At 41.5% G+C, this 56692-nt stretch carries 62 protein-coding genes, 2 tRNA genes and 4 pseudogenes (1 of these 68 cut by a window edge); 41 read left to right on the top strand and 27 right to left on the bottom strand.

The annotated features are described in order from the left end of the window. Window positions 1-377: 377 nt before the first annotated feature. Window positions 378-2498, bottom strand: coding sequence for a serine/threonine-protein kinase (locus IM475_RS12475; protein WP_287727748.1), 2121 nt, complete (start codon window positions 2496-2498; stop codon window positions 378-380). A 208-nt stretch (window positions 2499-2706) separates the two neighbouring features. On the opposite strand from IM475_RS12475, the gene IM475_RS12480 reads away from it, so the two are divergent. From IM475_RS12480 to IM475_RS12490, 3 genes are all read left to right on the top strand, one after another. Beyond that, the gene (locus tag IM475_RS12480) at window positions 2707-3375 is read left to right on the top strand and encodes a hypothetical protein (RefSeq protein ID WP_287659125.1); all 669 of its coding nucleotides are present in this window, start codon (window positions 2707-2709) and stop codon (window positions 3373-3375) included. A gap of 287 nt (window positions 3376-3662) precedes the next feature. Continuing rightward, the gene (locus IM475_RS12485; protein WP_287727749.1) at window positions 3663-4832 is read left to right on the top strand and encodes an HhoA/HhoB/HtrA family serine endopeptidase; all 1170 of its coding nucleotides are present in this window, start codon (window positions 3663-3665) and stop codon (window positions 4830-4832) included. 181 nt (window positions 4833-5013) lie between these two features. After that, the gene (locus tag IM475_RS12490) at window positions 5014-5829 is read left to right on the top strand and encodes a mechanosensitive ion channel family protein (protein ID WP_287659127.1); all 816 of its coding nucleotides are present in this window, start codon (window positions 5014-5016) and stop codon (window positions 5827-5829) included. Window positions 5830-6012: 183 nt separating this feature from the next. Here the strand turns inward: IM475_RS12490 and IM475_RS12495 are convergent, their stop codons facing one another. Beyond that, a complete protein-coding gene (locus IM475_RS12495; protein ID WP_287659128.1) occupies window positions 6013-7239 on the bottom strand; it encodes an ISL3 family transposase in 1227 nt (408 codons plus the stop codon). Window positions 7240-7360: 121 nt separating this feature from the next. Here IM475_RS12495 and IM475_RS12500 point away from each other — a divergent pair, with 121 nt between their 5' ends. Beyond that, complete coding sequence (locus tag IM475_RS12500) at window positions 7361-7867, top strand: IS630 family transposase (protein WP_287727751.1); 507 nt, start codon at window positions 7361-7363, stop codon at window positions 7865-7867. 9 nt (window positions 7868-7876) lie between these two features. Here IM475_RS12500 and IM475_RS12505 read toward each other — a convergent pair. The 4 genes and pseudogenes from IM475_RS12505 to IM475_RS12520 form a co-directional block, all read right to left on the bottom strand. Continuing rightward, a pseudogene (locus IM475_RS12505) lies at window positions 7877-8417 on the bottom strand (transposase); the annotation flags it as partial. Between the two features lie 101 nt (window positions 8418-8518). Then, window positions 8519-9007, bottom strand: coding sequence for a tetratricopeptide repeat protein (locus IM475_RS12510; RefSeq protein WP_287727752.1), 489 nt, complete (start codon window positions 9005-9007; stop codon window positions 8519-8521). A 24-nt stretch (window positions 9008-9031) separates the two neighbouring features. Beyond that, on the bottom strand, window positions 9032-9544 hold the full coding sequence (locus IM475_RS12515; RefSeq protein WP_287727753.1) for a hypothetical protein: 513 nt from the start codon (window positions 9542-9544) through the stop codon (window positions 9032-9034). A gap of 335 nt (window positions 9545-9879) precedes the next feature. Then, complete coding sequence (locus IM475_RS12520; RefSeq protein ID WP_002759464.1) at window positions 9880-10365, bottom strand: allophycocyanin subunit alpha-B; 486 nt, start codon at window positions 10363-10365, stop codon at window positions 9880-9882. Window positions 10366-10597: 232 nt separating this feature from the next. Between IM475_RS12520 and IM475_RS12525 the strand changes: the two genes are divergently transcribed. Next, window positions 10598-11350, top strand: a complete 753-nt coding sequence (locus tag IM475_RS12525; RefSeq protein WP_002745305.1) for a slipin family protein — start codon at window positions 10598-10600, stop codon at window positions 11348-11350. Window positions 11351-11429: 79 nt separating this feature from the next. Here the strand turns inward: IM475_RS12525 and gorA are convergent, their stop codons facing one another. Further along, entirely contained in the window at window positions 11430-12782 is a 1353-nt protein-coding gene (gorA, locus tag IM475_RS12530; RefSeq protein ID WP_287727755.1) for a glutathione-disulfide reductase, read from the bottom strand. Window positions 12783-12956: 174 nt separating this feature from the next. Between gorA and dacB the strand changes: the two genes are divergently transcribed. Then, complete coding sequence (gene dacB / locus IM475_RS12535) at window positions 12957-14381, top strand: D-alanyl-D-alanine carboxypeptidase/D-alanyl-D-alanine endopeptidase (protein ID WP_287727757.1); 1425 nt, start codon at window positions 12957-12959, stop codon at window positions 14379-14381. A gap of 343 nt (window positions 14382-14724) precedes the next feature. Then, window positions 14725-16203, top strand: a complete 1479-nt coding sequence (gene glgA / locus IM475_RS12540; RefSeq protein ID WP_287727758.1) for a glycogen synthase GlgA — start codon at window positions 14725-14727, stop codon at window positions 16201-16203. Window positions 16204-16363: 160 nt separating this feature from the next. Here the strand turns inward: glgA and IM475_RS12545 are convergent, their stop codons facing one another. Genes IM475_RS12545 through trmB form a run of 3 tightly spaced genes read right to left on the bottom strand, consistent with a single transcriptional unit; the run spans window position 16364 to window position 18461 of the window. Then, complete coding sequence (locus tag IM475_RS12545; RefSeq protein WP_287727760.1) at window positions 16364-17164, bottom strand: tetratricopeptide repeat protein; 801 nt, start codon at window positions 17162-17164, stop codon at window positions 16364-16366. A gap of 30 nt (window positions 17165-17194) precedes the next feature. Next, complete coding sequence (locus tag IM475_RS12550; protein WP_502865647.1) at window positions 17195-17809, bottom strand: hypothetical protein; 615 nt, start codon at window positions 17807-17809, stop codon at window positions 17195-17197. Window positions 17810-17825: 16 nt separating this feature from the next. Then, the gene (gene trmB, locus IM475_RS12555; protein WP_287657617.1) at window positions 17826-18461 is read right to left on the bottom strand and encodes a tRNA (guanosine(46)-N7)-methyltransferase TrmB; all 636 of its coding nucleotides are present in this window, start codon (window positions 18459-18461) and stop codon (window positions 17826-17828) included. A 66-nt stretch (window positions 18462-18527) separates the two neighbouring features. On the opposite strand from trmB, the gene IM475_RS12560 reads away from it, so the two are divergent. The 3 genes from IM475_RS12560 to petG all read left to right on the top strand — a co-directional run bounded on the left by IM475_RS12560 (window position 18528) and on the right by petG (window position 20570). Further along, window positions 18528-19664: a metallophosphoesterase family protein gene (locus IM475_RS12560; protein WP_287727817.1), complete on the top strand. Its 1137-nt coding sequence runs from the start codon at window positions 18528-18530 to the stop codon at window positions 19662-19664. An 87-nt stretch (window positions 19665-19751) separates the two neighbouring features. Further along, window positions 19752-20237 carry a hypothetical protein gene (locus IM475_RS12565; protein ID WP_287727762.1) on the top strand — a complete coding sequence of 162 codons (486 nt, stop codon included), beginning with the start codon at window positions 19752-19754 and terminating at the stop codon, window positions 20235-20237. Between the two features lie 216 nt (window positions 20238-20453). Further along, window positions 20454-20570 carry a cytochrome b6-f complex subunit V gene (gene petG, locus IM475_RS12570; protein WP_004162585.1) on the top strand — a complete coding sequence of 39 codons (117 nt, stop codon included), beginning with the start codon at window positions 20454-20456 and terminating at the stop codon, window positions 20568-20570. A 171-nt stretch (window positions 20571-20741) separates the two neighbouring features. Here petG and IM475_RS12575 read toward each other — a convergent pair whose 3' ends face one another. Then, the gene (locus IM475_RS12575; RefSeq protein ID WP_287171041.1) at window positions 20742-21293 is read right to left on the bottom strand and encodes a 1,2-dihydroxy-3-keto-5-methylthiopentene dioxygenase; all 552 of its coding nucleotides are present in this window, start codon (window positions 21291-21293) and stop codon (window positions 20742-20744) included. A 131-nt stretch (window positions 21294-21424) separates the two neighbouring features. Between IM475_RS12575 and IM475_RS12580 the strand changes: the two genes are divergently transcribed. Continuing rightward, window positions 21425-21497: transfer RNA gene (locus IM475_RS12580), tRNA-Ala, on the top strand. A gap of 68 nt (window positions 21498-21565) precedes the next feature. Here the strand turns inward: IM475_RS12580 and IM475_RS12585 are convergent. Further along, a pseudogene (locus IM475_RS12585) lies at window positions 21566-21754 on the bottom strand (glycosyltransferase); the annotation flags it as partial. 582 nt (window positions 21755-22336) lie between these two features. On the opposite strand from IM475_RS12585, the gene IM475_RS12590 reads away from it, so the two are divergent. Then, window positions 22337-24001, top strand: coding sequence for a hypothetical protein (locus IM475_RS12590; protein WP_287727764.1), 1665 nt, complete (start codon window positions 22337-22339; stop codon window positions 23999-24001). Between the two features lie 43 nt (window positions 24002-24044). On the opposite strand, the gene IM475_RS12595 is transcribed toward IM475_RS12590, so the two are convergent. The 5 genes and pseudogenes from IM475_RS12595 to IM475_RS12615 form a co-directional block, all read right to left on the bottom strand. Next, entirely contained in the window at window positions 24045-24185 is a 141-nt protein-coding gene (locus IM475_RS12595) for a hypothetical protein (RefSeq protein WP_287657621.1), read from the bottom strand. Window positions 24186-24387: 202 nt separating this feature from the next. Further along, complete coding sequence (locus IM475_RS12600; RefSeq protein WP_287727766.1) at window positions 24388-25452, bottom strand: NAD-dependent epimerase/dehydratase family protein; 1065 nt, start codon at window positions 25450-25452, stop codon at window positions 24388-24390. Window positions 25453-25477: 25 nt separating this feature from the next. Beyond that, window positions 25478-26752, bottom strand: coding sequence for a glycosyltransferase (locus IM475_RS12605; RefSeq protein WP_287727768.1), 1275 nt, complete (start codon window positions 26750-26752; stop codon window positions 25478-25480). 191 nt (window positions 26753-26943) lie between these two features. Beyond that, window positions 26944-28011 (bottom strand): NAD-dependent epimerase/dehydratase family protein, encoded by a 1068-nt coding sequence (locus IM475_RS12610; protein WP_287657624.1) that lies wholly within the window; start codon window positions 28009-28011, stop codon window positions 26944-26946. A 70-nt stretch (window positions 28012-28081) separates the two neighbouring features. Further along, window positions 28082-28865, bottom strand: a pseudogene (locus IM475_RS12615) (pantothenate kinase). Between the two features lie 276 nt (window positions 28866-29141). On the opposite strand from IM475_RS12615, the gene IM475_RS12620 reads away from it, so the two are divergent. Next, window positions 29142-30419, top strand: a complete 1278-nt coding sequence (locus tag IM475_RS12620) for a M16 family metallopeptidase (RefSeq protein WP_287727772.1) — start codon at window positions 29142-29144, stop codon at window positions 30417-30419. A 3-nt stretch (window positions 30420-30422) separates the two neighbouring features. Further along, on the top strand, window positions 30423-31682 hold the full coding sequence (locus IM475_RS12625) for a M16 family metallopeptidase (protein ID WP_287727774.1): 1260 nt from the start codon (window positions 30423-30425) through the stop codon (window positions 31680-31682). 52 nt (window positions 31683-31734) lie between these two features. Here IM475_RS12625 and IM475_RS12630 read toward each other — a convergent pair. Further along, window positions 31735-31806, bottom strand: a tRNA-Asn gene (locus IM475_RS12630). Window positions 31807-31953: 147 nt separating this feature from the next. Between IM475_RS12630 and IM475_RS12635 the strand changes: the two genes are divergently transcribed. The 7 genes and pseudogenes from IM475_RS12635 (at window position 31954) to IM475_RS12665 (ending at window position 36542) form a co-directional block, all read left to right on the top strand. Continuing rightward, window positions 31954-32427 (top strand): hypothetical protein, encoded by a 474-nt coding sequence (locus tag IM475_RS12635; protein WP_287727776.1) that lies wholly within the window; start codon window positions 31954-31956, stop codon window positions 32425-32427. A 405-nt stretch (window positions 32428-32832) separates the two neighbouring features. Then, a complete protein-coding gene (locus IM475_RS12640) occupies window positions 32833-33519 on the top strand; it encodes a hypothetical protein (protein ID WP_272080665.1) in 687 nt (228 codons plus the stop codon). 275 nt (window positions 33520-33794) lie between these two features. Then, a complete protein-coding gene (locus IM475_RS12645) occupies window positions 33795-34028 on the top strand; it encodes a hypothetical protein (RefSeq protein WP_002801545.1) in 234 nt (77 codons plus the stop codon). Then, the gene (locus IM475_RS12650; protein ID WP_287727777.1) at window positions 34025-34255 is read left to right on the top strand and encodes a type II toxin-antitoxin system PemK/MazF family toxin; all 231 of its coding nucleotides are present in this window, start codon (window positions 34025-34027) and stop codon (window positions 34253-34255) included. The genes IM475_RS12645 and IM475_RS12650 overlap by 4 nt, the downstream gene beginning before the upstream one ends. A 36-nt stretch (window positions 34256-34291) precedes the next feature. Then, window positions 34292-35293 (top strand): adenine-specific methyltransferase EcoRI family protein, encoded by a 1002-nt coding sequence (locus tag IM475_RS12655; protein ID WP_287727778.1) that lies wholly within the window; start codon window positions 34292-34294, stop codon window positions 35291-35293. Between the two features lie 842 nt (window positions 35294-36135). After that, window positions 36136-36336 carry a type II toxin-antitoxin system HicB family antitoxin gene (locus IM475_RS12660; protein WP_002735173.1) on the top strand — a complete coding sequence of 67 codons (201 nt, stop codon included), beginning with the start codon at window positions 36136-36138 and terminating at the stop codon, window positions 36334-36336. Continuing rightward, window positions 36333-36542, top strand: a pseudogene (locus IM475_RS12665) (type II toxin-antitoxin system HicA family toxin). Before IM475_RS12660 ends, IM475_RS12665 begins: the two are co-directional and overlap by 4 nt. Before the next feature lie 62 nt (window positions 36543-36604). Here the strand turns inward: IM475_RS12665 and IM475_RS12670 are convergent. Beyond that, complete coding sequence (locus IM475_RS12670; protein WP_002755782.1) at window positions 36605-36904, bottom strand: hemolysin XhlA family protein; 300 nt, start codon at window positions 36902-36904, stop codon at window positions 36605-36607. Between the two features lie 299 nt (window positions 36905-37203). Between IM475_RS12670 and IM475_RS12675 the strand changes: the two genes are divergently transcribed. Both IM475_RS12675 and IM475_RS12680 read left to right on the top strand, forming a co-directional pair. Continuing rightward, window positions 37204-37446 carry an AbrB/MazE/SpoVT family DNA-binding domain-containing protein gene (locus IM475_RS12675; protein ID WP_002736094.1) on the top strand — a complete coding sequence of 81 codons (243 nt, stop codon included), beginning with the start codon at window positions 37204-37206 and terminating at the stop codon, window positions 37444-37446. Beyond that, on the top strand, window positions 37440-37760 hold the full coding sequence (locus tag IM475_RS12680; RefSeq protein WP_002735990.1) for a type II toxin-antitoxin system PemK/MazF family toxin: 321 nt from the start codon (window positions 37440-37442) through the stop codon (window positions 37758-37760). The genes IM475_RS12675 and IM475_RS12680 overlap by 7 nt, the downstream gene beginning before the upstream one ends. On the opposite strand, the gene IM475_RS12685 is transcribed toward IM475_RS12680, so the two are convergent. Together IM475_RS12685 and IM475_RS12690 are read right to left on the bottom strand one after the other, a co-directional pair. Further along, on the bottom strand, window positions 37754-37942 hold the full coding sequence (locus IM475_RS12685) for a hypothetical protein (protein WP_130756655.1): 189 nt from the start codon (window positions 37940-37942) through the stop codon (window positions 37754-37756). The two genes, IM475_RS12680 and IM475_RS12685, sit on opposite strands and share 7 nt — an antisense overlap. Window positions 37943-37981: 39 nt before the next feature. Next, entirely contained in the window at window positions 37982-38194 is a 213-nt protein-coding gene (locus IM475_RS12690; RefSeq protein WP_002736586.1) for a type II toxin-antitoxin system VapC family toxin, read from the bottom strand. A 248-nt stretch (window positions 38195-38442) separates the two neighbouring features. Between IM475_RS12690 and IM475_RS12695 the strand changes: the two genes are divergently transcribed. The 3 genes from IM475_RS12695 (at window position 38443) to IM475_RS12705 (ending at window position 39772) form a co-directional block, all read left to right on the top strand. Next, on the top strand, window positions 38443-38709 hold the full coding sequence (locus IM475_RS12695; protein WP_002736548.1) for a DUF4258 domain-containing protein: 267 nt from the start codon (window positions 38443-38445) through the stop codon (window positions 38707-38709). Continuing rightward, a complete protein-coding gene (locus IM475_RS12700) occupies window positions 38660-38902 on the top strand; it encodes a DUF2283 domain-containing protein (RefSeq protein WP_002775710.1) in 243 nt (80 codons plus the stop codon). Before IM475_RS12695 ends, IM475_RS12700 begins: the two co-directional genes overlap by 50 nt. A 429-nt stretch (window positions 38903-39331) precedes the next feature. Then, window positions 39332-39772 carry a DUF29 domain-containing protein gene (locus tag IM475_RS12705; RefSeq protein WP_287727782.1) on the top strand — a complete coding sequence of 147 codons (441 nt, stop codon included), beginning with the start codon at window positions 39332-39334 and terminating at the stop codon, window positions 39770-39772. 157 nt (window positions 39773-39929) lie between these two features. Here IM475_RS12705 and IM475_RS12710 read toward each other — a convergent pair whose 3' ends face one another. Then, a complete protein-coding gene (locus tag IM475_RS12710; protein WP_287727783.1) occupies window positions 39930-40796 on the bottom strand; it encodes an alpha/beta fold hydrolase in 867 nt (288 codons plus the stop codon). Between the two features lie 293 nt (window positions 40797-41089). Between IM475_RS12710 and IM475_RS12715 the strand changes: the two genes are divergently transcribed. The 6 genes from IM475_RS12715 (at window position 41090) to IM475_RS12740 (ending at window position 46828) form a co-directional block, all read left to right on the top strand. Continuing rightward, entirely contained in the window at window positions 41090-42070 is a 981-nt protein-coding gene (locus tag IM475_RS12715) for an ABC transporter ATP-binding protein (RefSeq protein ID WP_287727784.1), read from the top strand. Between the two features lie 111 nt (window positions 42071-42181). Beyond that, window positions 42182-43123: an ABC transporter ATP-binding protein gene (locus IM475_RS12720; protein ID WP_287727785.1), complete on the top strand. Its 942-nt coding sequence runs from the start codon at window positions 42182-42184 to the stop codon at window positions 43121-43123. After that, window positions 43113-43943: an ABC transporter permease gene (locus IM475_RS12725; protein WP_002784956.1), complete on the top strand. Its 831-nt coding sequence runs from the start codon at window positions 43113-43115 to the stop codon at window positions 43941-43943. Before IM475_RS12720 ends, IM475_RS12725 begins: the two co-directional genes overlap by 11 nt. Window positions 43944-43945: 2 nt before the next feature. Next, window positions 43946-45472: a GldG family protein gene (locus tag IM475_RS12730; RefSeq protein WP_287727786.1), complete on the top strand. Its 1527-nt coding sequence runs from the start codon at window positions 43946-43948 to the stop codon at window positions 45470-45472. 47 nt (window positions 45473-45519) lie between these two features. Then, window positions 45520-46140 carry a Uma2 family endonuclease gene (locus IM475_RS12735; protein WP_287727787.1) on the top strand — a complete coding sequence of 207 codons (621 nt, stop codon included), beginning with the start codon at window positions 45520-45522 and terminating at the stop codon, window positions 46138-46140. 112 nt (window positions 46141-46252) lie between these two features. Beyond that, complete coding sequence (locus IM475_RS12740; RefSeq protein ID WP_287727788.1) at window positions 46253-46828, top strand: Uma2 family endonuclease; 576 nt, start codon at window positions 46253-46255, stop codon at window positions 46826-46828. Window positions 46829-47184: 356 nt separating this feature from the next. Here the strand turns inward: IM475_RS12740 and IM475_RS12745 are convergent, their stop codons facing one another. The 5 genes from IM475_RS12745 to IM475_RS12765 all read right to left on the bottom strand — a co-directional run bounded on the left by IM475_RS12745 (window position 47185) and on the right by IM475_RS12765 (window position 51523). Then, window positions 47185-47487, bottom strand: a complete 303-nt coding sequence (locus tag IM475_RS12745) for a type II toxin-antitoxin system RelE/ParE family toxin (protein ID WP_002798430.1) — start codon at window positions 47485-47487, stop codon at window positions 47185-47187. Continuing rightward, window positions 47484-47714 carry an addiction module protein gene (locus IM475_RS12750; protein ID WP_002798429.1) on the bottom strand — a complete coding sequence of 77 codons (231 nt, stop codon included), beginning with the start codon at window positions 47712-47714 and terminating at the stop codon, window positions 47484-47486. Before IM475_RS12750 ends, IM475_RS12745 begins: the two co-directional genes overlap by 4 nt. A 158-nt stretch (window positions 47715-47872) precedes the next feature. Beyond that, a complete protein-coding gene (locus tag IM475_RS12755; protein ID WP_287659107.1) occupies window positions 47873-48520 on the bottom strand; it encodes a PEP-CTERM sorting domain-containing protein in 648 nt (215 codons plus the stop codon). Between the two features lie 561 nt (window positions 48521-49081). After that, the gene (locus tag IM475_RS12760) at window positions 49082-50533 is read right to left on the bottom strand and encodes a serine/threonine-protein kinase (RefSeq protein ID WP_287727789.1); all 1452 of its coding nucleotides are present in this window, start codon (window positions 50531-50533) and stop codon (window positions 49082-49084) included. A 90-nt stretch (window positions 50534-50623) separates the two neighbouring features. Next, a complete protein-coding gene (locus IM475_RS12765) occupies window positions 50624-51523 on the bottom strand; it encodes a J domain-containing protein (protein WP_287727790.1) in 900 nt (299 codons plus the stop codon). A 202-nt stretch (window positions 51524-51725) separates the two neighbouring features. On the opposite strand from IM475_RS12765, the gene IM475_RS12770 reads away from it, so the two are divergent. The 9 genes from IM475_RS12770 to IM475_RS12810 all read left to right on the top strand — a co-directional run. Further along, the gene (locus IM475_RS12770) at window positions 51726-52124 is read left to right on the top strand and encodes a hypothetical protein (protein ID WP_002746868.1); all 399 of its coding nucleotides are present in this window, start codon (window positions 51726-51728) and stop codon (window positions 52122-52124) included. A 3-nt stretch (window positions 52125-52127) separates the two neighbouring features. Continuing rightward, on the top strand, window positions 52128-52535 hold the full coding sequence (locus tag IM475_RS12775; RefSeq protein ID WP_287685926.1) for a hypothetical protein: 408 nt from the start codon (window positions 52128-52130) through the stop codon (window positions 52533-52535). A gap of 246 nt (window positions 52536-52781) precedes the next feature. Next, window positions 52782-52997 (top strand): hypothetical protein, encoded by a 216-nt coding sequence (locus IM475_RS12780; protein WP_002746864.1) that lies wholly within the window; start codon window positions 52782-52784, stop codon window positions 52995-52997. Then, the gene (locus tag IM475_RS12785; RefSeq protein ID WP_287727791.1) at window positions 52985-53422 is read left to right on the top strand and encodes a type II toxin-antitoxin system VapC family toxin; all 438 of its coding nucleotides are present in this window, start codon (window positions 52985-52987) and stop codon (window positions 53420-53422) included. Before IM475_RS12780 ends, IM475_RS12785 begins: the two co-directional genes overlap by 13 nt. 330 nt (window positions 53423-53752) lie before the next feature. Next, a complete protein-coding gene (locus tag IM475_RS12790) occupies window positions 53753-54367 on the top strand; it encodes a DUF1349 domain-containing protein (protein ID WP_002734072.1) in 615 nt (204 codons plus the stop codon). Window positions 54368-54525: 158 nt separating this feature from the next. Further along, the gene (locus IM475_RS12795; protein WP_287659113.1) at window positions 54526-55494 is read left to right on the top strand and encodes an endonuclease/exonuclease/phosphatase family protein; all 969 of its coding nucleotides are present in this window, start codon (window positions 54526-54528) and stop codon (window positions 55492-55494) included. Between the two features lie 39 nt (window positions 55495-55533). Next, on the top strand, window positions 55534-55758 hold the full coding sequence (locus IM475_RS12800) for a DUF433 domain-containing protein (RefSeq protein ID WP_287659114.1): 225 nt from the start codon (window positions 55534-55536) through the stop codon (window positions 55756-55758). Between the two features lie 137 nt (window positions 55759-55895). After that, on the top strand, window positions 55896-56114 hold the full coding sequence (locus tag IM475_RS12805; protein ID WP_287659116.1) for a DUF5615 family PIN-like protein: 219 nt from the start codon (window positions 55896-55898) through the stop codon (window positions 56112-56114). Between the two features lie 192 nt (window positions 56115-56306). Next, a protein-coding gene (locus tag IM475_RS12810) for an FHA domain-containing protein (RefSeq protein WP_287659115.1) crosses the window boundary here: on the top strand, window positions 56307-56692 show its 5' portion. Its footprint extends 64 nt past the window's final position; 386 of the gene's 450 nt are visible here — the first part of the coding sequence; its start codon is at window positions 56307-56309; its stop codon lies off the right edge, out of view.

Below are 56692 nucleotides of genomic sequence, written 5' to 3' on the forward strand. Positions count from 1 at the left end.
AGCAACAACCCCGGACAGCAAAGACTATTTTAGCGTCAGTTTGGCTGTCGGTCAGCTAATCCCCTAAAATTAAAGGAAAGCCTCGCAGGAAAACTAGAGTTATGACTTTTAATATCCGACAATTAGATAATTTAGACTACAATTTAACCGAGGCACCCTGGTCAGTAGAAGAAGTGAGAAATAGAAGATTAAAATTAATTCTAAATCTGGTCGATGGGTAAGAAATAATGGTGATTATAGACGAAACGGGAGACAAAAAGATATGGTGGGAGCTTATTGGCACTTGGGAGAACTGAAAAAACAGTTTTATCAAGGACGGGAATTATTGCCGAGAAATAGCGGTAAAAAGGGATAAAGCTCCAGAAAAAGAGCGGAAGTTAGGGAACCGGTTCCTCCCTATCGACTTTGGGGGTTTGGTTTTGGGGAGATTGCTGAAGTTCTTGCCAGCGAGTTTCTGCCAGTTGTTTTTGTGTTTGCACTTCTCGGTCATTGGAACGATAACGAAGTGATTCTTGATAAGCTTGAATCGCTCGCTCGTATTGACCGAGTTTAAACCAACTATTGCCTAAACTTTTCCAGGTTTCGGGGTTATCTTTTTGTCTTTGAATCGCCTGTTGATAGGCATTTATGGCTTGAGAATTGTCGCCTAAACGATAGCAAGCGTTACCGATACCGATAAAAACTTCGGCTTTTTGGGAAGAAATGCGGCGAGCTTTTTCGTAGGATGCGATCGCTTCTTGAAATCTTTCCAGTTGATGAAGTAATGCCCCTTGATTTAACCAGGCTTGATAATAATTAGAATTGGCTTTAGTTGCTTGAGTAAATGCCTCCAAAGCTTCTGAGTTGCGGCCTAATTTTTGTAGAATAATCCCTTGACTATAGTGAGCTTGGGAAAATTGGGGATTAAATTGTCCAGCTTTGCTATAACTTTCTAAGGCATCATTAATTTTATTTAATTGATACAAACTATTACCTTTTTGATACCAAATTAAGGCATTATCCGATTCGATCGCTAGAGCCTGATCGTAGGCTTTAACTGCCCCTTCATAATCCTCAAGATTTTGTAATGACCAGCCTTTTTTATACCATATTTTGGCATCATTTTTTTGAAAAGTTAACAATTTTTCAAGAGCTTTTTGGGCGGCGGAATATTGTTGCAGTTCTAGATAGATATCGGCTTTACCTTGCCAAGCTTGACTAGCGGCAGGATTAAGAGATAAGACCCGCTCAAAACTTTCTAAAGCCTCCTGATTTTTGCCTAATTTATCTAAAGCTTCCCCGCGACCGAGCCAAGCTTGCCAAGCGGAATCCGGGTTAATTTGAATAGCTTTTTCGTAGGTATTTAAAGCTTCCGAGTATCTTTTTAAAGCTAATAAAGCATCGGCTTGTCCTTGCAATGCCTCAAGATAATCGGGATTAATTTTTAAGGCTTGACCATAGGAATTAAGGGCATCTGTATAACGTTTGAGTTGATAAAAAGTCTGACCTTGTTGATAGTAACTAAGAGAATTACGAGAATTTTGCCAATAATCAAAACCCAGATAAGCACCAGCTATTAAACCAATTGTCCCAGAGACAAACAAGATTTTTGTTAGCCAAGATTTCCCTTGACGAGCAACCCGACCTTGAGGTTTCACATAGGTAGTTTTCGGATCGAGATGATGAATTTTACCTAATTTTCTCAGAGCGATTAATGCTTCACTGGCACTGGTATAACGCTGACGAAAATCATAGCGGATCATCCGATCAATAATATAGCTAAACTCTGGGCTAGTCATGGCCAAATGTTGCCAGAGAATTTCCCCCGTGCGAGAATCCAATGGAATATCTTCGGGAGCTTTACCGGTCAAAGCTTGTAATCCAATAATACCAGTGGCATAGATATCGCTACTAAAACGCGGATAACCTTGGGCCTGTTCACTGGGGAAATAACCGGGGGTACCGATAGCGACCGTAGAAATGGTTTTACCTTCTTTAACTACTTGCGTGCTAATTTGTTTGACAGCACCAAAATCAATTAAAACCAATTGATCATCTTGGCTGCGACGAATAAGATTGAAGGGATTAACATCGCGATGGATCACCTGTTTGTGATGGACAAATTCGAGAATTGAGAGAATTTCTGTTAATAAAGCCACTACTTTCTCTTCATTTTGTCTATAGACACCGGCAGTAATTTCTGTGGCTAAATCTTCCCCTTCAATGTATTCTTGCACGAGGAAAAATTGCCCATTTTCCTCAAAATAAGCAAATAAACGGGGAATATGACGATGAATGCCCAATTCTTGCAGGATTTTCGCCTCGGTTTCAAAGAGTCGTCTAGCGATGGCTACAGTTTCGGCATTCCGGCACTGGGGTTGAAATTGTTTGATCACACAGCGATTTTGATTGGGTAACTGGCGATCGCAGGCCAAGAAAGTCTGTCCGAATCCCCCTTTTCCCAATTGACGGATAATTTGGTAGCGATGACTAAGGATTTTTCCGGCAGCGAGTTCCATAGACGATGGCAATCCGAGGTTTTTTACTATTCTAGGCTTTTCGGCTCTCTTTTGCGGTCGATGGACAAAATGGGGAAATTCCCCTATTCCACTTTTTTCCCTATAGAGAGGGAAAAAATTCCCTGTGGAGGGGACTGACATGACAGGCAAAAAAAAATAATCTAGAAACAGAGAAAGTTCACTGTTGTTTTTTGAGAGGATAACCGCTATGTCTATCAATCCTGTTACTAGAGCCGGCACAGCTTTACTGATTACTCTGCTCATGGGTTCCATGTCCGGTACTTTTCCCGTCCTCGCTCAAAGTAATATTAATCGGCCACGTCTCATCGCCCAACAAATCTCGATTCCGGCCGGAACAGTTATCCCTTTGAATTACGAGAAAGCCGATAAAATTTTAGTTTCTAAAAGTGATGTTATTCCTCTGACTTTAACCGTAGCCAGAGATATTCGTGATCGGAATGGGAGTGTGGTGATTGCAGCGGGAAGTGAAGTCAAGGGTACTTTAGAAGCGGCGGGCCGAGGTGTGCGCTTTATTGCCGATGAAATTGCCCTCGATGGGGGCAATCGCACCATTCCCCTCAATGCTACTTCCCGATTAATTACTACCACTGAAACCGTGCGTAAAGGGGCAAAAACTCAAGATATCTTAGCGGGAACCGTCGCCGGTGCGGGGGCAGCCACAGCGATTGCTGCTCTCACAGGCGATCGCAAGATTGAAGTTCTCGATGTCTTAGCGGGGGCAGCCGTGGGAACCCTTGCAGGATGGGGTTTACCGACGGCGGGAATTGTCGGTGGTAGTTCCGCGCAGTTATACTCTGTTAACCCCGATCGAGATTTAAATATTACCCTGCAATCGCCCCTAGTGATCAAAGATTAGTGAACGGCCAACCATGACCAAATCCGCCAGCAGACGGATTTGGTGTCAACTCATTGGTTAAACTGTTCGTAATTTAAATTGCCTGTTGAGATGAGGCAAGAGGCAAGAGGCAAGAGGCAACAGTAAAGGGATTGGGGGAGATTCGGCTAATCTAAAAATAAGCGATTTAAATACGTCTTAGCTTATTTCCGGATTTAATCGGAGCGATCGATCTGTTAGATTTTTAATAGTCGGTCTGTCAACCGATAGACAGAAACAGTTAAAACATCAGAATCAGAGATCAAAGTATGAAACTTCCTACAGGGTTACGGCGAACTATTACCCACGCTTTGGCAACTTTTCTAGGAGTTATGCTCGGTTTTAGCAGTTTAGCGGCGGTAAATGCTCAAAATCTGCCCAGCACTGCCGCCGACGTGGCCAGAATTTCCCCGGAGATGACGGCGGAAAGTTTTGTCGCTAAGGCAGTGGCCCGCACGGGTGCGGCAGTGGTGCGAATTGACACCGAAGCGATCATTACTCGTTCCAATAGCCCCTTTTTTGATGATCCTTTTTTTCAGGAGTTTTTTGGAGAACAGTTTCGTGTTCCCACCCAGCAGCGAGTGGCGGGCCAGGGATCGGGTTTTATTATCGATGGCAGTGGTTTAATCTTAACTAATGCCCATGTGGTCGATAATGCCGATAAGGTAACGGTAACTTTAAAAGATGGTCGTAGCTTCAAAGGAGAAGTACGCGGTACTGATGAGATCACTGATTTAGCCGTGGTGAAAATTAATCCCCAAGGGGAAAAATTACCTGTAGCCGTCCTCGGCAATTCCTCATCCATACAAGTGGGGGACTGGGCGATCGCAGTAGGCAATCCCGTCGGTCTAGATAATACGGTAACTTTAGGAATTATTAGCACGATCGGGCGCTCGGCGGCTAAGGCGGGTATTCCCGATAAACGCATTGATTTTATCCAAACCGATGCCGCTATTAACCCGGGCAATTCCGGCGGTCCTTTACTCAACGCCCAAGGAGAAGTCATCGGCATCAATACGGCGATTCGTGCCGATGCCATGGGCATCGGTTTTGCCATTCCCATCGACCGGGCCAAGCAGTTACAAGCAACCCTAGAAGCAGGTCAAAAGGTGGCCCATCCCTATATCGGTGTGCAGATGGTTAATCTAACTCCCGATTTAGCCCGGGCTAATAATCAAAACCCCAATTCTCCCATGATCGTGCCGGAAGTGTCGGGAATTTTGGTGGTGAAAGTCCTACCCAATACCCCCGCCGAAAAAGCCGGTATCCGTCGCGGGGATGTGATTGTCAAAGCTAATAATCAACCGGTTAGCGATGGCACTGAGTTACAGGAAATGGTGGAAAAAACCGGGATTGGTCAATCTTTACCCCTAAGAATCAGAAGGAGCGAAAGGGCGATCGATCTCACCGTAATCACCGCCCAAATGTCGAATCAGTAATCAGTTATCAGTTATCAGTTATCAGTTATCAGTTATCAGTTATCAGATGTAAGTTTTCAGTTCACTGAAAATACTCCCCATCACCAAATCGGTTTTTTTCCTTGAGAGCGTTCTCGGTTTTTCCTCTCGCCCCTATAATCTGTGTGTAAATTAGCTTTATTTCTTTGCGAGGATAATAACTATGGATCCTGCTCAAGTTAGCAATCAAATGTACTTTATCAGGAATTTAGCGATCAGCTTCGGGGCGAAATTAATCGGGGCGATCCTACTCTGGTTTATCGGTAAATGGTTGATTAATCTAGCGGTTAATCTGCTCAAAACCAGTTTGGCCAAAGGCAACGTCGATCCTACCATCATTAGATATATCATTTCTTTCATCCTCATTGTCCTGCAAGTTGTCCTGATCGTGGCGATTTTGGGCTTTTTTGGCGTTGAAACCACTTCTTTTGCCGCACTTTTAGCCGCTACTGGTATTGCGATCGGGGCTGCCTGGGGGGGGCTGTTGGCCAATTTTGCCGCCGGGGCTTTTTTAGTTATGTTCCGTCCCTTCAAGGTGGGCGATTTTGTCTCTGCGGGAGGTATAACTGGCACGGTGGAGGAATTGGGTTTATTTGCCACTACTATTAACACTCCTGACAACATTCAAACTGTAGTCGGCAATAACAGCATTTTTTCTGGGAATATTCAAAATTTTTCCGCTAATCCCTATCGTCGTGTGGAGTTGACCGCTCAATTAAGTCACGGGGTAAATGTCCCAGAAGCGATCGCTCTGTTAAAGGATAAAATTAGCCGTATCCCCAATGTTTTGACTGATCCCGCTCCCGATGTGGAAATTTTAGAATTTAATCCCTCCGGACTTCTCTTAGCAGTACGTCCCTATTGCAGTAACGATAACTATTGGCAGGTCTATTTTGACACTAATAAGGTTATCTATGAATCCTTCGGTGAAGCGGGCTATCCTATTCCTGCTACCCACACGGTTTTACACAATCAATAGACCGGGTTAAGCGAAGACCAGTTATCTACAGCTTTTCTGATCAAAATAAAGTATAACCTGATACCAAATCCGTTTTTGTGCGATTAAGTCCCAATCCAAGTTTAAAGACCCACTTCCCACTCCCCACTCTCCTATACTTTTTCAACAGGATTTAGTAGGTTCTTCCGAACTTACCATGTAAAATCAACTAGCAAAATGCCAATTTAATAAACATCTAAGACTAAAGTTTTTAAAGTTTCTAAATCCATAGCCTCTCCTTTTAATCACCTTCAGTTTATTGTTAATTCCTTCCACTGTTCCCTGGGTTGTTCGGTTATCAAAATAGGCAGTTATTTCGTCAATCCACCGCCGAATTGTCTGGCAGCTTTTAGGAAAGTAAGCCATCGCCTTTTTGAGCCAATCACTCAAGGCAAATAATCCCTCATTCCCCTCCGTATTTTTCTCAAATACTTCTCTAAATTCCTCTTTTAATTTGTGCATTTCCCCAAGTTTTGGAGACACTTTATATACTTCTTCCAATTTTTTCCTTTCTTTCTCTACTAAGTCTCCTTCATTCTTTAATAAGGCATATTTGCTCTTGGCTATTCCTGCTAAGATATTTTCTTTATTTTTCTTATTTTTTATCTTAGCTGCCTCTCTTTTTACCTCCTTTCTGGCTTCATCTAGCTCGTTATTTACTTGTTTCATTACAGGGAATCTATCCCCTACTATTTGAGCTTGAGGCATTAGTTTTTCTGCCACATTTTTATACCCTATCCACAGGTCTATACTTACTTCCTCTATTTGGCTCAAAACCTCTTCTCCCCAGTGTTTTAGATATTCTGTTAATGCTTCTTCTGTTCTTTTTTCCACTAAGCCTACAATTTTTCCTGTGTCTATATTTACTAACACAGCATAGTAATTTCCTTTTCCCTTTATCATGGCTATTTCATCTATTCCTAGTTTTTTTAGACCTTGAGGTTTTGCGGTTATTAAGTCTTCTCCTAAGTCTTTGAGCATCGTTTCTATTTCTCCTTCGCTTACTCCATTTCTTTCTGCCGTATTTTTGAGATCACTATTCAGGACTTCGGCCACTATTTTTTTTCTAAATCTGTCTGTGTAGGTTCTTTTCTTCGGCAAATAATTTAGTTCTTCTGTGAATTTTTTCCCACATTTCTCGCATCTCATCTGACGACGATTGATTCTCAGATATAATGCCTGTTCTCCAAAGGGTAAATCTCGGATTGTTAATTCATTGTTTTGATGAACTTTTTCCGTTTTACTTCCACAATGAATGCACTGGCTTTCTCTTGACATATTTTCTAAATGTAAAACAATTCCTATATCGGTAATAATTTGATAATTGGTAACGACAACTCCTTCTAGGTGAAGTAGCTCGGTCATTAACTTTAATTGTGGATTTGATGGCATAAGTATAGCTTGTTTCTAAAATTGCTGGTCTTGGCTGTCTATATTTTAACCAATAAATTGCTGTATTGCAAGCATAGTCAGCTTTTAAAGATAAATTATTGTTTTTATTGGTCAGCAATAATTGTCTGTTTTTTCTTTAATTTTACATGACAAGTTCGGAAGAGCCATAACAATTAAAGGCATAAAGCCTCTCGGTAATTTTCAGTATAATTTTCAATATCTCTGGCTTTATGGTTTAATAGAACCTCGAACAGGTGGCAGCTTTTTCTATGAGTTCTCCCATTTAGATGGCGAATGTTTTAATCAATATTTAACACTTTTTTCCCAAGCTTTTCCTGAGGAATTACATATTATTCAATTAGATAATGCTCCCGCACATACTGCGACCGACCTAGAAATCCCTGATAATATTATCCTATTTTATCAACCTCCCTATTGTCCAGAAGTAAATCCCATTGAGAGAGTTTGGCTATATTTGAAAAACTTGTTGGCATGGAGCAATTTTAACTCCCTTGATAACTTAAGAAGTAAACTTTACCATCTTTTAAATTCTCTATCTAATGATACGATTGGATATTTGACAGGATGGTCTGGGATTTTAGAATCTCTATGTCTGTCAGGACTTTAGAAAAATGGTATAACCTCGGTCAGCAAAAACTTGGCCAAACAGGGATTGTAGCAATTTGTTCACGGGTTTACGGTCTTCCACATTGCCGGGGGTAAGGTGAACGTTGAGCAATTCCCCCTCCTCGTTAACCACTAAATGCAGTTTCAAGCCAAAAAACCAGTCTACAGAGGTTTTTCCCCGTGCCGCTAAATTGTCAAACACCCGATGACTACTGATGCGGCGATTATGGCAGACCTGAATTTTGGTGGCATCGACAAACCTAATCCCCGTGCAACGACCAAAACAATGCTTCCAGTAAACGCACAAGGGGATGAGAGTCGAGGGTGTCCAGTCGCCAGTGGACACAAACAGGGTCGAGGTAGAAATGTTGAAAATTACGGTAGTGGTTTTGATGGAAAGCGATCAAGATGGTGATAATTTCGCTTCAAGTCGAGATTTTGCCACGTTTACGAGCTTTATTATCGGGCTAAAGCCTTGTCTGTTCTAATTTAGGTTCAAATACACGGCATCCGTCGTCGACAGGACAGAAAAGAGCTTCTAGACTAGACATAGATGGGTTGGGGGTGCTGAGTTTATATATTTTTCAGCTTACTAGCCCCCGCCTTTTCTTTCCACCCTTATCCCGAACTGACGTTTTTCAGGTTATGGGGTTTACTGTTTGGAAGCTGCCGCAATCGCTTGATTTAAGCGAGTTAATTCTTCCTTAAACTTCGGTTCTTGGGGATAGTTTTTGACTAATTTTTCTAGGATACTTTTGGCTCCAGAAACGTCTTGAGTTTGTAATCTTGTTCCATAAAGAACCAGCATAACTTCCAGATTGTTGGGATATTTTTGATATAACTTTTCTAAAGGTTCTCTAGCTCCGATAAAATCTTTTAACTGTAGGCGAGCTTGGGCCAGTCCTTGCAAAGCAGTGGGGTTATCTGGTTCACGTTCAAGAATTTTCTCGTAACCTTTGACCATTTCTTCTAATTTTTCGGGGGGAATAGTTGCCTCTTGCCCTGGTTGATTGCTTTGAGGGGAATTAGAATTATTATTTTTCAATAAACCTAAAGTTGGCACCACCATTAAAGCCAGAAATACTAAACCAGAGGAAACAATTAAGACTCGTTTGAGCGTATCGTTATTTTTTTTGGGCATACTTTTTAAAGATTAGAGATAAGATTAATCGGTAGTAACTCGATGAAATTCGTGACCCCAAAGATTATAAGCCCAAATTCCCAAGCCAAAACTACCTAAGCAGAGGATGGTGAGCATCAGGAAAACTTGCCACCTATTGTAACCTGCTTCCTGAAGTTCTAGACGACCAAGGATAGTGGCGGCTAAGAGGATTAAAACTCGACTAAATACCGCCCACTTGTGGAAGATAAAGACTACCGCCAAAGACCAGCCGAGAATTGATAATACAGCACTAATATCGTTTTTAAACCAACTGCGGAAAAATACCGGCATTAAGTGACTAAACAGGGTTAATCCTAGGGCAATTGAGAGGATAACCCCTACCGCTAGGATATAGATGATGATTTCTAGCCATTCGCTAGTGAGAGTCCAATTCATCTCATCACCGCGGGCAAGCAACCAATCACTCCATGATAAATGCTCATGGGCGATCGACCAGCCAAACACCCCATAGACCGATGGAATCAGAAAAGTAAGTAGTATAATGCGCCAAAACATAATCAGTTATCAGTTATCAGTTATCAGTTATCAGTTATCAGATGTAAGTTTTAAGTTATAGCGTTTCCTGTTCGCAAGCGGTACATTATCGATGTTGAAAAGCTTAATCAGCAAAGGTTTAACTGTGCCACACGGGTGTGAGAAACGCTATAATTAGTTAGTTATTTATTTATCTTCATCTTTATCCCTGATTACTGTTTACTGATTACTGATCACTGATTACTGGACGGCTACGCCGTGCCTTTGGCAACACTGAAAAAAGCCAAGCCTGAACCCTGAAAGAGACGAAAATTGCCCCTTTTCAGACTTCAGGCCTTTGGGATTGTCCCGATCGCTTAGGACATATACTGGATGATAAAGTCGAAGTAGGGGGCTGCTTCCACGGCATCCTCTTGAGTCAAAAGACCTAAAGCGGCCTCTTTGAGACAACGAATCGCCTCCACCATGCCGGGGACGGGAACATTAAGAGAGTTATACATCTCTTTGACCCCGATCAGGCCGGTTTGTTCGATCGGTCCCTTATCTCCGGCTAATACCCCATAGGTAACTAGACGGAGATACCAACCATAATCGCGCAAGCATTGATTATATTGACGCTGACCGTAGGCATTACCCCCCGGCGCTCTATAATCGGGACGTTTCTTGAACAGTTGTTTTTGAGCCTGATCGACGATTTTTTTCTCATTGTCAGCGAGAGTTTCGGCAATGCGAATTCTCTGCTCACCGGTTTTTAAAAATTGCCCGATACCCTGTAGTTCACCACTACTAGGATAACGAAGTTCGTCGTCGGCTTTGAGGATGACTTGGCTAACTACGCTCATAATATCAAGGTAAATTCTGATAACATTCTGTAGTTTATCTCAGGTCGGGGTCTGGAAGTCGAGTCATCGCTGCTGGTTGGGCAATTCCTAAAAATTGTAATATTTCGTTATGAGTTTCCCCGACAGCCCGGTTACTCTCTAGAATGAATGTATTAGTGGTCAGGAGCGAGGAGATGGCAATTGAGATGTCACCGCACACCGATTAACTTGAATCCGATAACTGGTAATTAATATGGAATTTTTAGCACCCTTGCTATTGATAGCTGGCATTCTGGGGTTAAATGGCTTTAAAATTGATCGAGAATACCAGCGTGGTGTTATCTTTCGCCTAGGGCGTTATCAAGACACCAAAGGCCCCGGACTGTACTGGATCATTCCCCTAGTTGACCAAAAAATGCAGCTGGATATTCGCACCAAAACCGTCGATATCGCCCCGCAAGAAACTGTCACCGCCGATAATGTCACAATTAAGGTTAATGCGGTTCTCTACTATCGCATTATCGATCCTAGCAAAGCGATTAATAAAGTCGAATCCTATCCTGCGGCCGTTTACCAAGCGGCCATGACCACTTTAAGAAATGTAGTTGGTCAAAATCATCTCGATGATGTCTTGCAAAAACGAGACAAAATTAATCAAGCGGTTCAACAAATTGTCGATGAAATTAGCGAACCCTGGGGCATTGATATCGAACGGGTGGAGATGAAAGATGTGGAAATTCCCACCGGTATGCAGCGAGCTATGGCCAAGGAAGCGGAAGCATTGCGAGAAAAACGGGCCCGTTTGATTAAAGCTGCCGCAGAACAGGAAGCTTCGCTAAAATTAGCGGAAGCTTCCCGATTAATCATGGAAAATCCCGCCGCTTTGGAATTACGCCGCCTACAAATGTTAACGGAAATTGGAGCGGAAAATAACACCAGTACCGTGATTATGCTTCCCTCCGATATCTTAAATCTCGCTCAAAAATTAACTGAAAAAAAATCATAAAATGGCTCAGTTGTCAATAGCCAAAAGGGTTAATTTTCTCTGGTGTGTTAGGTTGGTTTAACACACCTAAAATTGTTAATTAACGCATGGTGACGAATTCCTCGGCAGCACTGGGATGAATGCCGACAGTGGCATCAAAATCGGCTTTTGTCGCCCCCATTTTTACGGCAATGGCTACTCCTTGAATAATTTCAGCGGCGTGATCTCCCACCATGTGCGCCCCAAGAATTTTACCACTTTCCTGATGGACAACTAATTTCATCAAAGTTTTGTCCTCTCGGCCTGGTAAAACATTGTAACCGGGGCGGAATTTAGACCGATAAACTTTAATCTCCGTGTCACCATATTGGTTTTTTGCTTGCAATTCTGTTAATCCCACCGTCGCCGCTTCAGGAGTAGAAAATACTGCCGAAGGAACGTTTTCATAACTCATTAACCGGGGTTTATTACCAAAGACTGTATCGGCAAAAGCTCGCCCCTCATTAATCGCCACGGGAGTTAAATTAATTTTATCGGTACAATCGCCCACGGCATAGATATTATCTTCACTGGTTTGGCTATACTCGTTGACGACAATTGCCCCTTTTTTTACCTCGACATTGACATTCTCTAAGCCCAATTTTTCCAGCTTAGGGATTCTTCCAGTAGCGGCTAATCCTAGGGCATCAACAAAGAGCATTTCTGAGGTTTCTTTCCCCTGAATATGTACTTTTAAACCCTCATCATTTTTCTCGATCGAAGTGGGGAAAGTTTCGGGCATAATTTTAATTCCCTGACGGATCATTTCTGCTTGAATCTCATCGCGTATATCCTCATCAAACCCTCTTAAAATCTTGTCTTTACGGATTAACTGCACTACTTCTGTCCCTAATCCGTGCATAATACCGGCAAATTCTACCCCAATATATCCTGCCCCTAAAACTATAATTCTTTTTGGTTGTTCTGGCAGTTGAAACATAGCATCAGAAACTACCGTATGTTCGATCCCCGGAATATCGGGTTTAACCGGATGTCCCCCCACGGCAATTAAAATTTTATCGGCAGTAATTTTCTCCTCTCCCACCTCTAGGGTATGGGTATCAAGAAACTTGGCATAATTAGGAAAAAGCGTCACTTGAGAATTATCGAGCATCTTTTGATAAATGCCATTTAAACGGATAGTTTCCTGATTAAGCGCGCTAATTAATTTTTGCCAATTTAACTGACTCTCTACCGGACTCCAACCGTAACCTTCCGCATCCTTAAATAGTTGCGGAAAACGACTAGAATAAACCATTAATTTTTTAGGAATACAACCGCGATTAACACAGGTTCCTCCTAAACGATCATATTCTGCTAATCCCACTTTTGCCCCGTATTCGGCAGCCCGTCTAGCGGTGGCAATACCCCCAGAACCACCACCAATCACGAATAAATCAAAATCATAACTCATAAAAATATCCTCGCAAATAAATAGAAATTTGACGGAATCAAAAAACTTTCAGGGCAAAAAGGAGAGCGAATATCTCGGATCAATCCCTAACTGAATCTATCGAGTAACTAGCAGAATATGGTCACTAATGCTGCTAAATTAGAGTCAATTTACTTACTGCCAAGACTTAATTCTATGCTAACACGCCGCTCGAAATTATCTTTTCTCTTGGGGACTTGTTCCCTATTTCTCTGGGTAAACCATCCCGTCACCCTCGCAAACCCCATCAGTCAAGACAATTCCCCCCCTTCCCAGTTTATCTGTCCAGCAGACTTAGCCACCAGGATCGATCGCATTTTGGCCCGCCCCGATTATCAAGGCGCTTATTGGGGAATTTTAGTAAAATCCCTTAATTCTCAGGAAAATCTCTATAGTCTCCACGAAAATAACTTTTTTACTCCCGCTTCTACTGCGAAATTATTAACCACTGCCGCCGCTTTCAGCAAATTTAACCGCGATTATCGTCTGAAAACCCCCATTTTAGCCCAAGGCAACCCCCCCGATTTAGAAACTTTAACCTTAGTCGGGAGGGGAGATGCCACCATAACCACAGAAAAGTTAGAAAAATTAGCAGAAAAGTTAAAAGCAAGGGGAATTAACTCAATTTCTCGTTTAATTGTCGTTGCTAGTCCTTTTGTCGTCTCCGATAGTCAAAAAACCTGGGAATGGGAAGATGTCTTTTTTGACTATGCTGTACCCGCTTCTAGCTTGGTTTTAAACGAAAATTCCGTCAATTTAAGGCTTTTACCGCGACAATTGGGGCAAAGCTTAGATTTACAATGGTCTGATCCCATTGCCGCTAAACAATGGCTAATTGAGAATCAAACCAGCACCGCAGCGCAAGGAACCCCGAATACTTTGGCAATTAAGGGCAATTTAGCCAGTAATCGCCTGATTATCACCGGTTCTCTGGCAATCGATAGTCAAGATGATTTTAATTTAGCTATTCCCCAACCCTCGGAGTATTTCCTTGATCGCTGGCGTAATATCCTTGAAAAAGCGGGAATTACCGTTAAAACCGCCGAAATTAGCTCAGAAATTCGCGGCGATGAAATCACCAATTTAGAATCAGAACCCCTAGCATATTTGGTGGAAAAAGTCAATAAAAATAGCGATAATTTACTAGCCGAAACCCTACTACAAATGCTCGGCGGTGTCTCGGGATTGCAAGAAACTTTAACAAAACTGGGAATTAACAGCGATAGTTATAAAATCGGCGATGGTTCGGGGCTATCACGACAAAACCTAATTAAACCCAATACTTTAGGTCAAATTTTACAACTAATGGCAGAAAACCCTGATTATCGTCGTTCTTTAGCCATTGGCGGCATTGATGGCACTTTAACCAATAGATTTCGCCAGACTCCCCTAGAAGGACGATTACAGGCAAAAACCGGGACTTTAACCGGAGTTATCGCCCTTGCGGGTTATCTAGCAACCGCCGACAATCAACCCCTAATCTTTAGCATAACCGTCAATAACAGCGATAAACCCGCCACCACCCTCAGAAACGGCATCGATGAGGTGATTTTGCTACTAGGACAGTTAAAACGCTGTTAATCTTTAGGAGATAGGGAGATAGGGAGATAGGGATTTAGGGAAATTTCAGCTAAATTCCCCACTACCCCACTTCCCCAACACCCCACTCCCCCAACACCCCACTCCCCAATTCATAATTCATAATTCATAATTCCCACTTCCCTCCCCCCAACACCCCCAACACCCCACTCCCCAACACCCCACTCCCCACTCCCCAATTCATAATTCATAATTCATAATTCATAATTCCCACTTCCCCAACCCGCAACTAATTTGATCGAGCCATTTAATCACAGAAGACTGTATACTTTTGTAAAAATTGCTTCTAGCTGACCTGTAGATTAATCGACGGAGTTATTGATATATGTATATAGTTCAGGTTGCCTCTGAGTGCGCCCCGGTGATTAAAGCCGGGGGATTGGGGGATGTGGTATATGGATTGAGTCGAGAATTAGAAATTCGCGGTCATTGCGTGGAGCTAATCCTACCCATGTATGATTGTATGCGCTACGACCAAATTTGGGGCTTACACGAGGCTTATCGCGACCTGTGGGTGCCTTGGTACGGTGGCGCAATTCACTGTAACGTTTTTTGTGGTTGGGTACACGGGCGCTTGTGTTTCTTTATTCAACCCAATTCGGGGGATAATTTCTTTAATCGCGGTACTTACTACGGTTGTAAGGATGATAATATGCGTTTTGCCTTCTTCTCTAAAGCCGCTTTAGAATTTTTGCTCAGAAGTAATAAACGTCCCGATATAATTCATTGTCACGACTGGCAAACGGGTTTAATTCCGCCCTTACTTTTTGAAATTTATAAATATCATGGTATGGGCAATCAGCGCGTTCTTTACACCATCCATAACTTTAAACATCAAGGATTTGGAGGTGCAGAAATTCTCTGGGCAACAGGATTGAATAACGATACTTACTACTTTAGCTATGCCCGACTGCGCGATAACTTCAATCCTTTTGTGATTAATTTTATGAAAGGTGGAATCGTTTTTGCCAACTATTTCAATACCGTCTCACCTCACCATGCTTGGGAAGCACACCACACCGATGTTAGTTACGGTTTAGGCCATACAATTCACCAGCATCAACACAAATTTACTGGCATTCTCAACGGTTTAGATTACAATATCTGGAACCCGGAAGTGGATAAATTTATTGCTGCACCCTACGGTATTGATAACTTCTCCGAGAAGGCACGCAATAAGAAGGCACTGCGAGAAAGACTCTGGTTAAGAGATGAACCAGAAAAACCCTTAATTTGTTATGTCGGTCGTTTAGATGACCAAAAAGGCGTACATTTAGTTCATCATGCCATGTATTATGCCTTAGCTCGCGGGGCGCAATTTGTCCTACTAGGTTCCGCCACCGAATCGTTAATTAATAACTGGTTCTGGCATGAGAAAAATCACCTAAATAATAACCCTGATGTTCATATTGAATTGGGCTTTAATGAGGAATTATCTCACCTCATTTATGCGGGGGCTGATATGATTGTAGTTCCCAGTAATTTTGAACCCTGCGGACTGACACAAGTAATCGGCTTAAAATACGGAACCGTTCCCATCGTCCGGGGAGTTGGTGGTTTGGTTAATACGGTTTTTGATCGCGATTATGATACCTATCACCAACCGGAAGAACGCAATGGTTTTGTCTTTTTTGATCCCGATAATAATGCCCTTGAATCAGCCATGTCCCGGGCATTAGAATTATGGTACACTCAACCAGAAGAATTCCAAAAATTAGCGATTCAAGGCATGGAATGCGATTACTCTTGGAATCGCCCCGGGGAAGAATACGTTGCCCTCTATGAAATGATTCGCCACAAATAAACTGCATCTTGTCTCTAGCAATTCCCTGGCAGTTGTCAACAGAAATTCGAGGAATAGATTTGTTGAAATTTCCGGGGGAATTGCTTTAGTTTTGACCGACTCCTGACTCCTGATGACCGACTCCTAACCCCACCAACAAACTTTTTGCCGCAAACCCTACCTAGTAGAGCAGAAATGTTAACTTTGCTTGGTATTCTTGGGTGAGGGGATGACTAACTCCCAAAATCTGAAATATGGCTAACATGGCTTTTCTTGCCCCATCCTGACGATATTTTCTGCTTTCTTCCACCAGGCTGATCAGTTTATCTAAAGCGGCGGCATAATCTTCTTTTAATGCGAAATTAATCCCAGTAAAAAATATCTGATCGAGGGGATTATTTTCGTGGTTTAATTGTTGAAATTCTAGGAGAGTTTTCCAACCTTTGATCGGGGGATTTTCTTCTTTAATAGCACGGATTAATCGGTAAGCGTCAGACCATTTTTCTAGACGCATGAGAAATTTTACCGCCATAATAACTAATCGCGGTTCGTTGGGATATTTAGGGAAAAGACGATCGAATAATTGTTTAGCTGCGGGCAAATTATCGAGGGCGATCGCTTCTTGGATTTCTGCTAATCCTGTTTCTAATTCCGATTGTAAATCGAGACGGGAAAATAAGTCTCTAATTTGTTCTTCTGGCAAAGCACCGACAAAACAGGGTAACACTTCTCCCTTGCTGACAATTCGCACATCGGGAACTCCTTCTACATCGTATTGTTCGGCTAATTCGGGACTTTTATCTATATCTATTTTTGCCAGGATAAAATTATATTCACTTGCCAGTTTTTCCAGCATCGGTTTTACCAATTTACAGGGTCCACACCAGAGGGCATAAAAGTCTAAAATCACTGTATTTAGATAGGATTTTTCGATCACTTCACTGTCAAAATTTGTCCCATCTACCTCGATAGAATATCCCATTTATTTCTCCTCTAATAACTTATTTTTCAGCTAGTTTTTCCCACTTATCTCTTTTACCCAAAGGGCTAATCCTCCCCCTCGTCCCCGGGCTGCCATCATTGTTTCTGTGATCAGAAAATAGGCAAAAAATGCCTGTTTTTTGATACTTTCCTGATAAAAATTTGCTTCACTTACCTGGCCATTTCTAATAAAACCTGAATAGAGAGAGCGATTAAATAGGGTTAGGTTGATCCGGGTAAAATCAAAGGCGAGAAGACGGGTTTTAGGAAAAAACTTAACCGGACCGCTTACAGATAGTTTTACTGCCCCTAAAACTATCTGATTGCTGACGGTTCCAGAGATAAATTCTCCCGGTTCTAAACTCTCATTTCTTTGGTAAGAGATGGTAATTTTTAACCAGGATGGTAGATAGCGGCCTTTGCCTAAAACAATTCCCGCTCTCTTTTTAGCTTTTTGAGTTCCCGTGATAAAGTATAATCGCCAAGTACCGATCAAAGCCTCAAAAGTAAGATTTTCTTTAGTTTTTTTATTGTTTTTTTCTGTTGCTAAGAGAAATTCCAGCAATTGAGAGACAGGGGGGCGATTATTGTCCTCAAGTATTAGGGGTGAGTCGAGATTTCTAACCATGATTTCAGACAGTGCCAAGATATTTTAGCTGAAGCTACCGAACTCGAAAAAGTGATCGATAAACCGGTTGACCCTTATTATAAGTGGACTTTTCCCTCTCCGTCGCTACGGGGAAAATATTTTCCGCTAACCAGGGGGTTTGATGTTGCCGAACAAAATGGGGATGTGCTTGAAATCTCTCGGTCATTTCCAGGGCGATCGATTCCACATCCGACTGTAAAAAAACCCAGCCCCCAGCTACCATATACTTAGCCAAAGCTATTACTAATTCTGGCTGCACAACCCGACGCTTACTGTGACGCTGTTTAAACCAAGGATCAGGAAATTGAATCGACACCCAAAATAACTTATCTGCGGGCAAAGATTGCAGTAAAATTTCTGGGGCAACGTTCATATTGCCAAAAACAAAAGCGAGATTACTTAATCCTAACCTTTCCCGTTCCTGATTCGCTTCAATTACCAAAGGTTGACGAATTTCAATCCCCAAAAAATTAATTTCTGGCTCTACTTGGGCCATTTGTAACAAAAATTTACCCCGCGCACAACCAATGTCAAGATGGAGAGGTTGCGTCATATCCTGATAAACTTGATTCCAATCGGGGGGAGCGATCGGATGGCGATATTTATGACTTAAGGGATTGACGTGCTGACGAACGCGAACTTTAGCCAAAGATATTTTCTCCTCTATTTCTCCTCGATCGATCTAGTTTACCGATATTTAGCCCAATTGAATGCGATGAATTTCCGTTTCGCCATTCTCAGCGATCCTCATATCGCTTTACCCACAACCATTTTGAACCATTCTAATCGCTTTCATCTGGTGGAAGTGAGTATTCCCGCTTTAAAAATTGTTTTAGACCATCTCATCACCCTTAACCTCGATTTTCTGCTGATTGCTGGCGATTTAACCCAAGATGGTGAACCAGAAAATCATCGTTGGTTAGCCGATTGTTTAGCCACTTTACCCTTTCCCGTCTATGTTGTGCCGGGTAATCATGATGTTTTGAGTTTAACCGCAACAGAAAACCAGATCGGTTTAGCAGATTTTCCCTTTTATTATCAACAATTTGGTTACAGCGACCCCGAACAAATATACTACCAAAAAGAAATTTTACCCAGAGTGCAATTAATCGCTCTTAATTCTAATCAATTCGATGACCAAGGTGGACAAATTGGCAGTTTAGATGCAGAACAATTGCATTGGTTAAAACAGATTTTACCATCGCTAAAAAACGATCTGGTGATGGTAATGATCCATCATAACGTTATCGAGCATTTACCCGGACAAAGCAATCATGAATTAGGTAAACGCTATATGTTGGCTAATGCGGTAGAACTACTCGATATACTAGAGGAAAACGGCGTAAAATTGTTGATTACTGGCCATCTCCACGTGCAGGATCTGGCTTTTACTAGAGGTATCTATGAAATTACCACTGGTTCCCTCGTCAGTTATCCCCATCCCTACCGGGTGCTAGAATATCGCGAAAACACGGGAGAATTAGCCATAGAATCCTTTCATCTGCAAAATATACCCGGATGGGAGAATTTACCCGCTATTTCTCGGCAATGGTTAGGCGATCGCTCTTATCCTTTTATGATGCGTTTGTTAACCTGCCATCCCCTCAATCTTCCCATGAGTCTAGCGGAGGAATTAGCCCCGAAATTACGAAATTTTTGGGCAGATGTGGCCAAAGGTGACACAATCTTCGATTTTAGCGATTTTCCGCCCCTAGTACGCCGTTATTTTTACGCTTTCAGTGCCATCGATCCCCTCGGTAATCCTCATTTTATCGACAATCAAGCTGTAATTAGTTTCAAGCATCAGTTTAGTTATCAGCGCTCAAACTTTCTGCTGGAGATGGGAGAATAGCTGCAACAAATAATTAACTATAGCTTATAGTTATGGTACGCGGCCGCTATCTTGGCAGAAAATATCAAAAAAAATCAATAAAAATAAATGGAAGCACTTAAAAAGGAATTAAAAAAAATCGGTTCTCTTGCCCTCTTTTTTTTCTTGGCTTTCGGTTATATTCTTCTGATCATGAAATTATTTCTGGAAGAGTATTCGATTACCACCTACGTTTTGGGTAAAGCGATCGTAGGAGCGATCCTTGCGGCAAAAACCGTGGCCATTCTCGACGCAGCCATGAAGCTAGAATGGTTAGAAAATCGTCCCCGTTACGTTAGTGTTCTATATCGAACCTTTGTTTATACCCTAGCAGCACTGATTCTCGGCTCGATCGAGGGTTTTCTGGAAGCTTATCTGGGAACGCGGGTAATTTCGCAGGCAATGGCCAAATTTTGGCAAAGGGAAAGTTTCTCTCAAATCCTTGCGGTTACTCTCTGTCTAGCAGTGGTTTTTTGTCTCCACAATCTCTGGCAAGAAATCGATCGCTATTGGGGTAAAGGCAAATTGAGAAAATTTTTTCTCGGTCGCTCCTAGAGTAGAGCAGTTATCTTAATGGTGAGATAGCAAGTTTTCCTTTTGGGGAGTCGGGAGATAGGATTTAGAGAGATGGGGATTTAGGGAAATTTCAGCTAAATTCCCCACTACCCCCACACCCCACTTAAGAAGTATGTACGATCGCCCTATCTTTCGCGGGCAACCCCTGCTAGGATAAAATACGGGTGAAAAATTGCTAATCCAAGGAGTACAGACGTGATTGAACCTTTAGTGCTAGGCATTACCCTAGGCTTAATTCCCATTACCCTAGCGGGTTTGTTCGTTGCCGCCTATTTACAGTACAAACGGGGCAATCAATTCGGCTTAGACTAAATCTATCACGCCAATCCCCCGAATTGAGACAATCTCCCGTCAAGCTAGGCACTAGACGGGAGATTTTTCAATAGGACAAATTTGCCGCTTAACAGATTGTGGCTGCTGGCGTTGCCATCCCTGCAAAACTCATCTGTCTTCTGGGGAGAGCGCTCGCCAAAAAACCAAAGGCTAGACGGCTGTTAAACTAGGAAAACGAATGACAGTTTCCGTATATTCGGGAACCCATCCGGCGGTACTGGTGAAGTAACGTACTGCTTTAACTCGTTTACTGGCAGTGAGGTGAAACCAGTGTTCGCTATGGGCGGGAACATTGATATATTCTTGAGGTTGAATAGTTAATTCCCCCTGAGAACCATCGGGAAAGACAAAGCCAAAAACCCCCTCCCCATCAATGATATAACGCACCTCATCGTCAGCGTGGGTGTGACAGCGCTCGAATTTGGCCAGTAAAGTGTCGAGATTGGGAATTTCAGGGTGTAAAACGATTAAATCTCTAGCTTGATAACCCGCTTCTTGCTTTAGTTGCTCAAAATAACCGTCTAAGCTGGTTAAAACTATTTCTTTTTCTTCGTCAGTGAGAGAAGCTTGTTTAAGTAGCTGACGAGTGGCTTCGTTTTCGATCGGCCAATAGTTTAAAGTAACATTTAATTTGGCCAATTCCAGACTAATATCGGCTAACTGGGTATAGGTTGTCCCATTCTCTAAGCGTAGTATCGCCATTAGTTATCATCCTCAAGATTACTTTTTCCATTTTAAAGTTTTCCAGAGAGAAGCCGCTCGATTTTTTGCCCCTCGATCCCTTGCCAGTTCCTAGGATTTTCTGCTTAAAAATGCTATTATGGCCTATATATGGGGAATTAGCTCAGTTGGTAGAGCGCTGCGATCGCACCGCAGAGGTCAGGGATTCGAGTTCCCTATTCTCCATTTGCCAGAGATATTAACCGCTTTTTAAGGTTCCAGAAAGATGATCAACCACTGTCAACTTGCCAAAAGCTAAATTTTTCCAGTCCAGAGCGGAGCGCCAAACTAAAACCATTGGGATAATAGTTATTGGTGTAGCGAATCTGGGGATTTTCTTAGTTAATTTTTTGCAGAACTGCTTTGGTATTATCTTTGTTGTTGTCATTAACCACTAGGATTTCATAATCAATTTTATCCTCTCCTAAACCCTCAGATATTATAGAAAACATCTTGGACAATTTTTACCAGATAAGTAAGACGGCTCACCACTACTACCGAATCACTACCCGGATTAGCTATTTAGTCCCTAACAGGAGGGGGAATCGGATGATCGATTTAGGAAGACCTAGTATTTGGCGATCACTAACGAGAGTGGGCGATCGCATAGTAGATAACAAAATGAGCAAAATTATAAAACTCATAAATACTAGGAATTACAGCCAAAAGTAACATTTCATGAAGATATACTTGACAAAATCAACGCGGTCTTAACTTGTCAGGCACGATTCAATCCCTAGATTTTTTGCATAAGTCGAGACAAGATAAGATAGGATGGTTCGGCAGTTTAAGATTGAAAGATGAATGACGAACAAGTAAAAACTTTGTGGAGTGTATCCAGACACATTTAAGGATATGGTTACAGTCCTGACAGCGGAAGTATCCAAACTAAAACTTAAGGAGATGGGAAGTAGATAATTATTGATCGTGCCTTATGCCTAGCTCGAAAAACATTGAGCGAGAGGTGATTATCTTCACCGGAAGAATTCATCAGCAATTTGGAGTAAACCCTAGATAATTTAATTATGATATTCTTTCAACTTCTAGTTATCGCAGCAACCGCACTTGCTATCACTTTTTCCCTTGGCTATGTAATCTTGCGTGCAGTTACTAACTTAACAGTCAAGGAATGTCTGGCACTTGCAGGTGCCTGTGGTATGGCTTTACAGGGAGCGATTGCCTTCCTCGGCTTCCTACTGGGCATTTCAGGGCGTAATTTTTTTATCCTGACCACTGTGGCTCTATTTAGCATAGCTATAGCCTTACTACTGCGGAAGCCAACGAAGACAGAGCCGACTGGGAATTATTCTTGGCTCTACCTGTTGATGGTGTTTTGGACAACGCTAGTTGGCATCCAGTTGTTCGTCCTGATCTATAGTGGTGCTAACTGGTATGGCGACTGGTGGATGCATTACGATATTGCCAAAGTCTACCTAGGACAACAGGCAACTGATACTATTTATTTTAACCGTTACATCATCTCATCTCGCACGCCTTTGTTCAATCTTTTTTCGAGCTACTATCTTGGCCTTTTGGGAAATCAATTTAGTATCTATCAATTAAGCTCAATATTGCCAGAAGTTTTTTTATTAGCAATGATTCCGTTGCTATTGCGCCCCCACCAGGTAACAATAGCAGTTATCCTAGTGGCTTTCAATGGTCATATGAATAGCACCAGCATTTATCCCTGGCCGAAGATACTTGCTTCCTTGTATGTAATTACCGCCATCTATTTTTATCTCGACCTGAGAAAAAATTCTAAGAGGAATTTGTTCTCTCAATCTGCTATTGGTTGGGGTTTAAGCTCTGGATTAGCGATGCTTAGTCACCCATCAACCCTTTTTTATGTAGCCGCTATGGTTGCCGACAATATCTGGATAAACCGCCGCAATTTTGTTAACGTATTACGGCAATTATTGGTTCCCCTATCGATAGCATTTGTGACGTTACTACCCTGGATATTGTGGGGCATAAGCGAATATGGCTTGCCAGAATTCTTGCGGGCCTTATCTAACACCACAGGCACGATGACTACCATCGAAAGAGTGATGAATGCCATTGGCAATATAACCAGTACAATTGTACCTATTCCCTTAGGTAAGGCCTTGATCGGTTTTAATCCAGATAGCCCAATCATAGGACAGATTGGCAATCCATGGCTGAGATTTTATTATAATGTTCTGCCCGGTGCCTTGAACATAACCATAACTTGCCTGCTCTTATTCGAAGGAGTTAGACGATATTTCAGGAAAAGTTCATTGCAGTCTATATTGCCAAATTCACTCTTTTTGTCAGTAATCGTTTTTGGGTTTTTAGGTGGTTGCCTGCTGCAACAAGGCTTTAACACTGGCGGTCTAGTTGGTGAGAGCATGACTCCCATAGTGTTTCTCCTCTTGTTAGTTGCCAGTGAATACTTTTATGATCTAGGTGTTAAGTTCCGCCAACTGTTCTTGCTGATGCTTACGGGCGAATTCTTGATTTCCCGTGGAATTCACTTAGTTTTTCTGGGAATAGGGCATCCCTTTATTTGGGATGACAATTTGAGTCTAAAAAACGAGAAAAACCTTGTCTTTGCCAGAGATCTTATAGCAACTCCCTGGCTGGGTTTTCTGATTACTACATTGTCCTTTATAGTATTATTAGTAATTGGATTGAAAGCCTGTTCAAGAGAACAACGCACTTCTAATTAGGTTAGTTAACAGGTAGGGGGACAGAATCTCATCAAATCTTTGATCAAGCGATTGGCAAAATTATCGCTTTAGATTTTCGGAGGCGATGGGATTCTGAATTAAAATTACCCCGACTTAAGCAAAACTGTTTATAAGTGGCATCGCTAATGGCAAAAGCCCAAGAAGCATCTATAGCAGTTTTCATCAGAATGAGGTATGGGCAAGGGGCTTAAACCCCTTGTTGGCAAAACTTGTCGATACCTCAGTAACGTGAAAAGCGCTATAAACCAATTTTTAACCAATCAATAATAGGCAAATTTGCCAGAAAAAAGTAGGCGGTAATGATAATTAGTATTCCCTTGACGACTACGGGTGATTTGAGAGATTTTTTCTGCATAATTGTTCAGTTAAAAAATACCTTTTAATTCCTTTTCATAGGTGTGAATCCAATCAAAAATATCTTGGATTAATTTGCTACCATCTCGCTGGGGTTGCCATCCAGTTATAGAACTGATTTTGCGAGAATCAGTGATAAAAATTGGCATATCTCCGGTGCGATTTTCGGGAATTGCCTCAATCATTATATTATTGCCCGTGATTTCTTGACATAGTTTTGTGGTTTCATAAAGAGACAAGGAAAAATCTTGCCCACCCCCCACATTAAAAGTCTGCCCTTTGAATTGTTCTAAATTAGCAATCTGAATATCGATTAAATCGAGTAAATCAGCTACATGAAGAAAATCTCTAACCTGTTTCCCTGTACCCCCATAACCGATATATTTTAAGGACTTCTGAAAGTAATGATTAGCTACCCAAAGGGCAAAAACTCCCTGATCAACTTTTCCCATTTGCCAAGGACCAGTTAAAACTCCACAGCGATTAATTAAAGTTCTTAATCCGTAGGCATCCCCATATTCATTAATAATCAGTTCCGATGCTAACTTAGTGGAACCGTAGAGAGAACGGGGCAAATCTAAGGGAAACCGTTCACTGATACCAAAAGCAGAAACCCCGGGTAAATCTTGCTGTTCAGATAACTGAAAACGAGTATCTTTTTCTGTATAGTTTAACTGATTAAGATAGGCGATGGGATAAACTCTGCTGGTGGAGAGAAAAATAAAATCAGCTTGGGTTTGTCTAGCTAATTCTAAACAGTTAATCGTTCCAATTAAGTTAGTTTGCAAGACATAGCCGGGGGAAGTATAACCGGCTAAAACGGAAGGTTCTGCCGAACATTCTAGGATTAAATCCACTGGCAAAGCGGATGCCTCTAAGTCTTCCGCATTTCTGACATCTCCATGAACAAACTCAATTCCCGCTTGTTTAAGACGGGGAATATTTAATTCAGAACCGCGACGTTTTAAGTTATCTAAAGCGGTGATTTTCCAGTCGGGATAACGTTGGGCTAATCCCAAACCTAAAGAACTGCCCACAAAACCCGCACCACCAGTAATTAACACTTGTCTAGTCATCAAAAATACTCCTCTAGATAAGTAATTATCTAGCCACTTGATTCTTTTTCTGTTTGCGCTTATAGTCGCCTCTAGAAAGGTGTTTTTCTAACCAGATAGAGAGAACTATAAATAAATAACGACTGCCCATTTCCTTGAGTTTTAACTTGGAAACCCCCGTGGTACGATTGCGCCAAGTGATGGGAATTGTCGTATAGGAATATCCTCGCACGATTGCTTTTAAGGGCATCTCTACTGTTAAGTTAAAATGGTGAGATAGTAGAGGTGAGATTCCTTCGATAACCTCCTTACGATAGATTTTAAAGGCGTTAGTGGTATCATTAAATTTTAGCCCAAATAAAACTTGAATGAATAGATTAGCCAAACGATTGACGAATAACTTGTGCCTGGGATAATCAATAACTTTTCCTCCTTTGATAAAACGAGAACCAAAAACGCAATCGTAGCCTTCTTGGAGTTTATAATAATAGTCCACCATGTTATCGGGAGAGTCGGAATTATCTGCCATTACTACTGCAACTGCATCGCCGCTAAAATTTTCTAACCCACAGCGCACCGCAAAACCAAAACCATTGGGATAATAGTTATTGATGTAGCGAATCCGAGGATTTTCTTGGTTGATTTTTTGCAGAACTGCTTCGGTGTTATCTTTGCTATTGTCATTAACCACTAGGATTTCATAATCAATTTTATCCTCTTCTAAACGTTCAGATATTAAGTGAGTTGTGCTTTCGATGCAATCTTCTTCGTTGTAAGCAGGAATAACTATTGATAAGGTTTTTACTGCATAGTTATCCCTTGATTGACGTGGGTGAGAGTAACCGTCCATCTCGAAAGCTGGTGCTAATCCTTCGGGATAGTACATTTCTGTCTCATTAGTCTTATTCTTGGGTTTAAAAATTAGGCTATCACTGGCAACGTAGTTAATACTAGCTCCCACTAAAACCCCAATCATTGTGTTAACTCCAGGGCTAATTCCTAACCAGTTTAAGAAGGGAAATATCAAAAAAACTCGCAGTAAAACTGCTAAACCTGCCGAGAGATGATAGAGAGGAAGTTGTATCAAAATCACATCTCTAATTGTCCAATCTCCTCCAGTCCACACCCAGATTCTATAGATAAAAAAACTAGCAATTAAAGATATTTCTATCGAAATGACATTAGCAACATTCTTCAGAAATGGTGTATTAAATCCCAAGTCATCAATGAACCAATAAATTAAGAATAAGTTGATGAGAAATGCCACTCCCCCAGCAATGAGAAATCGGAAAATTTTATTGTTGTAGATTTTAGTTAACATAATGGTATCTTAAAATATGCTCTGGTTTAGTTTTTCTAGGTCAATATTGCTATTAATAACATCACTAATGTCCTCTGGTTAACTAATTAACATAGTCCCTCAATTACTAGCAGTATATTTTGCTAAAAATCACTTTGGTAACGAGGGAAAACTAGCAGATAAAAATTGACCAGAATAATTCTTGATTTACCCTAAGTCCAACGGCTAACGTTTTGACTAAAAATCTCTTTGAGAATATCTGTTACTGTGTAGGTTAACTGCCAATCAGGATAATGATTTTTAAACTTACTCACATCAGAAATCCACCAGATATGATCACCAATACGATTAGTCTCTACATACTGCCAGTTTAACTTTTTATCCGCAATCGCTTCACATTCTTGAATAGCTTCTAACATGGAACAATTACTAAAGCGACTACCACCGATATTATAAACTTCTGCTACTCGCGGGGTCTGATAAAAATGATAAAAAGCATTGACGAGATCGTAACTATGAATGTTATCGCGTACCTGCTTACCCTTATACCCATAAATACTGTATTCTTTGCCGATCATCGTACATTTCATTAAGTAGGATAAAAAACCGTGTAATTGCGTTCCTGAATGACTTGGACCGGTTAAACAACCGCCACGAAAAGAGGCAGTTTTCATCTCAAAATAACGCCCGTATTCCTGTACTAACACATCCGCTGCCACTTTCGACGCACCGAACAAAGAATGTTTACAAGCATCAATACTCATCAACTCGTCAATACCTTGAGCAAAATAAGGATGATTTTCCGAGATTTCCCAACGTAATTCTTTTTCTACTAAAGGCAATTCATTCGGTCTATCCCCGTAAACTTTATTAGTGGAACAGAAAATAAATACTGCTTGGGGACAGTGTTGACGAGTATTTTCTAATAATACTAAAGTTCCGTTAGCATTGACACTAAAATCCATATAGGGATCCTTAGCTGCCCAATCGTGGGAAGGTTGCGCCGCCGTATGGATAATTAAGGATATATCATGACTATAGGTTTTAAAGATAGCTGAAATAGCTTCATGATCGCGAATATCTACAGCATGGTGAATGTATTTATCCCCGTAATCTTGCGATAATTTGGCTCGATTCCACTCCGTTGAAGCGTCTTCGCCAAAAAATACCTGACGCATATTATTATCAATTCCAACGACGGTATAACCCTTGTCACAAAAAAATCTGACTGATTCGGAACCGATTAAACCAGCAGAACCGGTTACTAGAACTATCGCCATAACTATATCCTGAATTTTTTGCCTAGTTGTTCAGAAATTTCCCAAGTTGAGAAAACTTTCCCCGACTTTACTAGATATGTTCGCCTTTGTCAATTAAACAGGAGGAGATTACCTCTAATAACTGCGGCAATTCCCTCAAAAATGATCGTCTTATCCACTAGGAGCGATTTAATGGCCTTTTCTTGCCAGTAATCCCTAATTAAGTCCCCATCTCCCCCTGTTAAAATTATCCTGCTCTCTGGATATAAATTTAACCATTCCAGAGTGAATTTTTCTATTCCCGCCAAAATTGTATAAATTATCCCACTTCTTATCCCTTCTGCTGTTTCTTTTGCCCAGATCTGGGGTAATCTTTCCGGTAAGGACACCTCTGGTAAGGCTGCCGTCCGTTCCCTTAAACTGGCTAATTGCAGCTTTAACCCGGGTAAAATTGCTCCCCCCACTAGCTTTTTATCCCCATCCACTCCCGTAAAAGTTAAGGCTGTTCCCCCATCGATGACTAAACAGGGAAATCCGTATTTTTTTCCGGCACCTAAGACAGCTAAAGCTCGATCAATGCCGAATGTTGCATATAAATCCAGCAAAGGAATGTCTTTTAAAGTAATTATCCGTAAATTGCCATAATTTGCCCATAATTCTCTTTGGCTAGGAACCACGGAGGCGACAATCAATGCACGGTTGCATTTGTTTGTCAAGAGTTTAGGGAAAATTTGTTGCAAAAATTCATTACTTAGGGGTTCTCTCAGGTGGGGAGTATCGAGACAAGCTAACAGGGTTTGACCGCGAAAATACCCCCAATGTAGCCGAGAATTGCCGATCATCAACCCTATCCAGTCAGTATCTTGCTCAGTCATTTAGTTAGTGGGAATTATGAATTGGGGTGTGGGGTGTGGGGGGAGAATTATGAATTATGAATTATGAATTATGAATTGGGGTGTGGGGAGAATAAATAAAATAATCTCCTGTCTCCTGACTCCTGACTACTGACTCCTGACTCCTGATGGCTTCAAGATGACCGATATTTGGGGAAATTATCTAGAAATCATGACAAAAGTTTTTTCATGGTTAAACAGACAAGAGAATAAGATAACCTAGGTATAGAATTTAACAAAAAATCTGGTTAACGGACATTGATCAAGTCGATAGCGCAGTGTCAAACGAGTTCTTTTCCCGCTCAGGTATGGCAATTAGATCACGGCTTAACCGTAATTCATCAGTATTTACCCGTGACTCCTGTGGTGGTGGTGGATGTGTGGGTGAAAGCAGGTGCGATCGCTGAACCCGACCCATGGTTAGGTATGGCCCATTTTCTTGAACACATGATCTTTAAGGGGACAAAAAAACTTCCCCCCGGACTCTTTGACTATTTAATCGAAAATTGTGGCGGCATGACCAACGCTGCCACCAGTCACGATTACGCACACTTCTATCTCACCACCAGTGTGGATCAAATTGAACATACCTTACCCCATCTCGCCGAAATTCTCCTCCATGCTGAGATTGACGATGAGGAATTCTATCGGGAAAAAGATGTAGTTTTAGAAGAATTACGGGCCTGTTATGATGATCCCGATTGGATTGCCTACCAAACCCTCTGCGGAAGTATCTATCAAAACCATCCCTACGGACGCTCTATTCTAGGGGATCAACCCTGTTTAGAGCAATTAACCCCCAATCAAATGCGCTGTTTCCATCGCACCTATTATCAACCGGAAAATATGTGTGTGGCGATTATCGGGGGAATTGAACCCCAAGCCGCTTTAGAAATTATCCGGCAATCTTTTCGGGAATTTCCCGTCCCCTCGGAATCCCCCTCCCATCTAGTAGCTGCCGAACCCCCCCTGATCGAAATTCGTCGTTCCCAAGTATATTTACCCCACTTAGAACATTGTCGCCTCTTGATGGGATGGACTGGACCGGGAAGCGATCGCCTAGAAGATGCCTTTGGATTAGACTTGCTTTCGGTAATTCTTGCCGGGGGACGCTGTTCGCGGTTAGTGCGACAGCTGCGGGAAGAAGCGCAAATCGTCCTCGATATTAACAGTAATTTTTCCCTGCAACGAGATTCCAGTCTCTTTACCATCGGCGCTTGGCTATCTAGCTCACAAATCGAGACAATTGAAGGCATTATCTGTGAACATATCCAACATCTGCACGATGATCCCGTCACCCCCGCAGAATTACACCGCACTCAACAGTTATTAGCTAACGATTATATTTTCTCCACAGAAACCCCGGGCCAATTAGCGGGACTCTATGGATATTATCAAACCCTGAGAGCTGCCGACCTAGCCACGATCTATCCCCAAGTTATCCAAAGTTTGCAACCGTCAGATCTCCAGCGTCTGGCTCGTCAGTATCTCTCCCCGGAGCGATATGCTATTACAATAATGCAACCCTGTGAATAAACGATGTCCGCTTCCCCCATTCACCGCTTAACCTTAGAAAATGGCATCACTCTTTTAGTGGTGGAAAATACGGCCGTGGAGTTGGTTGCGGGGAGGATTTTCCTCAAAAATGCGGGTACTCGGTGGGAAAAAACCGAAAAAGCGGGTTTATTTCGTCTTTTAGCCGTGCTGCTCACCAAAGGTACAGAAAAGTTATCTTCCCTAGAAATTGCTGATCGCGTTGAGTCCACGGGGGCCGGTTTAAGTGCGGACACGGGGACCGATTATTTTGTGGTTAGTTTAAAGACCGTTACAAAGGATTTTTTAGATATATTGCGTCTAGCGGCGGAAATTATTCGTTTTCCCAGTTTTCCACCCCCAGAAATCGAATTAGAGAAAAATCTCACCCGTCAAAGCATTCGCTCTCAATTGGAACAGCCTTTTAATGTGGCTTTTAATCAATTACGCGCCGCTATGTACCCCGATCATCCCTATGGTATGTCTTTATTGGGTACGGAGGCAACGGTTTCGCAATTGCAACGGGAGGATATGCAGGCCTATCATAGTCGCTTTTTCCGTCCCGATAACCTAGTGATTAGTCTTTCTGGCCGTATTACCCTAGAGCAAGCAGTAAAAGCAGTGACGGAAATTTTTGGCAGTTGGTCAATTCCCGATCTTCCTTTATCTAGTTTACCTCCAGCCGCTTTTGATTTTCAGCCCACCTGTTTAACTACCGTCCAAGCTAGTCAACAGGCGATCGTTATGTTAGGATACCCCGGCTCTTCTGTACAAGAGGATGATTATGCGGTTTTAAAATTATTGAGTACCTATCTGGGGAATGGGTTATCTAGTCGTCTATTCGTGGAATTGCGAGAAAAACGGGGATTAGCCTACGATGTTTCCGCTTTTTATCCCACCCGTCTCGATTCTTCCCAATTTGTCATTTATATGGGAACTGCACCCCAAAATACAGCGATCGCCGTGTCGGGATTGCGTCAGGAAGCAGAAAGGTTATATAAAGTAACTTTGAGTGAGGAGGAGTTACAGTCAGCTAAAAATAAGTTATTGGGTCAATATGCTCTCGGTAAACAAACTAACGCCGAAATCGCTCAATTATACGGTTGGTATGAAAGCTTAGGTTTGGGTATTGAATTTGATCGCACTTTCCTGGATTCTATTAATCAGATTACTCCCGAACAAGCGCGATCGGTAGCCAGTAAATATTTTCAAAATCCTTACATTTCTCTAGTCGGTCCAGAAAATGCGATCGCTGAAATTCTCTAGTCAGAGCAAAAAGCAGCAACAAAAAACTATTGCCGCTGCTATTTTTGATTAACTCCCCGGGTGGGATTCGAACCTACGACCAATCGGTTAACAGCCGACCGCTCTACCACTGAGCTACCGAGGAAGGCTACTCACAATTAATAATTATAATCATAAGTCCCTCAATAATGCAAGTGTTTTCTGGATTTTTTCTCAAAAAAATTTCCGGTGCCGGTAGCGGTGGGCAGAGAATCGACTATTGTGGAGATAAGGACACCATTAAGTCTAGTCTATGCTTGCTCATCACCGCCGTCCCGTTTCCTTCTGTCTGCTCTCGACAGATCTACCCATCCTCTCCTCTTTAGACACTGCCGCTACCCTCTACCAAAAGGATCGCCACCGGTTTCATCTTCTCCTCAATCAACCACCAGTCGCTCTCCCAGAAATAGAGACACTTAAACCCGAAAATAATCAAAATAAATTAATTTGGCTAGAAATTTCGGCCAATCGGGTAATTATGACCATGCAGGGCCAAGGAAGATTCGCCTATCGTCATTTTTGGGAGCAAGGGGTTTTTGGTGTCAGTCGCTACTGGTTAAATGCCGAAAGCTCTCAACCGGGTTACGCTTTTCGCCTCCGCAACTATACCCGTAGTCTCAAATTAGAGGGGAATAATTTCCCCGAATATTTGCGTCTAGAGTACGAATTATGGTCAGATAACCTGATTTTAGGTCATTATGTCCTTCATTTGCAAGTACACCAATAAATCGGGTTGGCTGCATAGAGCTAAAAACTTTGTGGGATAAAACTTTTAGGCTTTTTTGTCCTCAAAAAGTGCCAGCCACGGGAGCGATCGGGTGGCAAAATTTAGGCACTTTTTCCCCGAAAATTAGTTAATTGTGGGGTGGATTGAAGACTTAGTGCTACACTTCCCGAAAAGTCTATTTTATTTGAGCTTGTTGTTAGGAATCCACTTAAAAGACGTTGTTTAATCTGGCTAATAAGCTCTTGGGTATGATATGGGGAAAAGTTCCAGCGATTGCGCTAAAATGGGGTAGTATGCCGCAAGTTTCCACCTGTCGTTACTCTGAGGACTGTTAGACAGAAAGTTTCTGTATAATCAATAGTTAGCCTGATTATTGGTTACTTTGATATTTAATGGGTTGAACTAATGGCTGCCTTTTTAGGAATTTCTCTCTGGATTACTCTTGCAACTGTTATTCCAGGTCTTATAACGATCTCACTTCTCTATAGTGCAGTTGTATTGACAGGGATTTCACAGAATGACCCTTTATTGGCAGTTTTCCAAGTAAAGAACGACTGGGTTGCTACGGGTTTTGCGGTCATGGCTATGGTGCTTACCCAAGGGGTTGGTATCCTATTAGAAAATTTCCTAATCAACAACCAGCTTCTTGGATCAGACCGAAGGAAAGTTCAAATTCCCAAAGGTATCGATCCTTGTGGTGAAACTAGCTTTTATATTGAACCTTATGCTGAATACCAAGGGCTGTACTTACTCTTAGCAGAACTTCGCGAGAATGAGGACGCTCAAGGTCATCTCCAGCGAACTTTAGCTCAGTTTTTTCTAATAAATAATGTGATCGTATCTTTCAGTTTGGGCTTAGTTGTAACTGTCTGGCGAATAATACATATTCAATTGATTTATTGGCCTAAAGGCTTGGGGTATGCTGCTTTTCTTGTAATCTCTCTTGTAGTACTGTACCGAGTTGCTTGTATTAGGTTTAAAGTGATGACAAATTCTCTCTGGGCGGCACGTCGTAGAAGACTCGAAGATCACTATCATAACGATAAACTGTATTTAAAGTCACAGATGGAGGAATCGGATGAATACGAGTAAGTATGCTGATTCAACTCCTAAAATTTTGATAAATATTGTTATTGCGATCGCCGCTCTGGTAGGGTGCGTTCCCTAATGCAAGTCCTGCTACAAAGCGATCGCTTTTGGGGAACGCACCATGCACATTGATTGAAACTGTGAAGTGCGATGCCGAAGAACCTAGTGCGATCGCTGATCTTGTAGAAACCCAACATTACTTTTTCCCAAATTACCAGCCAATATCTGAGTTACAATCAATACTATCCATTCTACGCCTTAATCAAATAATTTAACTTATGTCTGCTACAATTCGTGAAGAACTTCACCAACAGATTGACCGATTACCTGATGACATTGTTGAAAAAATTGCCAACTTTACCCGATTAATTTCCCCTGAGCCAAACAACATTTCAGAATATACTAATTGGCAAGATGAAGACTGGCAAAAATTTTCATTAGAGCAATTTTTCAAAGAAGGAGATGAAATTGAATATTCCCTAGCAGATGCTCAAGAAATTTATCAACCATGAAACCAGGTGATATTGTTCTAATTCGTTTTCCTCAAGCAGACTTGAAATCAGGAAAACTGCGTCCAGCTTTAATTATTGCTATTTCACCAAGTCGCCATCGTGATTTATTACTTGCTTTAATTTCTTCTCGTCTCCATCAAGCTACTCTAGGATTTGACGAAATTATTAATACCTCTCTTCAAGTATTAGGCAGTGAAATATTTAATCAGATAACCAAAAGTAAATAAAAACAAAAGATTTATTAAATCAAAAAAAGTTTGAACATGGTAAGAAATGCGACAAATAAATTATTGCAAAATTCTAAAAAATTAAAAAGTGACGAGTTTTATACACAACTTTCAGATATAGAAAGTGAGTTGCAACATTATAAAAGTCATTTTGAAAATAAAGTAGTTTATTGCAATTGCGATGACCCCCGAATTAGTAACTTTTTTAAGTATTTTGCTGCAAACTTCAAAAAGTTAGGTCTAAAAAAAATAATAACATCTTGTTATCGAGAACAAGTGAGAGATTTATTTAATACAAAAGAAGATGAAAAGGGTTTTTTCTTTGAATATACAGGTACAGAGAGAGAAAAAAATAAACCTATTTCCACTGACATTATTTACTTTAATGGGGATGGAGATTTTCGTAGTCCTGAAAGTATTGAACTATTAAAAAAGTCTGATATTGTTGTTACTAATCCGCCATTTTCATTATTCAGAGAATATGTAGGTCAATTAGTTAAATACGACAAAAAGTTTTTGATAATTGGCAATATTAATGCAATAACCTATAAAGAAATTTTCAAACTAATTAAAGAAAACAAAGCCTGGTTAGGAATAAATCTTGGTAGAGGTATTTCTGGTTTCATTGTTCCCGAACAATATGAACTTTATGGAACAGAGGCTCGTATTGACAATTCTGGAAATAGAATAGTTTCTCCAAATAATTGTTTATGGTTAACCAACTTAGACACATCAAAACGACAGGAAGATATGGCTCTGACAAAAAGATATTTTGGCAATGAAGCTGAATATCCAAAATATGACAATTATGATGGAATTAATGTCAATAAAACCCAAGACATTCCCTTAGACTTCAAGGGGGTTATGGGTGTACCAATAACATTTTTACATAAATTTAATCCCGACCAATTTGAAATAATTAAATTCAGGAAGGGGAATGATGATAAAGATTTATCAGTAAATGGGAAATGTCCTTATTTTAGAATACTAATCAAGAATAAACGAATCCAAACTGAATATATTGATTTAACAGGGTAAGCGCATCTTAACAATCCTTGACAAAATGAACTTTATGTGAGTTGCCTACCCAGGATTCAGGCATATTTGAGGAGAATTTGCCATCTCAATTGTTAAGCAAAAATCGACTGAATGGGTCGATACTATTCTGATTGACTGGTATCACTTGAAATGCCCACGCCTATCACAAAATTTGCCAATTGTCAATAGCGTTTGAGATGCTCTCACCCTGCTCTTTTATGTTGTCGAGATGTTGAAATTTTACCCTGATATTGAGAATGACATTGACGGCTAAAATAACTTTTAATTAATCGCCAACGAGTTGAAAAATCTGCATCTGTTTCAGGCAATGTCCAAAGAGCCTGAATGGGCTCTGGTAAAATGACAATAGCATCAATCTTAAAATGATGTTGTCACATAACATATTTAAAAGCATTTCGTAGTCAATCCACATTTTCAGGTTCACACAAAATTCTGTGACGATTGTATGTCACAACTGTAAAAAAATAAGTAGCTCCAGGTGTTTTTGCTCTACGGTATTGCATCAAGTTAGAATAACATTTATTGGATTGGTGTTTACGCAACTGGCGTTGGGTTTCGTGCCTCAACCCAACCTACCAAACTTTAAGACCGCAATTCCTTTGGCTTTTGAAAGTGCGATCGCTATTATCTTGTTGATTAAATTTTAAAATTGCCATTGCTTGGGATAGGAACGCAAAGGGCGATCAATTTTTGATGAGGAGGAGAGGCGATCGTTTCTTGAGTGAGGAGAGGCGATCATTTTTGGGTGATGTGGGAATGGCGGTTACATATCGTATTTTTCTATTATCATAGTAAAATTAGGCAAATATTTTGAAAATAACATGAAAATTAAAGCTCTAATCTGGCAAGAAGATGGTATTTGGTGCGGTTCCGTACCGGCATTGCCAGGCTGTCATACCTGGGGAGAAAGCTACGAACAATTATTAGAAATGTTGCAAGATGCGGTTCAAGGATGGCTTGAAGTTGCAAGTCAAGAAACAGAAATTGAAGCAGAAAAAGAGCTAGTCGAATTATCATTATGAAATCTATTTCTGGCCAAGCCCTTTGTAAAATTATTGAACGTTATGGTTAGCAGTTAAAACGCATTAGTAGTAGTCATCATATTTATACAAAACAGGGAATGAAAGTTATTTTATCCGTTCCTGTTCATGGCAATAAAGATTTACCAATTGGTACTCTTAAGAGTATTTTGAAAGATGCTGATCTGACCGAAGATGACTTGAGATAACGGTGATCGCTGTTTTCTTGTTGATTAAATCTTAAAAACGCGATCAGGTTTTCTTTTGAAATCTAGGGTAAAGCTGTTAAAACAAAACGGATAGACGTTGCCACTACCGCCGTAAACAAAATCCCAATCAAAGCCCAAACCTGATTGCCCTGATTGCTTTCTACCTTTTCTATCTGTAATTCCATTTTATCGAATCGCTTATCCATTGAATCCAATCGTTTCTCTACATTATCAACTTTGGTTTCTACAGTAGCCAATCGAATCTGTACTTGATTCACATCTTTAGAAATTGTATCTAGCTTCTGATTCATTTCTGCTAGAACTTCGCGCAAATCCGTTTCGATGATAGTCGGTGTTGGCATAACTCATCTTGTTAATCAGGCTGACACACTCATTTTAATCTATTTTTTTGCTGAGAGAACGGCCTCTTCTCAAAATATAGCAATTCTCATTTTAAGGTTTCATGACATTAAAACCCTTGCACCTAGAGGGGTTAATAATTCTTAACAAATCTCTAGATCGCTGAAACAACGCAAAATCGTTTCAAAATGAGAATAGCTGGGCGATTTTGAGGAGGAGGGGCGATTTTGAGGAGGAGGGGCGATCGCTCCCTAATCAGTATAAGTTGATATAATTATCGTATGTTTATCTGGTCGTCAAAATGTTGCTAAAAATCGTACAAATCGGTAATTCTCAAGCAATTACAATTCCTCAAGCAATCATGGAACAGTGTGAACTTCTGGACGAAGTTGAGGCGATAGTTGATGGAAAAAGAATTATTCTGAGTGCTAAAAAGAAGGTAAGGGAAGGCTGGGCTGAGTTATTTGATGATGCTCCTATTGAAGCCGAGTTACAGGATTGGTTAGGGGTGGAAAACGAGTTTGAGCGGCAAAATCAATGGTAGAAAGATTTAGCATCCTGTTGGTGGCACTCGATCCAACTAGGGGGTCTGAACTGCAAAAAACTCGACCTTGTGTTGTTGTTTCTCCTAGTGAAATTAATGCTCGATTAAGAACAGTCGTTATTGCACCAATCACCAGTACTGTCAAAAATTACCCAACAAGAATCCCCATTGATCAAGAAAATGTGCGCGGCAGTATTGCTTTAGATCAAATTAGGGCGATTGACAAAACCCGAATTGTTGCCACAATTGGCAGTCTTGACGAACGGGTAGCAATGGTAGTGGCTGATCGATTGGTTGAATTTTTTCACTACTGATTGTCACCGAATTTGTTCGGTTTTAGTATCGCTTTTTTATAAAACAGGGAGAGGTGATCGCTTTTTAGAGTAAGGGTGAAGGGGCGATCGCTTTTGGGAGGAGCAATTTTTTGGGAATGGCTATCGCTGTTGGGTGATGAGGAGAGGCGATCGTTTTTGGGTGATGTGGGAATGGCGATCACTTTTGGGTGATGTGGAAATGGCGATCGCCTGCCCTGAGATTAATCTCTCAACAAAGCTCGAAAACCAGCTTGCTGAAAATGAATATCCGTTGTTAATGCTTCCGTTATTCTACGCTCTTCCATTACAATAAAAGAAATACAGTCAACAATTCCCCAATTTTTATCGTTTCTTTGACAATATAGATGATAATCGTCCGTAGATGAAGATAAAGCGATCGCATAACTTGTATCGAGAAATTTCTCAGGGTTCATGCTCTTTTTCTTCGCCATATAAAATATGGCTCTTCGGGACTTGGTATGGTTCGATAGGGGGGCATAAATCGACTCAATCCTTATCTGGCAAGAGATTTAATTGATTAGTTCGCTTCAGATCGCCAACAATTGACAAAAATTGCGGCAATGTCTGTCTCTATAAAGGTTTCATTCCTTATAACCCCGTCCATTGCATAAGACAAACCGAAGAACCCTAATCCCTTACAAAAAAATACTCCGAAATCCTCGTGAACTTTATTTTAAGTCACCATGCCGAAGAAAAAATTATTCAACGCCAAATCTCTTTAAAAATATTGCAGGACATCCTCAATAATCCTGAGCAAATTTTAGAAGAAGATGGACTCAAAGTTTATCAAGGTACGTTTGTCACCATTAACAATAAAACTTATCTTCTGAGAATTTACATTAATGACTTAGTTGAGCCTCAAAAAATTGTTACACTATATGTTACCAGTAAACTTAGAAAATATAGGCAGCTATCAAATGAAAGCTAAATATGATGCTGAAGTTGACGTTTTAACAATTACCTGGCATGACACACCCGTAGAAGAAAGTGAGGCAATCAGTCCGGGGGTTATTCTTGACTATGATCAAGCAGGTAATGTAATCGGGATTGAAATTCTTAATGCTTCTCGAAAAATCGAGAATTTTTCTCCGAATGTGCAGGTAGCTATTTCTTCTCGATAAAGGTGATCGCTGATCCTGTAGTGCGATCACTGATCTGTAGGTTGGGTTGAGGTAACGAAACCCAACATTACCTTTATTTCTTACCTGAATTTTTTGGGTTTTACTTCTACATTTTATTCCATACCAATATCACTATCAAAGATCAGCTTTTCTGAAGCTCCTCACATCTGATCATAAATTCCTTCTTCAACATAACGGTGAAAACTGGAATATTGCCAATCTTTCGGAGCGTTTACTAATCCATGATGCACGGTATTCGAGATGATTAACAAAATCTCAATAAAAAACCCTTGACAAATCCCCGCACTTGACAGATACTTATATATATAATGGGAATCCGTGCCTGCCTGCGAACCCTCTTTTTTCAGGTTAGATAAGCGTCAAAAAAATAAAAACCTAATACCTGACCAGCACTAAAGGGGATAGGGTATGACAACTAAAGACTTATACGAACAGGACTATCTTGCTTGGTTAGAAGAAACGGCCAAACAACTGCGACAAAAACAGACAGATGTATTAGATTGGGAACATCTCGGAGAAGAAATCGAAGCGCTGGGGAATGAACAGAGACATAAAGTAGATAGTTATCTCCTACAATTGCTCATTCATCTGCTCCTCTACCAATACTGGCCGGAGGAACGAGAAAGATGTGCGCGGGGATGGCAGGACGAAATCGGTAACTTTCGGGTGGAATTAGAACTTTTATTGGAGTCAAAAACCCTTTATAACTATTTTTTAACCAGAATCGCCGTTATTTACCCCAAAGCAGTGAAGCGAGTCCGACAAAAAAGCCAATTACCGGCCGCTATCTTTGCTGAAAGCTGCCCCTATAGTCCCGAACAAATCCTCGATTCCGATTTTCTCCCCTAAAATTCCAGCAGATTTTTTCAAAAAAAACCTTGACAAATCCTCGCACTTGACAGATACTTATATATAGAATGGGAATCCGTGCCTTCCTACGACCCCTCTTTTTTCAGGTTAGATAAGGGTCAAAAAAATAAAAACCTGATAACCGATCCCTAACTACCTATAAGCTTTTCATCCAATCACTAATCAACCGGTTAACCTCTGTGGGAATTTCATCGTGGGGACAATGACCAGCAGTTAGATAATATTCTGTCAGAGAAGGATAGTATTGACGGAATTTGGCCCCGCGTTCCCTAGTATTCATCCAAGGGTCCCCTTCACCCCATAACATCAACAGGGGACAGCTTAACTTTTGCAGGAGAATATCCACATTTTCCCCCCGGGGAGATTTAAACACAGAAGCAAAAACTTTGGCTGCTCCCGCATCCAGGGAAGGACGACGGATATCTTCTATTAACTGCTCAGTAATGGCACTGCGATCGAGATATACTTTCTCTAGGGTTTTGCGGATAGTTTTGGGTTGACGGGTATAGAGAAATAAGAGATAACTGGCCCAGGGTTGCAGCAAGATCGATCGCAGTAATTTTTGTGCTAAATTAGGCTGACGATTGCTTTCTGTATCGCTAAAGGGACCGGCGCTATTGAGGAGAATTAATCCCCGAACATTCTCGGAATGATTAGCAGCCACACAGAGAGAAGCGTAACCCCCCAGAGAATTACCCGCTAAAACCGTCGGTTGGCCCACAACTTCCTTGATAAAATCATTTAATTGTTGCTGCCAAAGATTGCCACTATAGACAATATCCGGTTTAGCTGATCTACCGAATCCTAACAGATCGATCGCCCATACCTCCCATTCTGAGGCTAAACCTTGCACATTTTTTCGCCAATGGTCGGTGGAAGCGCCAAAACCGTGGACTAATAGTAAAGGGGGTTTTCCTGCGACTCTAGTACCCGCTTGCACATAGTGTATCGAATTTCCTTGCCATTGCCAATTTTGCTTTATCGTCAGAGCAGCTGTATTCATCGGCTGTTTTGTTAAGTAATGTGAATAATTCTTAGTCTAACCGATTGAGAAACTGGAGACAAAGCTAGAGATTTTTGGCCAAACCCCTTGACTGAAAAGGGAACTTGACATATACTTATATATATAATGGGAATCCGTGCCTGCCTGCGAACCCTTCATTTTTGGGCAAATAACCCTAAAAAACACTCTGAAAAAAAATCTTGAGCTGGATTAATCTGCTGGTATGGGTGGCTAACCCCAGAGAATTACTCCTGAATCACTGGGACCGTTTTTTCCTAATTCCGATAACAGCTATGAAGATTTTGACGATTTTACAGGGATTAATCGACAAAAATCCCTTAACTGACGCGGATCTAGAAGAACTACTAGCGATCGAATCCTTAAGTTTTAGGGAGACTAACACTCTCATCCTACAGGAAAGGGCGGAACTATTAACGATTCTCTGGCCGCGAGTCTGGCAAAAATGTCAGGAGTTAGGGATAAATCAGCCAAATCAGATTTTGATCAGCTGTTGGCGCTTGTGGATTCCTTGGGCGCTAGAGCTACGCAGCCACGCAAAACCGTTGATTCAAGGCATTTTGGCTCCCCAAGGCACGGGAAAGACCACATTAACATCTATAATGTCGATTATTTTAGCCTATTTTGATTTAAAAGTAAATAATCTCTCTTTAGATGATATTTATAAGACCTATAATGAGCGAATAAAATTGCGTCAAAAGGATGAAAGATTGCGCTGGCGTGGTCCACCGGGTACTCATGATATAGCATTAGGAATTAAAGTTTTAGAACAGGTTTGTCAGCAAGAAAGTCCGATTTTAATCCCGCGTTTTGACAAGTCCCTGCATCGAGGACAAGGAGATAGAATTGCAGCGGAACAAGTGGAACGAGTTGATGTTCTTTTTTTCGAGGGTTGGTTTGTGGGCATGAATCCAGTAGAAGAAACAGTCTTTGATCATGCCCCCGATCCGATTAATAGGGAAGAAGACCGACAATTCGCCAGAGATAATAATCAAAGATTGCGAGAATATCTACCCCTCTGGTCAAAAATCGATCGCTTACTGATTCTTTATCCCCTTGACTACCGTTACAGTTTACAATGGCGACAGGCGGCCGAAGCAAAAGGAGGTATGAACCCATCAGAAATCGAGGAATTTGTCAAGTATTTTTGGAAAAGTTTACATCCGCAATTATTTCTGCCACCCCTGCTCAAACAAGCAGAGCTAGTGGTAGAAATTAATCGGGATCATAGTCTGGGAAAAATCAGTTATCAGTGAGCAGTAATCAGTAATCAGTGAAAAGAAAGCTCCGAACTTGTCACTTAACACTATTGACTGAAAACTCACATCTGGTAACTGATAACTGATAACTGATAACTGATAAAGCTTATGATTGAAGTCGAACATCTGAGTAAAATTTATGGTTCTACCACGGCAATCAGTGACGTGGATTTTACCGTAGAAAAAGGAGAAATACTCGGTTTCTTGGGACCAAATGGAGCCGGAAAAACCACGACTATGAGAATTTTATCTGGTTATATTCCTGCCACGACAGGAACAGCAAGGATAGCGGGATACGATGTGCATCAACAATCCTTAGAAGTGCGTCGTCGCATCGGTTATCTTCCTGAAAATCCCCCCCTGTATCCAGAGATGACCGTGGAAAGTTTTCTCGATTTTGTGGCACGGATTAAAGGCATCTCATCGGGGGATAGAAAAGCGCGGGTAGATTTAGTTTTAGGTAAATGTCAGTTACTAGAAAAAAGAAAAGTTATTATCCGCAAGTTATCCAAAGGTTATAAACAGCGTGTGGGAATTGCCCAAGCGATCGTACACGATCCACTGGTAATTATTTTAGATGAACCGACAGTAGGATTGGATCCGAAACAGATTATCGAGGTAAGAAATCTGATTAAAAGTTTAGCGGGAGAACATACAATTATTCTCTCCACTCATATTTTGCCAGAAGTGAGTATTACCTGCGATCGAGCGACAATTATTAATCGGGGTCGCATCGTGGCCAATAATATTACTACCGCTACCCCTGCCGGTTCCAGTTATGAAATTGAGATCGAGGGTGATAGGGATTCCCTGCTAGAAATCCTGCAACAACTGCCGCAAGTCGAGCAAGCAGCAAAAGTCGGCGATAACCTGCTTAAAATTGTTGGTCAAGCGGGGACAAACCTAGGGGCAGAAATTGCTAGAATAGTTGTCAACAATGGTTATAACTTATTAGAAATGCGTCGCACGCGTAAAACCCTAGAAGATATCTTTTTGGAAGTAATCGGCAGCGGGGAAAGTAACCAACAAGAGGAGAGGCATGATCAATAATATCTGGGCGATTTTTCGCAAGGAATTTCAAAGCTATTTTACCGCCGCCAATGCCTATATCATTATGGGTATATTTTGGTTAGTAGCGGGATTTTTCTTTAACTCCCTTCTCTACGGCATTATTCTCGATGTTAGTATCCAGGAACAATCGGGATTTCTGGTAGCCAGAGATACGGTATCTGAATTTATGACCACTTTCATCGGCATTATTTTATCCTCTTTATTGTTGGTAATTTTGCCCGCCCTGTCTATGGGATTATACGCAGAGGAAAAAAAACAGGGAACCCTAGAACTTTTAGCCACTTCCCCCCTGACTAATTGGAGTATTGCCATCGGTAAATTATTGGGAGTGTTGGCCTTTTTTACCGTAATGATTACCCCCCTCTGGATTTATGAAATAGTGGTTTTTAGTAGCGCAGTTCCCCCGGTGAATATAGCCAGTGTTTTAATGGCTCATCTAGGATTAATTTTACTGGCAGCGGCCATCCTAGCCATCGGGATGTTTATTTCTTCCCTTACTAATAGTTCTATCCTTGCTTACATCATCACCTTTATCACCATCTTATTTATTTGGATACTGGATGTAATTGCTAACAATGCCGAAACCTTCTTTCGAGATCGCATCGGAGGAGAAGTGGGAGAACAGATCGGATTTTTCCTGAAAGAATTGCTCTCCCATCTATCTTGGTATCAACCCTTTAACAATTTCGTGCGGGGAATTTTTGACAGTAGTAGTTTAGTCATCCTCCTCAGTTATATTCTGCTGGGAATCTTTCTAACTACTCAATCTATCGAAGCGGACCGTTATCAAAGAAACTAACTATGAGATACTGGCAAAAATACAGTAAATTTCTCTATATACCCGCCCTCTTTCTGGGTAGTGCCGGCCTAACCGTGGGGTTAATCTCCGGTCAATGGTCATCCCTCTCTCTGGGGTTATTAATTGCCGGGGCTATTCTGTTTCTAGGGTGGCTGTGGTTATTAGTAATCACTTCCAAAGACTTTTGGCAAAAAAGAAGTACCCGCACCGGCACTCAAACCCTTATTACTACTATTATTGTCCTCGGTGTTATCGGTTTAATTAACTTTCTTGCCCTCCGTTATCCCTATCGAGTTGATTTAACCGAAAACCAAATCTTTAGTTTATCCCCCCAAACCGAAAGACTATTAACCAATCTGTCAAAACCAGTCAAAGTCTGGATTTTTTCAACCCGGGGAATCAGTGCCAACGAACAGGAACTTTTAGCCAATTATCAACGCAAAAACCCCCAATTTCAGTACGAGATAGTTAACCCAGAGAAAAAACCCAATATCGCTCAGGAATTTAAAAAACTAGCCGATGATAATCTGTCCAGAGTCTATCTACAGTATGGTGAAAAAAAACAACCCCTAAAAACTATTAGTGAAGAGGAAAATCTCACGGAAGCGAAACTGAGTAACGCCATCGAAACCGCTAAAACCGATCGCACTTTAACCGCTTACTTTCTGCAAGGTCATGGAGAAAATGCCATCAAAGAGCCTCAAGGTGGATTAGTGCAAGCAGTCAATAGTTTAGAAGCAAAAGGTTATCAAGTAGAACCACTTAATCTAGTGGAACGTTCCACCATTCCCAATAATGCCGATGTCATTATTATTGCCAGTCCCAAAAGAAAAATATTTCCCCAGGAAGTCACCGCGTTAAAAAACTATCTTGAGCAAGGGGGCAAAATTTTATTACTGATTGACCCTCAAACCGAAACCGGATTAGAACCCTTATTAACCCCTTGGGGTGTGAAACTAGATAATCGAATTATTATTGATGCTTCTGGTGCTGGGGAAATCATCGGTTTAGGTCCGGCTAGTCCCATTATTACCAATTACGGCAATCATCCGATTACTCGCGATTTTGCTAACGGTATTTCTATCTTTCCCTTTGCTCGTCCCATCGCTACCGTTCCCATCGAAGGAATTGAAGCCGTATCTTTAATGATTACTAATGATAAAATGTGGGCCGAGAGTGATTTAAATGATCAGAATCTCCAGTTTAACACTGAAAAAGATTTAGCTGGCCCCTTTGATCTAGGAGTTGCCCTGACGGGAAAAAAAGGTAAATTAATCGTGATTGGTAATGCCAGCTTTGCCAGCGATGGACTGTTTGAACAACAGTTAAACGGAGATATATTTTTAAATTCTGTGCAGTGGTTAGCCAGTGGTGAAACAGCCACCTTATCTATCCGGGCCAAGGAACCAGAAAATAGAAGAATTAATTTAAATCCCCTGCAAGCTAACGCTATTTTTTGGATAGCGATGGTAGTGATGCCTTTAGTAGGATTTACCCTAGCTGGATTGACTTGGTGGCAACGTCGTTAATCGAGTTAGAATCTAGAAAAATCATCTCTCTTATTCCCCTAACTGCCATGACCACAACCCAAACCATCCCCCAATTGTTGACTTTTGATGACTATATCAATCAATATCCCGATGATGGACAACAATACGAATTAATCGCAGGAAAATTATTGGCCATGATGCGACCGATCGGAAAACACGAAGAAATTGGCGGATTTGTTTCTGGAACCCTATTCTTAGAGATAAATCGGCAGCAATTGCCCTATTTTATCCCTAATACTGCGGCAGTAAAACCCCTTCGACCCCATACAGGTTATCTACCCGATATTATTGTCTTAGACAGAGAAAATCTAGTTAACGATCCCTATTGGGAAACCGCTTCCTCAATTTCTCTGGCAACATCAGCTAAATTAATTATTGAAATTGTCAGTTCCAATTGGCGAGATGATTATCTGAAAAAATTCGACGACTACGAACAATTAGGAATTGCCGAATATTGGATTATCGATTATTTAGCCAAAGGTTCGGCCCGATATATCGGCAGCCCCAAAGAACCCACCATTTCTATCTATCAATTAATCGATGGAGAATATCAAGGTAGTTTATTTAAACAGGATCAACGTCTTATTTCAGGGATTTTTCCAGAGTTAAACCTCACTGCTAATCAAATTTTTCGTGCTAGAGCTTAAAGAAAAACCCGTATTTTTAGATTAGACCTATTGTAAAAATCAAAAACTTACCTGAGAGTAAGAAGTCAGGAGCTTATAATAGAAAACAACTCAAGAGCGGAGAAATCAATCAATGTTTGCCACAATAGAAGATAAACAAGCCCTTTCCCTCGAAGTATTTCTTGCCCTTCCAGAAACTAAGCCTGCTAGGGAATATTATCATGGAATTGTCACTCAAAAACCTATGGACAAAGGAAAACACAGCATCTTACAATTTGAGTTAGCCTCTGCCATTAATCAACAGACTAAACCTCAAAAATTAGCTTATGCTCTGCCTGAATTGCGTTGTACTTTTGCAGAACGTTCAATTGTGCCAGATATGGCGGTGATTCGTTGGGAGAATTTGCCAAGAGATCTAGATGGAGAAATGGCTGATAAATTTTTACGTTATCCCGATTGGATTATTGAAATTATCTCTCCCGAACAATCTGTTACCTTAGGGATGGAAAAGATTATTTTCTGTTTACAACAAGGAACAGAATTAGGTTGGTTGATTGCTCCTTCAGCAAAGTCAGTCACCGTTTTTCAAACAGGATTACCGAAAGTACATATTGCAACTGAAGGAAATAATGAGCCTTTAGCAGTGATTAAAGGATTAGAACGTTGGTCAATATCAGCAGTGGATATTTTTGCTTGGCTAAAGGTTTAATTTGTTCTGTCAGCATCCTTTGGTTGACCAGTTTATTCCAGAAGAGTAAAGTTGTCAAAGTTATACGGATGTGGACTCATTATGAATAACCCCTCTTATTTATTTTATACTGGTAACATTAATGATTGATTTGGATTGTAAAAATTAGGAACATGAAAGGCTTATGGTATAAGACTTTTGCCTTCCGCAAAGCGGTATAAATCCCCTCAAGATAACATAAAAATACGATATAAATACCCCCTCAACTGACTGAATGAAGGGGGCATTTATGGTATTTTTAGAAGCAATTTAGCTGGCTTTTGTGGTTTCTTTTTCGATGGATTGGGAGGGTTTTAGTTTAGTTTTGAGTATCTCGATTATTCTAAATTTCGCTTTTTCCAGTAATCAGGTTTACGTTTTCCATGTGCGATCGCAACTACCCAGATAAATGCTTCAAATTCTACATAAAAGATGATGTAAGGAAAACGGCGAATGAGATAACGGCGCATCCCTTCGATAGTATGGGCTGTTCCCAGATTAGGGTTAATTTTAATTTTTTCGAGAGCTTGTTCAATTTCAGATAGTAAATCTAGCCCTAATCCTATCTTTTGCTTCTCATAATATTGAATAGCATTGTCAAGTTCTCGTCTTGCTTCACTGTGAATAATAACAGGTTTCACGAATATTTCTCTCGTAATTCCAATAATACTTTATCCGATGGTTCACCCTTGGCTGTTCCAGCATAAATTTCGGCTAATCTTTGAGTTAATTCTCTATCCCAAGCCTCTAAAACATTGTCATCTACACCTTCATCTAAGGAATGGATGAGAAAGTAAGCTAGTTCAGCGCGATCTTGCACAGAAAGTTGAGCAAGTTCTATTTTGAGGGTTTCTGCTGTTTTAGTCATCTTGAAAGCATCTATAACCAGTCATCTTAGATTGTAGCAGCTCTCGGCTTGCAAGATAAACCATACTCCTTAAAATCATGAGAATTGAGAGAGTTATGCAAAAAACACCCCCTCAACTGAATGAATGAAGGGGCATTCATGGTATTTTTAGAAGCAATTTAGCCTACTTTTGTGGTTTCTTTTTCGGTAAATTTGGAGGGGTTTAGTTTGCGTTTGAGGGTTGAAGTTGCGCCGAGTGTTCCGATGGCGAGGAGGCTGAGGATGGCGGATGGTTCGGGAGTATGTCTACCTTGAATTTTTAGTACGTAACCAGCAAAGGGGGGAAATCCGATTAAAGAAACACCAGTTAATGAAGCTGTGTAAGTATCATAATGTTCCCCATGAGGTAGAGGACCACTTGATTGGGTAGCAGTTACACTTCCACCAGGAAATGGTTTCTTATCTACTGTAAGATTGAAATTAAAAGGAGTTCCAGGACCATTGCCATCTTGCCCATCAGAAGTAGGCTTATTATGAAATATTGAACCATTTATGCTAACTGAATTAAAAGACACAGGAGGATCTTGATTTATATTTGCTGTTATAGTGCCTTGTATTGTCCACCAATTACCGACTAAGCTAAAATCTTGAATCTCACTAGGAAAAATTGGATTTCCTTCATTATCTATATTACCTTGAAATAACCTTACATTAACTGCAAATTCATCATCTCTTATAAAATTTAAATCAAACGAAAGAACAGGTTTAAGATCACATATAAGCCCTATGGCTGTTCCAAAAATTAAAGCCAAATTTAAACCTTTCATTTCTTACCTCTGAAAAATCTCTGTTATGGGACAGTCCCCCCCACATCCAGATCAAGCAACAGCCCAACCCAAGACTAAAAGGAGATGGCAGAATGATACACACTCCCCCCCCCACAACTGTATCAAAAGCTACATTTTAATAAATCTTTACATTCCTTTCCCCGATTAGCGATTCACAGAGCAAAGAGTCTCAGGTGTTTTCCCCTGTTTTTTTTACTCCTTCTCAGGCGAACTATCCTCATTCCGTGAGATATTGTGGCGCAGTATGTCGGATTCGCCTTTGCCTTCTCCCTTGACTGATCCTCCACTCGATCGCAAACTAAATTAAACAGGATTACCTCGCGCCAACCAGATTATAGACTGGGGATAATAGAAATAATTGAATAGGGCTAAATTACCGGAGGAAACCTTAACTAGCATTTTTGATCTACTGCGTCAACTGGCAGAGCAGATAGAATCAGAAGAATTAAGCCTAAACAGTAGCTATCTTCCATTGTAGGGAAAAGGGCAAAGGTTTAAGAGAAAATTATCATCTTCCCCTTTCCGACTTCTGCAAGCAGTCTATTGATTACTATTTTCTTCAGGAGGAGAAGGTGATAAAACAGGAGGAGCGATCGGTTCAATTTTATCCTCATTAACCGGGGGATTAATCACCTCTGGAACAGGAGAAGGAGAAGGAGAAGGGGAAGGAGAAGGAAGGGGAGAAACTTGAGGACTTGGCTCCGTTTCAGGAAGGGGAACAGGAATAGGAATTACTTCTTCTGGGGTGGGACTAGGAGTTAATTCTGGAGTCGCTTCTGGAGTAGGAATCACCTCTGGGGTAGGAGTAGGAGATGGAGTGGGAGTTGGGGAATAAATGGGAGTCCGTTGACGAGAAGGTCGTCGGATAGGGGGAAAATCTTGGGAGGGAGGAGGAATGATTTCAGGACTAGGAGAAGGTTCAGGGGTTGGTAATGGTTCAATTTCCTCATTTTTAGGTAAAAGAGCCATAAATCCCCGATATCCTAGGGCAAAAGCTCCAATTGTCACCGCAAAAATCAGCAAAATCCGCAGCCAAGGATTCTTTTTTTCTCCAGAATTGGGTTGAATAACCACAGTGGGGGAGACGGTTGGTTTTGGGGGTGTAGAGGACTTTAATCGGGGATTATGGGGAGAAACAGCGATAGTCGGTTGGGTGGACAAATCCGGGGATATTTCTGCCAAAGCTGCTAACATTTCCCTAGCAGTAGCAAACCGATCCCGGGGATGAAAACGGATCGCTCGATCGATTACCATAGCTAAATTAGGATTAACATTTTCTGCCTCCTGTCGCCAGAGAATTTCCCCCGTGCGCGAGTCAGTTTCTAGATATTGGGGAGTTTTTCCCGTTAATAAAAAAATCGCCGTTAAGCCTAGGCTGTAAAGGTCACTAGAAAAGACCGGTCTCCCGGCAGCCTGTTCCGAAGCCATATAACCGGGGGTGCCAAGGGCGATCGAATAGGCACTTTTTCCCGTAGGATCGAGTAAGGTGGCGACAGCCTCTTTCATTACCCCAAAATCGATTAAAACGGGCAAATTATCACTATTTCTTAAGATAATATTATCGGGTTTCACATCCCGGTGAATAATGCGGCGACTGTGAATAAAATCAAGAACAGGCAGCAAATTCTCCAAAATCGTCCGCACTGCTGAGGAGGATAAATTTCCCTGTCGTTGCTGTTTTTGGGTTAGTGTCTCCCCTTCAATCCATTCCTGCACCAGATAGAAGTGATTATCTTGGGCAAAATAACCGTATAAACGGGGTATTTGGCGATTTTGTTCCCCCAATTCCTCTAAAACGCTTGCTTCTTTCTGAAAACGTTCTTTTAACCATTCTGGCATCCCCTCACTTTGAATAGCCGGCTGCAATTTTTTAATCACACAGCGCCGTTGAGAAGGCATATTCGTATCGATAGCGATATAAGTTTCCCCAAATCCCCCCCTAGCAAGGGTGCTAACAATTTGGTAGCGATTGTTTAAAAGCACTAGATTCATTACCTTGAGAGTGCAAGCGTGGTCCTAGATTGTTCCTAGACTAACATTCTTTTGTTAAGGAAAAAGTCAAGGGAAAAACTAGAGTCAAGTCTAAGGAATCCAGCGACGGATTTTCGTCCACAAAGGTGCATTATCTTGACTACTCATCTCCTGAAAACTTTGATAACAATCGTAGGCGCGATTAAGATGGGCGGTGATTTCTGTAGCATTGGGATGAGAATTGCGATCGGGATGCCAATAACACAAGAGAGTTTTATAATTATTCTCAATCCGGCTAGTCGTGGTAAAAGGAGTAATCCCCAAAACTCGCCACCAAACGGGGTTAGCCGACTCTATAATCATCACGGCCAAGGAACGGGGCGAAGGATAGAGAATTTGGGCGATTAATGACCAATCTGACCCATAACACACCCGATAAACCGCTTTAACCCGCTCTTTTCCCAACTGTTCACAAGCTTGTAAATGCCATTGACGAAAATCCCTCCGCATCTGCTGATGAGTTCGCAAATCTCGCCTGGCAAATCTGCCCTCAGCTAGTTTATTAGTGCCAATAGTGTTAAAGTTACCATTAGCGATCGCTTTTAGATCCCAGTAAAGATGATAAAAAGGATCTTGACCCAAGGCCAGACTTTCCAGAATTTCCTTAGCGTAACCTCTAGCCGGATTTAACCGCAATAATTCCCCTAATTCCCGACAAAACTGCTCATTTTCGGGCATACCGCGCCATTGCCAATAATTAATATCCGGTTTTGCCAGAGACTGCCTATATACACTGCGCCACACCTGCGGAACAGTACAGGCGATCGGGGTAGCCAAGGGAGTAGCCAGGGGACAAAATTGACCCTTTAAAGAGCTTTCAGGAGCATCTTCTAGTAAACAGGCAAGATGATAGGCGGGATGACTACGGGGCTTTTTTTGGGGGCTAATAAACCAAAAAGCCGTTAAAATGAGAATTAGGTACAGGAGTAGAGAAAGAATTTGCTCCGCCATCGCCACTTTTAGTTAGTCTGCTCAGTTACCCGAAGAATTATAATTCGTGCTATGATCGCTGAAAAGTTCTTTGTATCTCGGCTGATTGTCAGAAATCTACAAAATGGGGTGATATGCCGAAAGTTTCCCCATATTCTTACTCTGGTTATTCGGAAAGTTTTTGTATAATCAAATAGTTAAACCTAAAAAATGAGGCAAAATAATGACGGACAAAAATAAGCCAGAAGAAGTTCAAGAAGCAATGATTTCAGTGGGAGTGGGTACGGCGATTGGAGCTAGTGCATCGGCAGTAGTTGGCGGTATGGGACTGGCTGTAGGAGGAACTGCTCTAGGAGTCGGTATGGCTCCAGTAGCAGCAGCAGGAGCAGTGGTTGGCACAGCAGTTTACGGAACCAAAAAAGCAATAGAAGAACAAGACGCAACGGCAATTGGAGCAGCGGCAATTGGTGCGGGTGCTGGAGCCGGTATATCAGCATTAGTTGGGGGTATGGGATTAGCAGTAGGGGGGACGGCAGTTGCAGTGACGATGGCTCCCGTAGCGGCAGTAGGAGCAGTAATTGGTTTAGCTGGGTATGGTATCTCTAAATTATTCACTGAGTAAGTAATGGCTACACGGAAAAGACAGTCCCCCAATGCTGCTCAAAAATTAGTAAGAGGAGCAATTCGGGACTTTATTAATCAGCTTAATGGCATAGTTATTGAGCCGGAGATAAATACTCCTGTAAAGGGTACAGAGGCTTGGTATCGGGACAAACTGGCTAGGGAATTAGGAGGAAAAACCGAGGTTTACATTGATAAGGTAGGTAGAATAGATGTCTTAACTAATACGGAAATAATTGAAGTTAAAAATACAAAAGGCTGGAAATCAGCGATCGGGCAAATAAAGAGTTATGGACAGTATTATCCTAAGCATAAAATGAGAGTTCACCTATTTGGGAAATTGACTGAGAGTAAACTGGAAACTATTCAGAGAGTATGTAACCTAGAAGGCATAACTCTAACTTGGGAATAGTATGATCGCCGATCTGGTAGGATGCGTTCCCTAATGTAACTCCTACTGCTCCACCGATCGATTTTGGGGAACGCACCATAGTCATTGATTCAAGCAAATGATAATAAGCTAAAAACGTCTAGGCACAGCGACGGACGGGAGTGCGATCGGATATAGACAAATATGGGGGCATTTTACCTTACTTTTTGGAGCCGTGATCTGTGGGCAATATGACATGATTAATAGAAGAAACAGGGAGTAAAGAGCATGACTACCTATCAAGATGTTCGCCGGCAAGTTGAGAATCTCACCCCAGACGAGCAACTTCGCTTGTTAAAAGAGTTAGCTGTAATGGTACGTCGCCCTATGCTTGTTAAGCCCAAGCATAGCATTATGGAACTAGAAGGACTAGGAAAAGAAATCTGGAATGGACTTGATGCTCAAGAGTACGTTAATCAGGAACGTGCCTCATGGAATGGCTGATGCAACTACAAGGTCAAGTTGTGGGTTTGGATACCGCGCCACTCATTTACATGATGGAGCAAAATCAGGCATATTTAGGGCTTGTTCGTGCCTTTTTTGGGGCAGTAAGTCGAGGCGAGTTTCAAGTTGTTACCTCTACGTTGACGCTGACGGAAGTTTTGGTGCATCCATTACGCTCAGGTAATGTAGAACTTGCCTGCCAGTATCGTGATATTCTTCTCGATCAAGAAAACTTAATTACTGTACCTATTTCCCTTGAGATTGCCGAAGTTGCCGCCCAGTTAAGAGCAAGACAAAACTTGCGCACTCCAGACGCAATTCAGATCGCCACTGCTATGGGAGAAGGTGCTATGTTTTTCTTGACCAATGATGCCCGTTTAGCTGCTGTCCCAGATTTAAAAGTTTTGGTTTTGGATGCTCTGTAACAGTACACCAATCTGGTAGGGTGCGTTCCTTAAACATTGATTTAAGCAAATGATAATAAGCTAAAAACATCTATGCACAGCGACGGACGGGAGTGCGAGTGCCGTCGAATAATTGTAAATTTTTGTTACGAAGTGCAGTCAGATTGAAGAATTAGTGATAGGGTCGCTGAAAAGTTCTTTGTATCTCAGCTGATTGTCAGTAATCCACAAAACGGGGTGATATGCCGAAAGTTTCCCCATATCCTTACTCTGGTTATTCGGAAAGTTTCTGTATAATCAATGGTTAGCTGGCCTCGTAATATCACGATGTATCTGATTAGGAGCGATATTATGCGACTTAGTGAAAATTTTTTACAGCCAGCATTGTCAGATGATTTTTACTGGCTCAACGAGCCGACGCATTATCGTTTGGGTAATGGCTTGGAAATTTCTACAGATGAAAAAACTGATTTTTGGCAAAACACGCACTATGGTTTTCAAAGAGACGATGGGCATTGCTTATTGATGCGACAAGTTGGCGATTTTTCCCTAATGACCCAAGTAGAATTTCAGCCTCGGGAAAAATATGATCAATGTGGCCTAATGGTGCGGATTGACAGTCAGAATTGGATAAAAGTTTCCACGGAATATGAAAGCGAACAAGCTAGTCGGCTTGGTTCTGTGGTGACCAATTTGGGATATTCTGATTGGGCAACGCAAGACATTTCTTCACGATACCGCGAAATGTGGTATCGCATCAGTAAACGGGGGAGCGATTTTCTGCTAGAGAATTCTTATGATGGGCAGGCTTGGCTGCAAATGCGGATCACACACTTACACAAGATAGCCGACGATTGCCAAATCGGAGTGTATGCCTGCAGCCCAATAGGCAAAGCGTTTCGCTGTTGTTTCAAAACCTTGGAAATCTCAGACAATCAGTGGCTGGCAATACCAGAAGCCAGCTAATAACTGTATGCACCCGACTGGCGCTACGCGCCTTAACGCCTGGCTTGTTGTGGTTAACGGCTTGTCTCAAGATCTGAGTTGCCGATTCTTTGTACACCCTATAAACTGGTTGGAGAACTTAAAGATTCACCTAATAAATCCGTCTAATAATAGATGTTATGCTGACCAGTATTTTGCTGTGGTTGATCGCACTTAGCCTGTTGCTAATCAGCTTCACCCCTGGAGAATGGTACAAGCTGTGGCTCTTTGAGATTTTGGGGGCAGGCTATCTTTGGTTTGCGGCCTTGACTTTGATATTGCTGTTGGCTCTGTTTTTACCCAGGTTCCGCCCTTCCCGCCGGAAATTGATGATCACCTTAGCTGTAGGGCTGGGGTTTTATGTCAGCACAATTGCTACCTGGTATGTTCCGAGGTTCCGAGATGCTAGAACTGGTGGTCTCCCATTGACCGTAATGACCTACAACGTCAACTACCAACTATGGGAGACCAGTGCCGTGACTAACCTGGTTCGGGCAAATCCCGTAGATATATTCGGGTTAGTTGAACCCCTCAAGGAGCAAGCCGCAGAGCTACTAGACAAGGTGCAGGATCTTTATCCTTACTATTACCGCGCAACGGGAGGCGGACTGAGTTTATTTAGCCGCTATCCCATTACAGAGGCAACGACTGATAACTTGGGAACCCGCCACCATAGCCTATTCGCAAGCGTTAATGTGACAGGACACCCCATTCGGGTTGTTGTTGCCCATCCCCTTGCCCCTATATCCATACCTAACTTTATCAATCGTAACCAGGCGATGGTAGCCCTGGCAGCCTATGCAGCACAGCAGTCAATCACCACCGTGATGATGGGTGACTTTAACCTCACCTCCTGGTCGATTTATTTTCGCAACTTTATCATTAACTCAGGATTACGCAGTGTCAATCTAGGGCATGGACTAAATCCAACCTGGTTTTACGCTGACGGAGCGCGATCGCTATCCCATCTCGATCATTGGAAACAAGCTCTAAAAATTCCCATTGACCACATTTTCGTCAGTCAAAATGTCAGGGTTGATCAGGTCATCACACTGCCTTCAGGTGTATCTGATCATCGTCCAGTGATTGCAAAACTACGAGTGACGTAGCTTGTTTTAGCCCCTCATAACGGAGGTAACAAAACCTTAATGGAAAGTCGTATCCATATCAATCCAGATATTTGTAATGGAAGACCTGTTATAGCTGGAACCCGAATTCCGGTGCAAACAGTTATGGAATTTTTGGCAGCAGGGGATTCTATTGAAGAAGTCCTTGAAGAATATCCTTCTCTGAATCGAGAAGATATTTATGCCTGTAGGCAATTTGCAGCAAGATTGATGGCGAATCACTATGAAGTCAGAAAAATTGCATGAATGGTTTTTTCTTTGATGAAAATTTACCAGCTAAAATCCTGTTCACTCCATCTTTACCGATCGTTCATGTTTCGGTTTTAGGTAGAAGTCCAAGGGATACGTAAATTTGGCAATATGCAAAGGATAAAAAACTGGTTATTGTTACGAAAGATGCGGACTTTTCCGAGCGACTAATGCTAGATTTTTCCCCACCTAAAGTAGTACATCTCCGTTTTGGCAATATACGAAAACGAGAATTTCATCAGTTTTTAGCCCGTATTTGGCCACAGGTTGAAGCTTTGGTCACTGTTCAAACCCTTCACTCCATTTTGAAAGGCAAGAGTAAGACTGGTTCTGTATTCTGTGCTACCGTTTGAATTTGGAATTACTGTGACCTTGCCCTATCCACGTCTGTTAGACTTCTGATAAGAACGAATCGCACTAGAACCCTATATCTTTGATTATCTCGGCGTGATCTCAGTCGAACGCTCAGTCGAACGGTTTCAGCCCTTCGGTAAAACTGAGGGCTTCGGCCGTGAGATCAGCCGAACGGTCTTCACCTGACATTTATGATAGAATTCACCCTGTTCACCGCCTCTATCGTGCCGACAACAGTCACCGTGATCACTTTAACTCTTTTGCACCCCAGTCAGGCCACGCCCCTACAACATTGGCAATTTGACAATGAGCAGTCAACCATTCTCATCGGCAGGGCGCTGGATAATCATGTGGTTCTCTATAGTGCTGTGGTTTCGAGGCGGCACTTAGAAATCCACCGTAATGATCGCGATGACTGGGAATTGGAAAATTTAGGGTCAAATGGGACGTTTCTCAATGGCAAAGCGATCGAGAAAACCGCCGTCGTCGATGGTATGGTGGTTCGTTTAGCCACCTCTGGCCCGCAAATTCAAATTCGTCTCATCGATGAGGACGAGCAACCAAAATTAATCCTCAA

It is taken from the genome of Microcystis sp. M061S2 (genome assembly GCF_020245605.1).
Classification (GTDB): Bacteria; Cyanobacteriota; Cyanobacteriia; order Cyanobacteriales; family Microcystaceae; genus Microcystis.

Bases quoted from the DNA above. Each gene is read 5' to 3' on its own strand.
- IM475_RS12475 (WP_287727748.1), bottom strand. From the start codon at position 2,498: ATGGAACTCGCTGCCGGAAAAATCCTTAGTCATCGCTACCAAATTATC.
- IM475_RS12480 (WP_287659125.1), top strand. From the start codon at position 2,707: ATGTCTATCAATCCTGTTACTAGAGCCGGCACAGCTTTACTGATTACT.
- IM475_RS12485 (WP_287727749.1), top strand. From the start codon at position 3,663: ATGAAACTTCCTACAGGGTTACGGCGAACTATTACCCACGCTTTGGCA.
- IM475_RS12490 (WP_287659127.1), top strand. From the start codon at position 5,014: ATGGATCCTGCTCAAGTTAGCAATCAAATGTACTTTATCAGGAATTTA.
- IM475_RS12495 (WP_287659128.1), bottom strand. From the start codon at position 7,239: ATGCCATCAAATCCACAATTAAAGTTAATGACCGAGCTACTTCACCTA.
- IM475_RS12510 (WP_287727752.1), bottom strand. From the start codon at position 9,007: ATGCCCAAAAAAAATAACGATACGCTCAAACGAGTCTTAATTGTTTCC.
- IM475_RS12515 (WP_287727753.1), bottom strand. From the start codon at position 9,544: ATGTTTTGGCGCATTATACTACTTACTTTTCTGATTCCATCGGTCTAT.
- IM475_RS12520 (WP_002759464.1), bottom strand. From the start codon at position 10,365: ATGAGCGTAGTTAGCCAAGTCATCCTCAAAGCCGACGACGAACTTCGT.
- IM475_RS12525 (WP_002745305.1), top strand. From the start codon at position 10,598: ATGGAATTTTTAGCACCCTTGCTATTGATAGCTGGCATTCTGGGGTTA.
- gorA (WP_287727755.1), bottom strand. From the start codon at position 12,782: ATGAGTTATGATTTTGATTTATTCGTGATTGGTGGTGGTTCTGGGGGT.
- dacB (WP_287727757.1), top strand. From the start codon at position 12,957: ATGCTAACACGCCGCTCGAAATTATCTTTTCTCTTGGGGACTTGTTCC.
- glgA (WP_287727758.1), top strand. From the start codon at position 14,725: ATGTATATAGTTCAGGTTGCCTCTGAGTGCGCCCCGGTGATTAAAGCC.
- IM475_RS12545 (WP_287727760.1), bottom strand. From the start codon at position 17,164: ATGGGATATTCTATCGAGGTAGATGGGACAAATTTTGACAGTGAAGTG.
- IM475_RS12560 (WP_287727817.1), top strand. From the start codon at position 18,528: ATGAATTTCCGTTTCGCCATTCTCAGCGATCCTCATATCGCTTTACCC.
- IM475_RS12565 (WP_287727762.1), top strand. From the start codon at position 19,752: ATGGAAGCACTTAAAAAGGAATTAAAAAAAATCGGTTCTCTTGCCCTC.
- IM475_RS12575 (WP_287171041.1), bottom strand. From the start codon at position 21,293: ATGGCGATACTACGCTTAGAGAATGGGACAACCTATACCCAGTTAGCC.
- IM475_RS12590 (WP_287727764.1), top strand. From the start codon at position 22,337: ATGATATTCTTTCAACTTCTAGTTATCGCAGCAACCGCACTTGCTATC.
- IM475_RS12595 (WP_287657621.1), bottom strand. From the start codon at position 24,185: ATGAAAACTGCTATAGATGCTTCTTGGGCTTTTGCCATTAGCGATGCC.
- IM475_RS12600 (WP_287727766.1), bottom strand. From the start codon at position 25,452: ATGACTAGACAAGTGTTAATTACTGGTGGTGCGGGTTTTGTGGGCAGT.
- IM475_RS12605 (WP_287727768.1), bottom strand. From the start codon at position 26,752: ATGTTAACTAAAATCTACAACAATAAAATTTTCCGATTTCTCATTGCT.
- IM475_RS12610 (WP_287657624.1), bottom strand. From the start codon at position 28,011: ATGGCGATAGTTCTAGTAACCGGTTCTGCTGGTTTAATCGGTTCCGAA.
- IM475_RS12625 (WP_287727774.1), top strand. From the start codon at position 30,423: ATGTCCGCTTCCCCCATTCACCGCTTAACCTTAGAAAATGGCATCACT.
- IM475_RS12635 (WP_287727776.1), top strand. From the start codon at position 31,954: ATGCTTGCTCATCACCGCCGTCCCGTTTCCTTCTGTCTGCTCTCGACA.
- IM475_RS12640 (WP_272080665.1), top strand. From the start codon at position 32,833: ATGGCTGCCTTTTTAGGAATTTCTCTCTGGATTACTCTTGCAACTGTT.
- IM475_RS12645 (WP_002801545.1), top strand. From the start codon at position 33,795: ATGTCTGCTACAATTCGTGAAGAACTTCACCAACAGATTGACCGATTA.
- IM475_RS12650 (WP_287727777.1), top strand. From the start codon at position 34,025: ATGAAACCAGGTGATATTGTTCTAATTCGTTTTCCTCAAGCAGACTTG.
- IM475_RS12655 (WP_287727778.1), top strand. From the start codon at position 34,292: ATGGTAAGAAATGCGACAAATAAATTATTGCAAAATTCTAAAAAATTA.
- IM475_RS12660 (WP_002735173.1), top strand. From the start codon at position 36,136: ATGAAAATTAAAGCTCTAATCTGGCAAGAAGATGGTATTTGGTGCGGT.
- IM475_RS12670 (WP_002755782.1), bottom strand. From the start codon at position 36,904: ATGCCAACACCGACTATCATCGAAACGGATTTGCGCGAAGTTCTAGCA.
- IM475_RS12675 (WP_002736094.1), top strand. From the start codon at position 37,204: ATGTTGCTAAAAATCGTACAAATCGGTAATTCTCAAGCAATTACAATT.
- IM475_RS12680 (WP_002735990.1), top strand. From the start codon at position 37,440: ATGGTAGAAAGATTTAGCATCCTGTTGGTGGCACTCGATCCAACTAGG.
- IM475_RS12690 (WP_002736586.1), bottom strand. From the start codon at position 38,194: ATGAACCCTGAGAAATTTCTCGATACAAGTTATGCGATCGCTTTATCT.
- IM475_RS12700 (WP_002775710.1), top strand. From the start codon at position 38,660: ATGTTACCAGTAAACTTAGAAAATATAGGCAGCTATCAAATGAAAGCT.
- IM475_RS12705 (WP_287727782.1), top strand. From the start codon at position 39,332: ATGACAACTAAAGACTTATACGAACAGGACTATCTTGCTTGGTTAGAA.
- IM475_RS12710 (WP_287727783.1), bottom strand. From the start codon at position 40,796: ATGAATACAGCTGCTCTGACGATAAAGCAAAATTGGCAATGGCAAGGA.
- IM475_RS12715 (WP_287727784.1), top strand. From the start codon at position 41,090: ATGAAGATTTTGACGATTTTACAGGGATTAATCGACAAAAATCCCTTA.
- IM475_RS12720 (WP_287727785.1), top strand. From the start codon at position 42,182: ATGATTGAAGTCGAACATCTGAGTAAAATTTATGGTTCTACCACGGCA.
- IM475_RS12725 (WP_002784956.1), top strand. From the start codon at position 43,113: ATGATCAATAATATCTGGGCGATTTTTCGCAAGGAATTTCAAAGCTAT.
- IM475_RS12730 (WP_287727786.1), top strand. From the start codon at position 43,946: ATGAGATACTGGCAAAAATACAGTAAATTTCTCTATATACCCGCCCTC.
- IM475_RS12735 (WP_287727787.1), top strand. From the start codon at position 45,520: ATGACCACAACCCAAACCATCCCCCAATTGTTGACTTTTGATGACTAT.
- IM475_RS12740 (WP_287727788.1), top strand. From the start codon at position 46,253: ATGTTTGCCACAATAGAAGATAAACAAGCCCTTTCCCTCGAAGTATTT.
- IM475_RS12750 (WP_002798429.1), bottom strand. From the start codon at position 47,714: ATGACTAAAACAGCAGAAACCCTCAAAATAGAACTTGCTCAACTTTCT.
- IM475_RS12755 (WP_287659107.1), bottom strand. From the start codon at position 48,520: ATGAAAGGTTTAAATTTGGCTTTAATTTTTGGAACAGCCATAGGGCTT.
- IM475_RS12760 (WP_287727789.1), bottom strand. From the start codon at position 50,533: ATGAATCTAGTGCTTTTAAACAATCGCTACCAAATTGTTAGCACCCTT.
- IM475_RS12765 (WP_287727790.1), bottom strand. From the start codon at position 51,523: ATGGCGGAGCAAATTCTTTCTCTACTCCTGTACCTAATTCTCATTTTA.
- IM475_RS12770 (WP_002746868.1), top strand. From the start codon at position 51,726: ATGACGGACAAAAATAAGCCAGAAGAAGTTCAAGAAGCAATGATTTCA.
- IM475_RS12775 (WP_287685926.1), top strand. From the start codon at position 52,128: ATGGCTACACGGAAAAGACAGTCCCCCAATGCTGCTCAAAAATTAGTA.
- IM475_RS12780 (WP_002746864.1), top strand. From the start codon at position 52,782: ATGACTACCTATCAAGATGTTCGCCGGCAAGTTGAGAATCTCACCCCA.
- IM475_RS12785 (WP_287727791.1), top strand. From the start codon at position 52,985: ATGGAATGGCTGATGCAACTACAAGGTCAAGTTGTGGGTTTGGATACC.
- IM475_RS12790 (WP_002734072.1), top strand. From the start codon at position 53,753: ATGCGACTTAGTGAAAATTTTTTACAGCCAGCATTGTCAGATGATTTT.
- IM475_RS12795 (WP_287659113.1), top strand. From the start codon at position 54,526: ATGCTGACCAGTATTTTGCTGTGGTTGATCGCACTTAGCCTGTTGCTA.
- IM475_RS12800 (WP_287659114.1), top strand. From the start codon at position 55,534: ATGGAAAGTCGTATCCATATCAATCCAGATATTTGTAATGGAAGACCT.